Source organism: Cupriavidus sp. 05N39 (assembly GCF_056397325.1).
The window spans coordinates 56,653-106,539 of record NZ_JBFTNE010000009.1 but is presented as its reverse complement, the minus strand read 5'-3'; the positions used below and the strand labels follow the sequence as shown (position 1 = coordinate 106,539).

At 65.7% G+C, this 49,887-nt stretch carries 43 protein-coding genes, 1 tRNA gene and 1 pseudogene (1 of these 45 only partly in view); 19 read left to right on the top strand and 26 right to left on the bottom strand.

Going from position 1 to position 49,887, the window contains the following annotated elements; genetic code table 11:
- Positions 1 to 150: 150 nt before the first annotated feature.
- The 3 genes from AC1DN0_RS06830 (at position 151) to AC1DN0_RS06820 (ending at position 1,338) form a co-directional block, all read left to right on the top strand.
- The gene (locus AC1DN0_RS06830; protein WP_441634908.1) at positions 151 to 726 is read left to right on the top strand and encodes a phasin family protein; all 576 of its coding nucleotides are present in this window, start codon (positions 151 to 153) and stop codon (positions 724 to 726) included.
- 127 nt (positions 727 to 853) lie between these two features.
- A complete protein-coding gene (locus AC1DN0_RS06825) occupies positions 854 to 1,066 on the top strand; it encodes a hypothetical protein (RefSeq protein WP_441634910.1) in 213 nt (70 codons plus the stop codon).
- A gap of 196 nt (positions 1,067 to 1,262) precedes the next feature.
- Positions 1,263 to 1,338, top strand: a tRNA-Met gene (locus AC1DN0_RS06820).
- A gap of 64 nt (positions 1,339 to 1,402) precedes the next feature.
- On the opposite strand, the gene AC1DN0_RS06815 is transcribed toward AC1DN0_RS06820, so the two are convergent.
- Together AC1DN0_RS06815 and AC1DN0_RS06810 are read right to left on the bottom strand one after the other, a co-directional pair.
- Positions 1,403 to 1,588, bottom strand: a complete 186-nt coding sequence (locus tag AC1DN0_RS06815) for a hypothetical protein (protein WP_441634912.1) — start codon at positions 1,586 to 1,588, stop codon at positions 1,403 to 1,405.
- 164 nt (positions 1,589 to 1,752) lie between these two features.
- The gene (locus AC1DN0_RS06810) at positions 1,753 to 2,403 is read right to left on the bottom strand and encodes a TetR/AcrR family transcriptional regulator (protein ID WP_441634914.1); all 651 of its coding nucleotides are present in this window, start codon (positions 2,401 to 2,403) and stop codon (positions 1,753 to 1,755) included.
- A 193-nt stretch (positions 2,404 to 2,596) separates the two neighbouring features.
- Between AC1DN0_RS06810 and AC1DN0_RS06805 the strand changes: the two genes are divergently transcribed.
- The gene (locus AC1DN0_RS06805; protein ID WP_441634915.1) at positions 2,597 to 4,210 is read left to right on the top strand and encodes a flavin-containing monooxygenase; all 1,614 of its coding nucleotides are present in this window, start codon (positions 2,597 to 2,599) and stop codon (positions 4,208 to 4,210) included.
- 13 nt (positions 4,211 to 4,223) lie between these two features.
- On the top strand, positions 4,224 to 5,162 hold the full coding sequence (locus AC1DN0_RS06800; protein ID WP_441634917.1) for an alpha/beta fold hydrolase: 939 nt from the start codon (positions 4,224 to 4,226) through the stop codon (positions 5,160 to 5,162).
- Positions 5,163 to 5,209: 47 nt separating this feature from the next.
- Here AC1DN0_RS06800 and AC1DN0_RS06795 read toward each other — a convergent pair whose 3' ends face one another.
- Positions 5,210 to 6,187, bottom strand: a complete 978-nt coding sequence (locus AC1DN0_RS06795; RefSeq protein WP_441634919.1) for a tripartite tricarboxylate transporter substrate binding protein — start codon at positions 6,185 to 6,187, stop codon at positions 5,210 to 5,212.
- Positions 6,188 to 6,265: 78 nt separating this feature from the next.
- Here AC1DN0_RS06795 and AC1DN0_RS06790 point away from each other — a divergent pair, with 78 nt between their 5' ends.
- Complete coding sequence (locus AC1DN0_RS06790) at positions 6,266 to 6,655, top strand: hypothetical protein (RefSeq protein WP_441634921.1); 390 nt, start codon at positions 6,266 to 6,268, stop codon at positions 6,653 to 6,655.
- A gap of 66 nt (positions 6,656 to 6,721) precedes the next feature.
- Here AC1DN0_RS06790 and AC1DN0_RS06785 read toward each other — a convergent pair whose 3' ends face one another.
- Together AC1DN0_RS06785 and AC1DN0_RS06780 are read right to left on the bottom strand one after the other, a co-directional pair.
- Positions 6,722 to 6,982 (bottom strand): hypothetical protein, encoded by a 261-nt coding sequence (locus tag AC1DN0_RS06785; protein WP_441634923.1) that lies wholly within the window; start codon positions 6,980 to 6,982, stop codon positions 6,722 to 6,724.
- Between the two features lie 88 nt (positions 6,983 to 7,070).
- Positions 7,071 to 8,588 carry an MFS transporter gene (locus tag AC1DN0_RS06780; RefSeq protein ID WP_477145616.1) on the bottom strand — a complete coding sequence of 506 codons (1,518 nt, stop codon included), beginning with the start codon at positions 8,586 to 8,588 and terminating at the stop codon, positions 7,071 to 7,073.
- Positions 8,589 to 9,309: 721 nt separating this feature from the next.
- On the opposite strand from AC1DN0_RS06780, the gene AC1DN0_RS06775 reads away from it, so the two are divergent.
- On the top strand, positions 9,310 to 10,731 hold the full coding sequence (locus AC1DN0_RS06775) for a DUF1254 domain-containing protein (protein ID WP_441634927.1): 1,422 nt from the start codon (positions 9,310 to 9,312) through the stop codon (positions 10,729 to 10,731).
- 86 nt (positions 10,732 to 10,817) lie between these two features.
- On the opposite strand, the gene AC1DN0_RS06770 is transcribed toward AC1DN0_RS06775, so the two are convergent.
- Positions 10,818 to 12,920: a TonB-dependent receptor family protein gene (locus tag AC1DN0_RS06770; RefSeq protein WP_477145615.1), complete on the bottom strand. Its 2,103-nt coding sequence runs from the start codon at positions 12,918 to 12,920 to the stop codon at positions 10,818 to 10,820.
- Positions 12,921 to 13,221: 301 nt separating this feature from the next.
- Positions 13,222 to 15,609 (bottom strand): 5-methyltetrahydropteroyltriglutamate--homocysteine S-methyltransferase, encoded by a 2,388-nt coding sequence (metE, locus tag AC1DN0_RS06765; protein ID WP_477145614.1) that lies wholly within the window; start codon positions 15,607 to 15,609, stop codon positions 13,222 to 13,224.
- Positions 15,610 to 15,754: 145 nt separating this feature from the next.
- Between metE and AC1DN0_RS06760 the strand changes: the two genes are divergently transcribed.
- On the top strand, positions 15,755 to 16,678 hold the full coding sequence (locus AC1DN0_RS06760; RefSeq protein ID WP_441634933.1) for a LysR family transcriptional regulator: 924 nt from the start codon (positions 15,755 to 15,757) through the stop codon (positions 16,676 to 16,678).
- Between the two features lie 24 nt (positions 16,679 to 16,702).
- Here AC1DN0_RS06760 and AC1DN0_RS06755 read toward each other — a convergent pair whose 3' ends face one another.
- Together AC1DN0_RS06755 and AC1DN0_RS06750 are read right to left on the bottom strand one after the other, a co-directional pair.
- Complete coding sequence (locus tag AC1DN0_RS06755) at positions 16,703 to 17,620, bottom strand: diacylglycerol kinase catalytic domain-containing protein (RefSeq protein WP_441634935.1); 918 nt, start codon at positions 17,618 to 17,620, stop codon at positions 16,703 to 16,705.
- Positions 17,621 to 17,649: 29 nt separating this feature from the next.
- Positions 17,650 to 18,678 (bottom strand): SPFH domain-containing protein, encoded by a 1,029-nt coding sequence (locus AC1DN0_RS06750; protein ID WP_035864275.1) that lies wholly within the window; start codon positions 18,676 to 18,678, stop codon positions 17,650 to 17,652.
- 145 nt (positions 18,679 to 18,823) lie between these two features.
- Between AC1DN0_RS06750 and AC1DN0_RS06745 the strand changes: the two genes are divergently transcribed.
- On the top strand, positions 18,824 to 19,546 hold the full coding sequence (locus tag AC1DN0_RS06745; RefSeq protein WP_441634937.1) for an NUDIX hydrolase: 723 nt from the start codon (positions 18,824 to 18,826) through the stop codon (positions 19,544 to 19,546).
- An 11-nt stretch (positions 19,547 to 19,557) separates the two neighbouring features.
- Here the strand turns inward: AC1DN0_RS06745 and AC1DN0_RS06740 are convergent, their stop codons facing one another.
- The 3 genes and pseudogenes from AC1DN0_RS06740 to AC1DN0_RS06730 form a co-directional block, all read right to left on the bottom strand.
- Entirely contained in the window at positions 19,558 to 20,808 is a 1,251-nt protein-coding gene (locus AC1DN0_RS06740) for an MFS transporter (RefSeq protein ID WP_441634939.1), read from the bottom strand.
- Positions 20,809 to 20,950: 142 nt separating this feature from the next.
- Positions 20,951 to 21,873 (bottom strand): annotated as a pseudogene (locus AC1DN0_RS06735) (LysR substrate-binding domain-containing protein).
- A 123-nt stretch (positions 21,874 to 21,996) separates the two neighbouring features.
- On the bottom strand, positions 21,997 to 22,359 hold the full coding sequence (locus tag AC1DN0_RS06730) for a hypothetical protein (RefSeq protein WP_441634941.1): 363 nt from the start codon (positions 22,357 to 22,359) through the stop codon (positions 21,997 to 21,999).
- A gap of 128 nt (positions 22,360 to 22,487) precedes the next feature.
- Between AC1DN0_RS06730 and AC1DN0_RS06725 the strand changes: the two genes are divergently transcribed.
- Positions 22,488 to 22,958, top strand: a complete 471-nt coding sequence (locus tag AC1DN0_RS06725) for an Lrp/AsnC family transcriptional regulator (RefSeq protein WP_441634943.1) — start codon at positions 22,488 to 22,490, stop codon at positions 22,956 to 22,958.
- A 7-nt stretch (positions 22,959 to 22,965) separates the two neighbouring features.
- Here AC1DN0_RS06725 and bluB read toward each other — a convergent pair whose 3' ends face one another.
- From bluB to AC1DN0_RS06690, 7 genes are all read right to left on the bottom strand, one after another.
- Positions 22,966 to 23,643 carry a 5,6-dimethylbenzimidazole synthase gene (gene bluB / locus AC1DN0_RS06720; RefSeq protein ID WP_441634945.1) on the bottom strand — a complete coding sequence of 226 codons (678 nt, stop codon included), beginning with the start codon at positions 23,641 to 23,643 and terminating at the stop codon, positions 22,966 to 22,968.
- 141 nt (positions 23,644 to 23,784) lie between these two features.
- Complete coding sequence (locus AC1DN0_RS06715) at positions 23,785 to 24,204, bottom strand: type II toxin-antitoxin system VapC family toxin (RefSeq protein ID WP_441634947.1); 420 nt, start codon at positions 24,202 to 24,204, stop codon at positions 23,785 to 23,787.
- Positions 24,201 to 24,446 (bottom strand): FitA-like ribbon-helix-helix domain-containing protein, encoded by a 246-nt coding sequence (locus AC1DN0_RS06710; RefSeq protein ID WP_441634949.1) that lies wholly within the window; start codon positions 24,444 to 24,446, stop codon positions 24,201 to 24,203. Before AC1DN0_RS06710 ends, AC1DN0_RS06715 begins: the two co-directional genes overlap by 4 nt.
- A gap of 74 nt (positions 24,447 to 24,520) precedes the next feature.
- Positions 24,521 to 25,759, bottom strand: a complete 1,239-nt coding sequence (gene metC, locus AC1DN0_RS06705) for a cystathionine beta-lyase (protein ID WP_441634951.1) — start codon at positions 25,757 to 25,759, stop codon at positions 24,521 to 24,523.
- Between the two features lie 131 nt (positions 25,760 to 25,890).
- A complete protein-coding gene (locus tag AC1DN0_RS06700; RefSeq protein ID WP_477145613.1) occupies positions 25,891 to 26,904 on the bottom strand; it encodes a Bug family tripartite tricarboxylate transporter substrate binding protein in 1,014 nt (337 codons plus the stop codon).
- A gap of 262 nt (positions 26,905 to 27,166) precedes the next feature.
- Positions 27,167 to 28,786, bottom strand: coding sequence for a rhodanese-like domain-containing protein (locus AC1DN0_RS06695; RefSeq protein WP_477111681.1), 1,620 nt, complete (start codon positions 28,784 to 28,786; stop codon positions 27,167 to 27,169).
- Between the two features lie 136 nt (positions 28,787 to 28,922).
- Positions 28,923 to 29,510: a cysteine dioxygenase family protein gene (locus AC1DN0_RS06690; RefSeq protein ID WP_441629092.1), complete on the bottom strand. Its 588-nt coding sequence runs from the start codon at positions 29,508 to 29,510 to the stop codon at positions 28,923 to 28,925.
- 137 nt (positions 29,511 to 29,647) lie between these two features.
- Between AC1DN0_RS06690 and AC1DN0_RS06685 the strand changes: the two genes are divergently transcribed.
- Positions 29,648 to 30,514: a LysR substrate-binding domain-containing protein gene (locus AC1DN0_RS06685; RefSeq protein ID WP_441629090.1), complete on the top strand. Its 867-nt coding sequence runs from the start codon at positions 29,648 to 29,650 to the stop codon at positions 30,512 to 30,514.
- Between the two features lie 42 nt (positions 30,515 to 30,556).
- Here AC1DN0_RS06685 and AC1DN0_RS06680 read toward each other — a convergent pair whose 3' ends face one another.
- Positions 30,557 to 32,113, bottom strand: a complete 1,557-nt coding sequence (locus tag AC1DN0_RS06680) for a methyl-accepting chemotaxis protein (RefSeq protein WP_441629102.1) — start codon at positions 32,111 to 32,113, stop codon at positions 30,557 to 30,559.
- A gap of 234 nt (positions 32,114 to 32,347) precedes the next feature.
- Here AC1DN0_RS06680 and AC1DN0_RS06675 point away from each other — a divergent pair, with 234 nt between their 5' ends.
- Positions 32,348 to 33,889, top strand: coding sequence for a methyl-accepting chemotaxis protein (locus AC1DN0_RS06675; RefSeq protein WP_441629088.1), 1,542 nt, complete (start codon positions 32,348 to 32,350; stop codon positions 33,887 to 33,889).
- Between the two features lie 231 nt (positions 33,890 to 34,120).
- Positions 34,121 to 37,114: a transglycosylase domain-containing protein gene (locus AC1DN0_RS06670; RefSeq protein WP_477145612.1), complete on the top strand. Its 2,994-nt coding sequence runs from the start codon at positions 34,121 to 34,123 to the stop codon at positions 37,112 to 37,114.
- A 33-nt stretch (positions 37,115 to 37,147) separates the two neighbouring features.
- Here AC1DN0_RS06670 and AC1DN0_RS06665 read toward each other — a convergent pair whose 3' ends face one another.
- A complete protein-coding gene (locus tag AC1DN0_RS06665) occupies positions 37,148 to 37,327 on the bottom strand; it encodes a hypothetical protein (RefSeq protein WP_035864305.1) in 180 nt (59 codons plus the stop codon).
- 468 nt (positions 37,328 to 37,795) lie between these two features.
- Here AC1DN0_RS06665 and AC1DN0_RS06660 point away from each other — a divergent pair, with 468 nt between their 5' ends.
- Positions 37,796 to 37,999: a CopG family transcriptional regulator gene (locus tag AC1DN0_RS06660; protein WP_441629084.1), complete on the top strand. Its 204-nt coding sequence runs from the start codon at positions 37,796 to 37,798 to the stop codon at positions 37,997 to 37,999.
- A 120-nt stretch (positions 38,000 to 38,119) separates the two neighbouring features.
- On the opposite strand, the gene AC1DN0_RS06655 is transcribed toward AC1DN0_RS06660, so the two are convergent.
- Positions 38,120 to 40,735, bottom strand: a complete 2,616-nt coding sequence (locus AC1DN0_RS06655; protein ID WP_477145611.1) for a sensor domain-containing protein — start codon at positions 40,733 to 40,735, stop codon at positions 38,120 to 38,122.
- A gap of 294 nt (positions 40,736 to 41,029) precedes the next feature.
- Between AC1DN0_RS06655 and AC1DN0_RS06650 the strand changes: the two genes are divergently transcribed.
- The 3 genes from AC1DN0_RS06650 (at position 41,030) to AC1DN0_RS06640 (ending at position 43,868) form a co-directional block, all read left to right on the top strand.
- On the top strand, positions 41,030 to 41,749 hold the full coding sequence (locus AC1DN0_RS06650) for a cobalt-precorrin-7 (C(5))-methyltransferase (protein ID WP_441629080.1): 720 nt from the start codon (positions 41,030 to 41,032) through the stop codon (positions 41,747 to 41,749).
- A gap of 123 nt (positions 41,750 to 41,872) precedes the next feature.
- The gene (locus AC1DN0_RS06645) at positions 41,873 to 42,724 is read left to right on the top strand and encodes a universal stress protein (protein ID WP_441629078.1); all 852 of its coding nucleotides are present in this window, start codon (positions 41,873 to 41,875) and stop codon (positions 42,722 to 42,724) included.
- Between the two features lie 193 nt (positions 42,725 to 42,917).
- The gene (locus AC1DN0_RS06640) at positions 42,918 to 43,868 is read left to right on the top strand and encodes a cation diffusion facilitator family transporter (RefSeq protein WP_441629076.1); all 951 of its coding nucleotides are present in this window, start codon (positions 42,918 to 42,920) and stop codon (positions 43,866 to 43,868) included.
- Positions 43,869 to 43,996: 128 nt separating this feature from the next.
- Here the strand turns inward: AC1DN0_RS06640 and AC1DN0_RS06635 are convergent, their stop codons facing one another.
- The 3 genes from AC1DN0_RS06635 to AC1DN0_RS06625 all read right to left on the bottom strand — a co-directional run bounded on the left by AC1DN0_RS06635 (position 43,997) and on the right by AC1DN0_RS06625 (position 46,437).
- Entirely contained in the window at positions 43,997 to 45,310 is a 1,314-nt protein-coding gene (locus AC1DN0_RS06635; RefSeq protein ID WP_477145610.1) for a HipA domain-containing protein, read from the bottom strand.
- Entirely contained in the window at positions 45,310 to 45,603 is a 294-nt protein-coding gene (locus AC1DN0_RS06630; RefSeq protein WP_441629072.1) for a helix-turn-helix domain-containing protein, read from the bottom strand. The genes AC1DN0_RS06635 and AC1DN0_RS06630 overlap by 1 nt, the downstream gene beginning before the upstream one ends.
- A gap of 276 nt (positions 45,604 to 45,879) precedes the next feature.
- Positions 45,880 to 46,437, bottom strand: coding sequence for a hypothetical protein (locus tag AC1DN0_RS06625; protein ID WP_441629070.1), 558 nt, complete (start codon positions 46,435 to 46,437; stop codon positions 45,880 to 45,882).
- Positions 46,438 to 46,828: 391 nt separating this feature from the next.
- Between AC1DN0_RS06625 and AC1DN0_RS06620 the strand changes: the two genes are divergently transcribed.
- Entirely contained in the window at positions 46,829 to 48,541 is a 1,713-nt protein-coding gene (locus AC1DN0_RS06620; protein ID WP_441629068.1) for an ABC-F family ATP-binding cassette domain-containing protein, read from the top strand.
- Positions 48,542 to 48,551: 10 nt separating this feature from the next.
- Here AC1DN0_RS06620 and AC1DN0_RS06615 read toward each other — a convergent pair whose 3' ends face one another.
- On the bottom strand, positions 48,552 to 49,496 hold the full coding sequence (locus AC1DN0_RS06615) for a LysR substrate-binding domain-containing protein (protein ID WP_441629066.1): 945 nt from the start codon (positions 49,494 to 49,496) through the stop codon (positions 48,552 to 48,554).
- Between the two features lie 162 nt (positions 49,497 to 49,658).
- Here AC1DN0_RS06615 and gtdA point away from each other — a divergent pair, with 162 nt between their 5' ends.
- Positions 49,659 to 49,887: the beginning of a gentisate 1,2-dioxygenase gene (gtdA, locus tag AC1DN0_RS06610; protein WP_441629064.1), read on the top strand. 818 nt of this gene lie beyond the right edge of the window; 229 of the gene's 1,047 nt are visible here — the first part of the coding sequence; its start codon is at positions 49,659 to 49,661; its stop codon lies beyond the right edge, outside the window.

The window sequence follows — 49,887 nt, the reverse complement described above, 5'->3', positions numbered from 1 at the left end:
GTACGAAAGTACTGGGGGGTTTTGCTTTTGCGGCTTCGAAATTGTCATCCGTCGCGATCACGGCTGATCGGCGAAAGTCGGCTGCGTCATGTCTTTGACATCAAAACAGCCTACCTTGCACAGTGTTGAACCTAACCCATGGAGACCAGCATGAACTTCACCCCGGAACAAGTCGCGGCTGTCCATAAGGCTAATGTGGAAACGCTGTTCGGCCTGACCACCAAAGCCTTCGAAGGTATTGAGAAGCTGGTCGAACTGAACCTGCAAGTGGTCAAGACGACTTTCACCGAAAACGTGGATAACGCCAGGAAGGCGCTCGCCGCGAAGGATGCCCAGGAGATCCTGGCCATCCATGCCTCGTTGGTCCAGCCGATTGCCGAAAAAGCCATGGCGTATAGCCGCCACGTGTACGACATTGCCTCGGAGACCCAGTCAGAGTTCACCAAGGTCGCCGAAGTCCAACTGGCTGAAAACTCGAAGAAGATACAGGCCCTCGTCGAGAGCTTCGCCAAGAATGCGCCCGCAGGCGCCGAGTCGACCGTTGCCATCGTAAAGTCCGCGATCAGCGCCGCCAACAACGCCTACGAGTCAGTGCAGAAGGCAACCAAGCAGGCCGTTGAAACTGCTGAAAGCACTCTCCAGGCCGCAGCCGTCGCCACTAGCAAGGCCGCCGAGCAGGAAGGCGCCACCGCTGGCGCGGCAGCCAAGAAGTCGACCGCCGCTTGATCCGCTGATCAAGCGGCTGGAATGCGACCGGCCTGCGGCCGGTTCGCCCGCACGACGCTTGTGACACCGGGCTGTGCAGGCGCCGCGTGCTAGCATCCATCGAAATGGAAATGGAGCTAGGACGCAGATGGAAAGCGGCACCACGGAATACAAAGGCTATGTCGTCCACGTCTACTGCAAGACGATCAAGGACGGATTGCACATTGCGTCGTGCGCGATCTGGGAGGATGGGGCGGTAGTGCAGGATGCCAGGTCGATTGGCCGCAATCATGCCTCGTCCGCCGACGCGAAGGTGGCGGCCTATGAATGGGCGAAGCTGTGGATAGACGGCAATGGCTGAGCGTTTTTGGAGATATTTTCCAGGCGAGTGTGGAGCAGGTGCGATGTACATGTGGCGCACGCGAGGCCAGTTGTCCTTCACTTGCCACATGGATCAGACGCCGCTTGCTTACGCAAATGGCCGCTTGCCTTAGCACTTTCCAGTTCTTTTTGTATTAGGGGTATCCAGATGCTCTTAATCCGCGTATATTCTCTTTCGCGGGGTGGAGCAGTTGGCAGCTCGTCGGGCTCATAACCCGAAGGTCGCAGGTTCAAGTCCTGCCCCCGCAACCAACACCAAAAGCCCGTCCGGTTCATGCCGCACGGGCTTTTTGCTTGGCCTGCCGCCGCATGCACGCTAGGCGAAATCACCTGGGGGATCGTCTGGGATGGTCCACTTTTCAGGCTTCTTTTCGCTGGCCGGGGCGCTCTTCGGCAATGGCGAAGGAGGGTGGGGTGTCATCTGCAACAGGAGTTGTACTGACGATACATCGACGGTTTCCTCATCGCCGTCTTCAGACCAATACCTGAGCGTCACTGTCATGTTCCTCTCCGGTAAGTGACTCAAGGAATCCCGGATGCCGTCATGGCGCAGGCGGGGCAAGCTTTCACCTTAGAGCGATTTCGCTTTCCTGCATGTCGTCAATGGCGATGGCCATGGTGGGGATCGCCATGCCGCCGTCCGCAGAGATGGCGTCATGGGTGTCGTCAATCCCGCGCCCCCTGAATATTCAGTAGTGCCGTCCCCGTTTTCGTCATATATGGCGAGAACAAGCTCATCACCTGTGACGCCCCCCAACTGATGTGTTCCCGCTTGATGGAATCAATTCCATGACGGGACCGGAGATAGTCGATCCAGTAGGTAGACACGATCCAGGTGTTGACGACCAACTGGTCAAGTTGCTCGGGCGTGGCACGCAACAGTCCAGCGGATTCCATGCAGCCGAACACGCGCCGGACATGATGCTGCCCATCGTTGGCCAGCAATTCGCTGCGTGATCGCAATGCCGGTGCAAGGCCACGGATGGACGCCGCGTCGCGATAAAAGAAGCGCCACTCCCACATCAGGCTGAACCAGCCGCTCAGGTAGCTTGCAAAACGGCCGGGGTCATCGCCCTGCGCCAGATCCGCTACCGAGGTCTCACGTAGCGCCCGCTCGAAATCGTCGAAGAGTGCCTCGAGAATTTGCTCCTTCCGGTGGAAGTGGTAGTAGAGGTTGCCCTCCTGGATGCCAACCGACGACGCGATTTCCGCAGTGGTGACCACGACCGGGCCGCGCTCGTTGAACAGGCTCAGGCAGGCATCCAGAATGCGCTCGCGCGTCTTGGGACGCCGGGCCGGCGCACCTTCCGCCGTCATGGCCGGCCAATCCTGTCATGTTTCGTCATCTGCATGTTTGCTTCGCTGGGTCTTAGGRGTAAGCCCTAGATCTGGCAATCCCGGTTGATTAATTAGGGTGAACACCCTAGTCTAGTCTGAAGACAACACGGATGCACGTTGATAATTCGGCGCGGCAAGCGTCCGGCCCGGTTTGGTCAACAGGAGACTATCGATGCTATCAGGCAACGCGGAACATCCGCATTCCCAGGCCCATGCCGGCACGTCGGCCGAAGCGTTGAAGGCGGGGCACGCCGCAAATGAAGGCGCGGCGCAACACGTCGATGTGCTGATCGTTGGGGCGGGGCTTTCCGGTATTTGCGCTGGTTACCACCTGCAAACCAGTTGCCCCGGCAAGAGCTTCGCCATCCTGGAAGGGCGCGAGGCGATCGGCGGTACCTGGGACCTCTTTCGCTATCCCGGCGTGCGTTCGGACTCGGACATGTATACGCTCGGCTTCAGTTTCCGCCCCTGGCGCAGTGAAAAGTCGATCGCCGATGGCGACTCCATCCTGGCGTACATCCGCGGTACGGCCCGGGAATTCGGCATCGAGCGGCATATCCGCTTTGGCCACTGCGCCACGCAGGCGTCGTGGTCGACCGAGACCGCGCGATGGACAGTCGAGGCAACGGCCGGTCCGCATGGCACGCCGGTCCGTTTTACCTGCAGCTTTCTTTACCTGTGCAGTGGCTACTACGATTACGCCGATGGCTATATGCCAGGCTGGCCTGGCATGGAGCGCTTCGGCGGCAAGATCGTGCATCCGCAGCACTGGCCGTCTGACTTGGCGTATGACGGCAAGCGCGTGGTCGTAATTGGCAGCGGCGCGACCGCCGTCACGCTGCTGCCGGCGATGGCGGAGCGCGCGGCCCATGTGACCATGCTGCAGCGTTCGCCAACCTACATCGTGGCACGGCCGTCGAGCGATGCCGTTTCCGCATGGTTGCAGCGGCGTTTGCCGGCGGGGATGGCCCATCGTGTCACGCGCTGGAAAAACGTCCTGTTGGGCATGTATTTCTACAATCTGTCGCGCAAGAAGCCGGATCTGGTCAAGCAGAAAATCCTCAAGGGTGTGCGCGCGCAGCTCGGCCCGGACTACGATGTCGACAAGCATTTCACGCCGTCCTATAAGCCGTGGGACCAGCGGCTCTGCCTTGTGCCGGACTCCGATCTCTTCAAATCCATTCGTTCCGGCAAGGCGTCGGTAGTCACCGACCAGATCGAATCGTTCACCGAGACCGGACTGCAGTTGCGCTCAGGCGAGCGGCTCGATGCCGATGTCATCGTGACGGCCACCGGACTCCAACTGAAGGTGGCGGGCGGGATGAAGATCGAGGTGGACGGAACCCCGATGAACCCGGCGCAGGCCTTTATGTACAAGGGCATGATGTACAGTGACATGCCGAACCTGGCGGTCGCCATGGGCTATGTGAACGCCTCCTGGACCCTGAAGGCGGAATTGTCGTCGACCTACGTGTGCCGCCTGCTCAATCATATGGACGCGCATGGCCATGCGTGGTGCGCACCGCGCCGCACGGATCCGTCTGCCGGTGAGGAGTCTTCGTTGTCGCTGAGTTCCGGCTATGTCCGGCGCGCCAGCAACATTTTGCCCAAGCAGGGTTCCAGGCGGCCCTGGAAGGTCCACCAGAACTACCTGTTCGACCTGATGGCCCTGAAGTTCGGCAGGGTCGTGGACAGCGAGATGGCGTTCGGCCGCGCCGGCGCGGACGCCATGCGGCCCGGCCCGGCGGTGGCTGCCGGCATGGCCGCCGATTCCGTTAACAGTTGAAAGGATAGACGCAATGGCCATATTGATTGCCTGCATTGCCATCGGTGGGATTGTTTTGCTTGGGTTGGTGGCATTTACCGGACTCATCGCGCACAAGGTGGAAAAGGCGCTGCCGCCCAAGGGCAAGTTCATTGAGATCGATGGTGCCCGGCTTCATTACATCGACAAGGGCCAGGGCCCCGTCATTGTCATGGTTCACGGGTTGGGCGGGCAGACCGGGAATTTCTCGCACTCCTTGCTGGAGCGGCTGACCAGCCGGTTCCGCGTCATCCTGGTCGACCGGCCGGGTTCGGGGTACTCGACCAGGCCAGCGGCGATGTCGGCCCGCCTGAGCGCGCAAAGCGCGGTCGTGGCCAAGTTCATCCGGGCGCTCGGCGTGGAGAATCCCCTGCTGGTTGGCCATTCCCTGGGTGGCGCGGTTGCCCTGGGCGTTGCACTCGATCATCCCGGCGCGGTCGGCGGCCTCGCCCTGATCGCGCCGCTGACCCATCCGGTGGAGGGCGTGCCGCCCATGTTCCGCGCGTTGTCGATCTCGTCCGCCACGCTGCGTCGCGCCATCGCGTGGACATGGGCGGTACCCAGGTCCATCTTGCGCGGGCGGGCAATGCTCGATCTGGTTTTCAGCCCCGATCAGCCGCCCAAGGATTTTGCGATTGCCGGTGGCGGGCTGCTTGGCCTGCGGCCCGGCAGTTTCTACGCCGCGTCGTCCGATATGGTCAGCGTGGCGGAGGATCTCCCCGGCATGGCGCAGCGCTACGCATCGCTGACCCTGCCGATCAGCATCCTGTATGGGACCGCCGACGCCGTGCTTGACTGGCAGGCGCACGGCAAGGCGATGAAGGACAAACTGCCGGCGCTGGATCTGGAACTCGTGCCGGGCGGGCACATGCTGCCGGTCACGATTCCGGATAAGACCGCGGCTTGGGTCACGGCGGCTGCCGCGCGGCTCTGACGACGGCACCACCGGCGCGCGCGTTGCGCACGCGCCAGCACCGCGGCTTAAGCGTCGATGGTAAAGCCGATCTCCTTGATGAATTCCCCCCAGCGTAAATAGTCTGCCTTGACCTGGGCGGCGAAGGCCGGCGGCGTAATGGACTGCGGCGGCAATACACCGACCGCGAACAGCCGCTTGTGATAGGCCGAATCAGTCAGCACTTTCTGGATGGCCACCGAGACCGCGGCGACGACATCCGGTGGCATGGCCTTGGGACCGAACAACGCGAAGTAGCCGCTCAATTGCTCCATGCCCGGAAATCCCTGCTCGCGGAACGTGGGAACACCCGGCGCCATGTCCGAGCGTTCCGGCGTGGTGATGGCCAGAGCCTTGGTCTTGCCGGACTGGTACAGCGGTACCGCGGTGGTCAGCCCGTCGATCATCACTGGCACCACGCCGCCCACGAGGTCTTGCGTGGCGGGCGCCGAGCCTTTATACAACACCGGCTCCAGCCTGCTGCCGGCGAGCTTGTTGAGCAGCAGCGGGCCAAAGTGCGACGACGTGCCCGGGCCGTAGGAAGCCGAATGCAGTGGCGCTTTGGCGCTCTTGGAATACGCGATCATCTCGGCGAGCGTGGAGAAGGGCGCATTCTTGGTTGCCACCAGCAGCACCGGCGCGCGCGCCGCTTCGGCCAGTGCCGTCAGGTCCGTGAGGGGGTCATAGGGCACCTTGTTGATATGCGCGCCGGAGGTAGCCGAGGAGCCGAGCGTCATTAGCAGCGTGTGGCCATCCGGTTTGGCGCGAATCACGTCCAGCGTCGCGGGAATGGTTGCGCCGCCGGGCTTGTTTTCCACGACCACCGACTGGCCGAGGGACTTGCCAAGGAAGTCGGCGAACAACCGCGCCACCACATCGGTACCGCCGCCGGCGGGATAGGCTACGACCAGGCGCAGCGGACGACTCGGCCAGCTATTGGCAAACGCGGGGGCAGAGCCGACAGCCGCGGCGGCTACCGCGGCGGTAAGGAAATGACGACGATCCATGCTTGTGCCTCCTGACGGTGATGAGCAGATAAGTGCTCTTTTCAATGCGTAAGGAGGATACTCATGGAGGAGGGGCCGATGATGGAATCGGGCGATACCCTTCCCATGACGGCGTGCATGAATGTGCGGGTGGCCCGGGCCGGGCCCCTGGCGCTATTGCGTCAGGCCGGCCATGCTAGGATCCTGTCTCCGATTCAAAGTGAGCAAATGATGTCGACTGCCTTCCAGATACACACTCCAGCCCCGTCCGAAGATGGCGAGCTCATCGGCTTCTCCATCGTGGCGGACGGCGTGGCAGGCAGTGGCTTTGTGTCGCGTTCGGCACTCGATGCGCTGGCCCAGGGCCAGATCGGCAGCCACCTGGGTATTTTCGAGCGGAATCTTGGCCGTATCCAGGAGGCGGCATGGGCGAAATGGTCCGCGGACCGCTCGCTGAACCCCGTGTTGCTGGAAGAGCACGACTTCTGAAACCTTCGCCTGGCGATTTGTCTGGCGCCAGGCGCATGCCGGCCCGGGATTGGCAACTCGCGCGTGTCAGGTCTGGGAGAACGTGCGCACGAGCTTGGTCTTGAGCGGCCAGGGGCGGGCCGCGAGGATCCAGATGCAGAGCAGTGGGCCGATGAGCGGGATCAGCGCCAGGTAGGCGTACAGCCCACCAAAATGCGCGGCCTTGAAGACCTTCCTGAATGGGAAGAACCACAAAGCTTCGAAGAGTAAAAATCCGAGAACGTAATACATCATGGTCATGCGTCCTGTACGGCTGGCTGGCGTGGCATCTGCGCCGCGCTGCAGCATTGTAGAGTCCCTTTGCTGACTCATAATCCCGCCGCTTTGGGGGATTTTGGAGCGCGGTGCGTCCATGACTGTGTAGTATTCGCGTGATTTACCGCAGCGCCCGCTGCGCCACGGCAACCAGTGCCACACCCACGCAGGCGAAGGCCAGCAGCGCGAAGAGATTGCTCACCGCAATCAACTGCGCTTGTTGGTCGATCAGTGCCGACCAGCGTGTCAGCGTGGCGGCATCGAAGCCGTCGGGCAGGTCGAACGGGGTGATCCGGGCCACCAGTTGCGTGCGCGCCATTGCCTCGCCGTACTGGAGCCACAGGCTGGCTACGCCGGTGCCGCCGGCCGTTGCGATCTGGCGCATGATGTTCTTGAACTGATACGCGTGCGCAAAATCCTCGACGCTGAAGTCCGCATAGGTCAGGCCTGCCACCAGTGCCAGGATGAAGGGCGTGGTCAGGCTCTGCAGCGTCAGGGCCGGCAGCAGGACGGCCATGGATGCCCCCGGCATCATCCGCTGGCTCAGGAGCCAGGCCGCGCCGGCAAACATGAAATAGCCCAGGGCGATGTAGCGCCGCTGCCCCTTCAGCCTCGTGCCCGCATAGGTAAAGGCGCAAAGACCCGCAAAACCGATCAGCCCGGTGATGGTCAAGACCTTGCCCGCGGTCTGGAACGTGAAGCCCAGCCCGGACTGCAGCGTGCTGGGCACTACATATCCCCACAGTCCGTTGAGGAAGTAGTACAGGGTGTAGAAGCCTAGCCCGACCAGGTAGCGGCGGCCGAACAACAGCTTGGGATTGAGCCAGGGATCGGGATGGCGGTGCTGGTGGATGAAGACGCCCGCAACAAGCGCCAGTCCGGCGAGAGGGGTGATAGCCACCGATGGCGAACTGGTCAACTCATAGAAGCGCAGGTCGCCCAGCCCGTGCAGCAGGACCAGCGCGCCCGTGCCCAGCAAGATCACTGTAATCCAATCCATGCCGCCGACGTCCACTTCCCACGGTGCAAGCGATGCCGCGAGCCGTCGTGGATACGAGACGAACACCAGCAGGATCGCCGCGGCCGACATGCCTGCCTGCACCGCGAAGATCATCCGCCAGCTCGCATCCTCCACCAGCACCGCCGTGAGCCACGGGGCCAGCGCCGCCAGGCCCATGCCGCCGGCATTGAAGCCGAGAAAGAGAGGGCGGCGCTCTTCGCGGGCCGCCACCAGCTGGATGATGATGCGTGAGGCGGTGAACAAGCCGCCGGCGCCGAAACCTTGCACGGCGCGCGCCAGGCTCAGTTCCAGTGGCGTATTGCAAACGGTGCACAGTACGGCGCCCACGGTGGCGATGGCCAGGCCGAGCAGGGTATAGCCGCGATAACTGATGTCCTGCGCGATGCGCCGCAGCACCAGGTTGGCGGCCATGGCCGCGGCGGCATAGGACGTGAGGCTCCAGAGAAAATCCTCCGGCGAGGCGTGGATGCCGCCCCGGATGTGCGTACCGGCGACGCCCATCATGGATGACGCCACGAAATCCACGCCAGTAGCGCAGCCCAGCGTGAACGCAAAGAGATATRCCTGCGCCGGTGACAGATCGGGGTGCTTGGCCAACGTCGCGCTGCCAGTTGCCATGACGGTCTCGTCCATCGCGTGAATGCAATCCGCGGTCCGGTCCGCTCGCATCTGGACGCTGGGGCAAGCCGGGCCGAAGCACCGTGCGGCGAGCGAGGACGGCCAGCATTCCCAGTATCGGCCAAATGAGCGGAGCGCCCAAGCCGAACATCGGGAGCGTGTTTCAGGACYGCCGTGCGTCGTGGCGACAATCGCTCGGCGCGCGCCATGCCGCCCTGGCGCCGTCCGGCTCACGGCAAATGGTTATATCCCTGAACGATGCCCGGATATTGGGCGCGAGTTTGCGCGCCAATGGTGATACCGCGCACGGGTCTACGTTATCGAAACGGTTCGCGCTGGGATTATTATTCTGCGCATTATCGAGATAATGCACGCCTTGACGGTGGGGCGAATCGCTGCAGTCCCGTGCGGAAAGATCCAGGCTCTGCCGGAGAGGCGGTTCATACGCCTGTATTCCCGCCCGACAACATATTGTCTTGACTCAGGCTGCCGGATTGGCCGGAAAGCGGAGGGCAAGACGCGGCGCGAGTATGCCGGGACGAGGCGCGGCGTAACGGGTGTTGGTTCGCTTCCCCGCATTGTTCACCGTGGTTTAATTGACAAGTACCTTGCTGCGGAACATCATCGCTCGGGGAAAATAATCGCACCTCCGCGCAAGGATGTCGTCCGTTCGTCGGCGATAGCGCGTGGAAGGTCGCCAGTCCGACGAGGAACCGGGGTCATGATGATTTCGCTACGCCGAATAACGAGTGCGCTTGCGCTCGGTCTGCTGTTGTCCGCCTGTGCCACGGGCCCGCAATCGTCCGCCGTGCCGCAAGCCTCCTCGCTGCCGTCCGATGCGGCCAACAAGGCCTTGTCGACCGAGGTATTCGTCTACGCCTATCCACTGGTGCTGATGGATGTGACGCGCGAAGTCATGACAGCGCGCACGCCCGTCAATACTTTCTCGCACAAGCGCAGCTTCCCGGACGCTTCTTTCACCGAGGTGGTCAGCCCGAATGCGGATACGCTTTATTCGACGGCATGGCTGGACTTGTCCGCCGAGCCGGTGATCCTGTCGCTGCCCGATACACACGGCCGCTATTACCTGATGCCGCTGATGGACGCATGGACCAATGTCTTCGCGTCTCCAGGCAAGCGTACCACCGGTACCAAGCGGGCTGTGTTTGCCGTAACCGGTCCTAAATGGAAAGGCACATTGCCAGCGGGTGTAAAGGAAATTCGCGCCCCCACGGATATGGTGTGGCTGATTGGCCGTACCCAGACCAACGGCAAGCAGGATTATGCGGCGGTCCGCCACTTGCAAGACCAGTATCGGCTGATGCCGCTCTCGGCATGGCAGCGGGGTGGCAAGGCGCGGCCCAAGGCCACGCAGCCAAGCCTGACCGAAGCGGTTGCCGTGGACGTGGAGACGCCACCTGTGGAGCAGGTGGCAGCCATGGACGCGCAGGCGTTCTTCACGCGTTTCGCAGCGCTGCTGCCCGCCAATCCGCCCGCGGCGGCCGACGCCGCCATGGTGGAATCGACCAAGAAGCTCGGCATCGTCCCGGGCATGCCATTCTCCGTAACTGCGATGGAGCCCTCGACGGCGCGCGCGGTGCAGGAAGGCGCCACGACCGCCCTGGCGGGCATCGTCGCAGCCGCCAGGCGCGGCGGCGAGCCGGGGATTCAATGGACCGTGCACCGGGATCTCGGCAATTACGGTACGTCCTATGGCAAGCGTGCGGTGGTGGCATGGGTGGGGCTGGGCGCCAATTTGCCGGAGGACGCGCTCTACCCCATTACGCGCGTGGATGCCGCGGGCCAGCCGCTGAGTGGCGCGCATCGCTACCGGATGCATTTCAACAAGGGCCAGATGCCGCCGACCGATGCCTTCTGGTCATTGACCCTCTACAACAGCAAACAGGCATTCGTCGCCAATCCCCTTGGCCGCTACGCCATCGGCGACCGCGACCGGCTCAGGTATAACCGCGACGGCTCGCTCGATATCTTTATCCAGAACGCCCGCCCGCAGGGCAGCCGCGCCGCCAACTGGCTGCCGGCGCCGCCAGACGCCTTCAACCTGACGCTTCGCGTGTATTGGCCCCGGCAAGCGATGCTGGACGGTGCATGGAACGCGCCCGCGGTGGAACGGGTGGATTGATTTCCGGGCGGTTTCAGCCACAGGAATGAGAAAAACCCGCCTTGGCGGGTTTTTCTCATCAGGATGCCAGCGAACTGCCTGCCGGCTCAGAACTTGTATTTGATGCCGGCGTAGAGCGCGCGGCCGGAACCCGGGTAGAACACCATGGTGTTTGCGGTCCGGGCATCGGTCACGGTGCTGAAGTCGCTCACATAGCGCTTGTCGCCGAGGTTGCGCGCGTCGAGGAAGACTGTCACGCCGCGCTGGAATTCATAGCTGGCTTGCAGGCCAAACAGCGCATAGCCGGGTGCGCGCAGCGTGTTGGCGTAGTCGACATAGGCGCCGCCCGGCACCCAGTCGATGGTGCCGGCCACGCGCAGCCCGGCCGCGCGGCTGTAGGCGATGGTGGTGCGCAGCACGTGCTCGGGCACGCCGGCGATGCGGTTATTGCCGTACTGCGGATCGTTGTCGAAGCGGAAGTCGCTGTAGTTCCACAGTTGCGACAGCGTGAGCTTGTCGCCCGAGCCGAACACGTTTTGCAGCACGTCGCTCGAGACGCCAAGCTCCACGCCTTGCAGCGTGGTGCGGTTGGCGTTGAAGGTGGCGGCCGGGATATTCGGGTTTGTGGTGTATTGCAGCAGTTGGTCGCGTACCAGCGAGCGGTACGCGGTCACGTCCCAGGAGAATCGCTCGCGCTTGCCGCGCGTGCCCAGTTCCAGCGTCCAGCCGTGCTGGGCGCTCAGCGGCACGAAACGGGTGGTGGCCGCGAAGGTCTGGGTCAGGTCGGTGAAGTCGGGCACGTCCGCGCTGCGCGTGATGTCGGCAAAGGYCTGCACGTCGCGAACCGGCTCCCACAGCACGCCGAACTTGGGGTTCACGCCGCTATAGGCGACGCTGTCGGACTTGGCTGTAGGGTCGGCCGGCAGACCGCCGTAGTCATGGTAGTTGCGGACATTGCGGTAAGCCTTGGCGCCCGCCATCAGCGCGACAGTCGGCGTTACGTAAAGACGGTCTTCGAGATAGGCCTCGTAGTTATACGCGTCCTGCGCCGCATTGAGCGTCTGGGCGCCACGGTTGCCCGCGTTGTTGATGTACTGGCGCGCATCGTTGTTGCCACCGAAGAAGCGCGCGCCGACGATAAGCTGGTTGCGCAGGCCGCCAACGGTCTGCGTGCCGGTGTAGCGCGGGGCGAACCCGTAAGTCCAGGAGTCCTGGTCGATGACCTGGAAGATCGGGTGGTACAGGCTCTTGTGGATGACCCAGGTGGTGAAATCGAGCTGGCCGCTGTCGAGCTTGACGGTGGTCACGTTGGCAACGCGCTCGGTACGCGTATTGCGCGCCTGGTCGCCGGCCACCGCGGCGGGCGAGGCCTTCGTCGGATTGTTCAGTGCATCGGACAACGACAGCGAGCCGGGCAGCTTCTGGTCGACGATATAGGCACCGAGGTAGAAGCGCGTTTCCACCGCCGGGCTGAAGCGGTAGCCGAAGTTGGCATTGAACTGCTCGTACTGGCCGCGCTCATGAGCGCGGTAGCCATCGGCGTGGTTGACGCTCAGGTTGGCCAGGAAATCGAAAGCGCCGATCTGGCGCGAGACCTGGCCGCTGGCGCGCACGGTGCCGAAGCTGCCGCCGTCCACGCGCAACTGGTTGGGCGCGTCGGCGGTCAGCGCGGTGGGCGTGGTGAAGTTGATGGCGCCACCCAGCGTGGTGCTGCCATAAGCCAGCCCATTGCCGCCCTTGTAGATTTCCGCGGCGCTCAGGCCGAGCGGATCGATCTGGTAAAAGTCGCCGCTGCCATCCGCGAAGTTGGTGGGAATGCCGTCTTGCAGGATTTCGAGGCCGCGCGTGTGATAGCCGCGCGCAATGCCCGACCCTCGAACGGATAGCCGGAGTTCCTGGCCGTAGCGCTCCTGCACATAAACCCCTGGCGCATCCTTGAGGACGTCGCGCAGGTTGCTGGCGTAAGTGTCGCTGTAGGACGCAGCGTCGACAAAGCCTACCGAGCCGGCCGTCTGGTCCAGCGCCTGTTTCTGCTGCTGGACATTCGGCACGGTCAGCGATCCCGGCGCCTTGGCTGTCACTGTGGTTATGGGCAGTGTGACAGCGGCGTCCGCCGGGGCCGGGCTGGCGGCTTGTGCGAGGGCGGCGCTGGTGAATGCCGCGGCGGGCAGGGCGGCGGCACGCCGCTTCCAGTGTCTGGCTCGTTTCATGTTTTCCCTTGTGACGCCGGACCTGCTTGGGGCCGCGCCTTTTCGTCGTGCTTGGATAGGCGCGTACGATACGGAAGACCCCCTGCCGCGCGCTATGTGACACAGTGCCGCATTAATTGCACCAGGGCACATCCGGCGATGTGGACGGCAGGGCGAAGCCGTTCCTTTTACCCGTCGGGAAACAAAAAACAGCCAGCTTTCCGGCATGCTTCGCACACCGGAAAGCTGGCTGACGTATTTGCTAACTCGATTTAATTCGATTTAATTCGATCTAAGCCGGCTTCATTCGATGCCGGGTTGCTCAGGCCGCGTGGCTCACGCAATCGACACAGCCCGCTGCGTGGCCCGTGCCATGCTGTGCCGCGTGCCCGCCGAGGCCCGCCCGGCGGGTGGTGCGCTGCCAGGTGGGGGCGCCCGTCTTGCCGATCTGCTCGCGCAGGCTGCGCGCGGCGGCCACCATATTGGCCAGCGCGGCTTCGGTTTCCGGCCACGCGCGCGTCTTCAGCCCGCAGTCCGGATTGACCCACAGGCGTTGCGGCGGGATGACCTCGCAAGCCCGTTCGAGCAGGTGCGTGATGGCTTCCACGCTCGGCACGCGCGGCGAGTGGATGTCGTACACGCCCGGTCCGATCTCGTTGGGATAGTCGAACGCACCAAAGCCTTCGAGTAGTTCCATGGCCGAGCGCGAGGTCTCGATGGTGATCACGTCGGCATCCAGCGCGGCGATGGCGGGCAGGATGTCATTAAATTCGGCATAGCACATATGCGTGTGGATCTGCGTTTCGTCCGCCACCGATGCGGCCGAGATCTTGAACGCGTGCACCGCCCATTCCAGGTACGCTGCCCAGTCGCCCTTGCGCAGCGGCAAGCCTTCGCGCAAGGCGGGTTCGTCGATCTGGATGATGCGGATGCCGGCCTGCTCCAGGTCGGAGACTTCATCGCGGATGGCCAGCGCGAGTTGCAAAGTGGTGGTGGCGCGCGGCTGGTCGTCGCGCACGAAAGACCATTGCAGCATGGTGACGGGACCCGTCAGCATGCCCTTCATCGGACGCTCGGTCAGTGATTGCGCATAGCGCGTGGTTTCCACCGTCATCGGCTCGGGGCGGTACACATCGCCGTAGATCACGGGCGGCTTGACGCAGCGTGAACCATAGCTCTGCACCCAGCCGTTCTCGGTGAAGGTGTAGCCGCACAGTTGCTCGCCGAAATACTCGACCATGTCGTTGCGCTCGGCTTCGCCGTGCACCAGCACGTCCAGTCCCAGGGCTTCCTGCTTGCGCACCGCGGTCTCGATTTCCGCACGGATGCGTTGCAGGTAGTCCAGCGCGCCGATCTCGCCGCGGCGGTAGGCGGCGCGCGTCTGGCGGATCGCGGTCGTCTGCGGGAAGGAGCCGATCGTGGTGGTCGGCAGCGCCGGCAGCTGCAGCGCGGCGCGCTGGCGTTCGATGCGGGTCTGGAAGGGGCTCTTGCGTTCCGCCATGGCGGCGCTGACCGCCGCGACGCGTGCCTGCACCTGCTGGTTGACCACGCGGCGCGAGCTGCGGCGCGAGGTGAGTGCGGCATCGGTAGCGGCAAGCTCGGCGGCTACCGCGGCCTCGCCTTCATTCAGCGCGCGCGCCAGCACTTTCACTTCGGCCAGCTTTTCGGTGGCGAAGGCCAGCCAGGTCTTGATCTCCGCATCGAGCTTGTGCTCGGCATCGAGAGAAACCGGCACGTGCAGCAGCGAGCAGGACGGCGCGACCCACAGGCGCTCGCCGAGTTCGGCGTGCAGCGGCGCCAGGATGGCCAGCGCGCGGCGCAGGTCGGTGCGCCAGATATTGCGGCCGTCGATCACGCCGGCGGATAGCACCGCATTGGCCGGCAGCACCTTGCGCCAGGCGTCGAGCTGCCGCGGCGCGCGCACCAGGTCGATGTGGAAGCCTTGCACCGGCAGGGCGGCAGCGCGTGCCGCGTGGTCGGCGGCGCTGTCGAAATAGGTGGCAAGGAGCAGCTTTACGCCGGAGCCGGCCAGTTCGGCGTAGGCGCCGTCATACGCATCGAGCCACGCCGGCGCCAGGTCCAGGCACAGCGCCGGCTCGTCGATCTGCACCCATTCGATGCCGCGCTCGCGCAGGCGGGCCAGGATGCGGCCATAAGCGGCCACCAGGCCGGGCAGCAGGCTCAGGCGGTCGAAGCCGTCCACATGCGTCTTGGACAGCCACAGGTAGGTGACCGGCCCGATCAGCACCGGCTTGGCCGTCAGGCCCAGCGCCAGCGCTTCTTCCACTTCATCGAAGAACCAGTCCACGCCGCCATCGAAGCGGGTATCGGGTGYGAGTTCGGGGACCAGGTAGTGGTAGTTGGTGTCGAACCACTTGGTCATTTCCATGGCGGGCTGCGCCTTGTTGCCGCGGGCCAGCTCGAAATACTGCGCCAGGCTCAGTTGCCCGGGGTCGAAGCCGAAACGCGCGGGCAGGGCGCCAAGCAACGCACTCAGGCTCAACACCTGGTCGTAGTAGGCGAAGTCGCCCACCGCGACGCTGTCCAGCCCGGCTTGCGCCTGCGACTGCCAGTGACGCTGGCGCAGCCCGGCCGCCACCTGGCGCAGGCTGGCTTCGTCGGTTTCGCCGCGCCAGAAGGCCTCCTGGGCGAACTTCAGTTCGCGCTGCGCGCCGATGCGGGGAAAGCCGGGGATATGGGTGCGTGCCATGCAATGCTCCGTATGTGAGATGTGACGATGGCGCCCAGTTTGGAATCCGGAGTAAAATGAATCAAGCGATAAGATTTAATCAACGTATGAATCAATTTCATATCAATCCGACCAGGCGCTGCCCGGCCCAACGCAGGAGCCAGCCGTGATCGAAGTCAGGCACCTGCGCTCCCTGGTGGCGATCGCCGAGTCAGGCAAGCTGGCCTCGGCCGCCGAGCGCGTGCATGTGAGCCAGTCGGCGCTGTCCCACCAGATCAAGGGCATTGAGGCGCACTACGGCCTGCCGCTGTTCGACCGTACCCGCCAGGGCCTGCGCTTTACCCCGGCCGGCGAACGCCTGCTGGCGCTGGCCCGCGAGACACTTGCCGCCATCAGCACGGCCGAACGCGATCTAGCCCGGCTCAAAGGCGATACGCGCGGGGAGTTGCGCATCGTGCTGGAGTGCCATACCTGCTTCGACTGGCTGATGCCCGTGATGGACGAGTTCCGCCGGCGCTGGCCGGAAGTGGAGGTGGACCTGGTGGCGGGGTTCCACGCCGATCCGCTGGCCTTGCTGGCCGAGGGACGCACCGACATGGTCATCGGCTCGCTGCCGCCGGCCAAGCGCGGACTGGCGGTGGCGCCGCTGTTTCGCTTCGAGATTCTGGCGGTGATCGCCAACGAGCACCGGCTGCGCAACAAGCGCCGGATCGAGGCGGCCGACCTGGCCGGCGAAACCCTGATCACCTACCCGGTGCCGGAGCAGCGCATCGACCTGATCCGCGAAGTGCTGGAGCCCGCCGGCATCAAGCTGCAGCGGCGCACGGCCGAGTTGACGGTGGCGGTGCTGCAACTGGTGGCCAGCCGCCGCGGCGTGGCCGCGCTGCCCAACTGGGGCGTGAAGAACTACGTCGACCACGACTATGTGCTGGCCAAGCGGATTGGCGCCAAGGGTTTGTGGAGCGAGCTGTATGCGACCACGCCGGCCGCGCTGGCGGAGCGGCCCTATGTGCGCGATTTTGTCTCTATCGTGCGCGATACCTGTGCCGCCGAGCTGGACGGGATCGAACTGCTGCCGGAGCTTGCATAGCGCGGACAGCAGCGCGCGCCGCCGCTATTGCACCAGTTGCCCGCTGCGCTCCGCCACGCCGATGCGTGCCTCGGTGCCCGCATTGAACTGCAGGAAATCCGCTTCGATGCCATCGCTGAAGATCACGCCGGACTCGGGCATCAGCGAGCGCAGCACGATCTGCTCGCCGCGCGGGATGTCGCCATACACCAGGGTGGCATCGGTGGCGCGGCTGGGAAAGGGCTCGCGCACGGCAAATACCAGCCGGTCGGTATCCCACGGCAAGGCCTGATACGGTGCGTCCGCCTGCGCGATGGCGCGCGCGCCGGTGACGATGCTCTTGAGCCAGGCCGTAGAGCCGAGCCCGGTCGAGACAATGACCCCGCTCGACGATTGCACCTCGCACTGCGCGCCGAGCCGGACCTCATAACGCGCCGAGGTGTGGCTGCGCGGGCCGATAAAGAAGTCGTTGACCGCGTACAGCACCTGCTGGTCCGACAACTCGGCGCGCGCCATGGTGACTGGCCGTGCAGGGCGGCGATCCTGCATCGCCTCGGCCAGCACGCGCGCGAGGTCGCCAGCCTGGAACGGCAACAACACGCCGTCATAGCGCGCCGGGTCGGGATTCACGCCGAGCAACGGCTGGCCATTGAGGTACTTCATGGTGTTGGCGACCAGGCCGTCCTGGCCCAGCGCGACGACGATGTCGTCCGGGCCGAACAGGAAATTAGGCAGGAACTGGCGGTCCACCACCTGCCTGCGCAGGTAGCGCGACAGCACGGCGGCGACCTGCTCGCGCGCGGCCAGGTAGGTGTCGTGCTCGCGCCGGTAATCGGTGATGTCCGCGCCCAGGTGCTCCAGGTAGAAGCGTGCCTGCGCCAGCGAGTGGTAGCGCGCCAGCAGTTCTTCCAGCCGCGTCTTGCGCGTCACCAGCACTACCTTGCGATCGGCGGCTGTGCCCATGTGTCTTGCTCCCTTTGTCCCGTATGGTCTCAGCCGCGGCCCTTGGCCTGCGGTGCCAGCAGCGACTGCAGCAGCTCCGGCGACATGTTCAGCTGCCCGATCCGCTCCGCCTTGTCGGCAATGCCGCCAAAGGCCTGCGCGATCAACTGGCCTGGGGCCATGCCCGATGCGGCCAGCGCCTGCACGATGCGCGCGTCTGCGCCCTGCAGCGCCTGCATCACGGCGCCAAGGCGGTGTGCCTCGGCCTCGGCGGTGGTGCGGGTGTTATCGGCCTCCAGGCCCACGAATTCCTTGCGGCGCGCTTCCAGCGCGATCTGCGCTTCCATGCCACTGGCTTCGAGTTCGGCCTGCTTCTTTTGCACCGCGGCTTCGGCTTCCATCTGCGTCTCGCGGATGGTGCGCTGCTTGAGTTCCACGGCGACTTCGGTGTCGAGCTCGCTCTCCTTGATGGCGCGTTCGTTTTCCACCGCGGCGTTACGGCGCGCGTAGATGGCGTCGTCGGCGGCTTTCAGGATTTGTTCGCGGACTTCGGCTTCCAGGGCGCGCGCGGTTTCGGCGCGCGGCTTGACGGCCACCATCGAGAACGAGAGGATTTCCAGCCCTAAAGCGAGCACGTCCGGCTGGCTCTTGAGCGCGCCTTCGACCTGGCGCGCCATGCGGTCCGAGGCCTGCAGGGCGGAGCGCAGCGTTTCCGCGCTAACGGCCTGCTGCACCAGCACTTCCACCACGCCTTCGACGCGGGTGCGCAAGTTCTGCGGATCCTCGGAAATGTAGTTGCGGCCATCCGGCTTGAGCGCGAAATTGAGCATGGCGGCTGTCTTGCGCGGCTCTGCGATGCGATAGGAGAGATTGCCCTGCACCGTGACGGACTGGAAATCGGTGGTGATCAGCTCGAAGATGTAGGGCAGGATCTGGCTGCCCACCGGCACCGCCACCAGGGAGGTGGTGGGCGCGTAGTAGTAGAACGACTGGCCGCTGCCTTCGCGGACGATCTTGCCGCTCTTCATCTGCATCAGGTAGGTGGTGGGATCTGCCTTGATGAATCGGATGCCGAACATGGTGGTCCTTTCGCGTGGTGTCTTTGATTGCCCGCATTCGGTGGCGGGTATTAAGTGTGTCTGTGCCACTAATGTAAGTGGGGCTGTGACACTTGTCAACTTATAATCCGGCCTGAACAACCTGCCGCAAGGAGCGCACAGCCCTATGACGAAGCCCGCCGCGCCCGCCTTCGGGCGCCCGCTGACCACCGTGGACGTGGTCATCCTTACCATCCGTGCCGGGGCCTTGCAGGTGCTGCTCGTGCAGCGCCCGCAGTTGCAAGGCGAGCCTTTCCCCGGGCAATGGGCCCTGCCGGGCGGTTTCGTGGACATCGAACGGGATCAGGATCTGCAGGGGTGCGCGCTGCGCAAGCTGGCGGAGAAGACCGGAGTGAATAGCCCGTATCTGGAACAGGTGGGCAGCTGGGGCAGCGCCAAGCGCGATCCGCGCGGCTGGTCCACCACCCATGTGTACATGGCCTTGCTGGCCGATGCCACCCTGGCCCCGCAGAAGGGCGGCAATGCCGCCGACCTGCGCTGGGCGCCGGTGGAGGGCGACGGCGTGTCCGTGCCGCTGGCCTTCGATCACGCCGACCTCCTGGGCGCGGCGCTTGGGCGCGTGCGCGGCAAGACCGAATACACTTCGCTGCCCGCGCACCTGTTGCCGCCGGACTTTACGCTTGGCGAGCTGCAGCACGTCTATGAACTCGTGCTGGGCCGGCCACTGGAGAAAAAGGCTTTCCGGACCCGCATGCTGGCGGCGGGCCTGTTGGAAGAGCTCGGCACGCAGAAGGAAACCGGGCGGCGCCCGGCTTCGCTCTACCGGTTGCGAGCGCAGTCCGGGCTGGTCTATTTCACGCGGAGTTTCGAGCAGCGCGAGCGCGCGTGAATGTCCGCTGGCTACGTTGGCGCCGGATCCGATCGAAGGGCAGGGGTGCCCATCACGGTATCGTCGATGGGGAAGTGCAATATCGCCGCCAGCAGCCCGGCGGCTGCCGTGGCGCCCCATACCAGCGAATAGGAACCGGTCACGTCAAAGACGAAGCCGCCTAGCCATGCACCCAGGAACGAGCCGGCCTGATGGCTCAGGAAGCAGACGCCGAACAGCGTTCCCAGGTGGCGTGTGCCGAAGATCTTCGCCACCAGCCCGCTCGTCAGCGGCACGGTCCCCAGCCAGGTCAGGCCCATCACGGCGGCGAAGATAACGACCGAGGCGGAGGTCTTCGGCACCAGCAGGAAGGCGCCGATGGCCACGCACCGGACCAGGTAGAGCCAGCCCAGCACGTACTGCTGGCGAAAGCGGCCGCCCAGCCAGCCACATGCCCAGCTTCCCAGCATATTGAACAGCCCGATCAGGGCCAGCGCCGTCGCCCCCAGTCCCATGGGCATATGGCAGAGCGTCAGATAGCCCGGCAAATGCGTGGCGATAAAGGCAAGCTGGAATCCGCAGGCGAAGAAGCCAATGGTGAGAAGGCGATAGCCGGGGTGCCGGCACGCCCTGGACAAGACTTCACGCAGGGAAAACGCCTGCGGCTCCGCCAGTGGCGCGCGGCACGCATCCCGGCGGTCCAGAAGGATCCCGAATGGCGCCACCACGAGCATCAGGAACGCGAATACGAACAGCGACGCCGATACGCCCGATGTTTCCCGCACCGCCTGCGCAAGCGGAACCATGAGGACCTGGCCGAGCGATCCGCCGGCACTCGCCAGGCCCATCGCCATGCTGCGCTTCTCGGGGGATGCCATGCGGCCAACCGCCGACAGGACGACGCCGAAGCTGGTGCAACTGATCCCGATGCCGAACAGCAGGCCGATGCCGACGACTAGCATGGCGCCCGACGGTGCCATGGCCGCGAGTGCCAGGCCGGCGGCAATGCTGAGCGCGCCGGCGGCAACCACCGGCGCGGACCCGTATCGGTCGGCCGCGGCACCCGCGAACGGTTGCGCGAATCCCCACGCCAGATTGTGAAGCGCGATCGCGAACGCGATCACGGTGACAGGCATCCCGCGGTCGAACGACAGTGGCCCGATAAATAGCCCGAAGGTCTGCCGGATACCCATGACGACGCTCAGGATGAGCGCCGCCGACACAACGACGAGCGTTGCCGGGTGCGTTAAAGATGCAGCTTGCCTGCTGGGTGCCGTCAACATGGTGTTTGGCCCTCCTCGTGCCGCCAATACTGGCAGCGGAGGGGCGATGCGGCAAAGGAAAAGATCTTGACGACAGGTGAGGGAAATTCACCTGTGCTATCGCGGATCGGTGCGCGATGCGCCGGCTTTGCCTGTGGCTTTGCTATGGAATTGAAACGGCGGCCGAGGCGCTGTCCTCGAAGGCCCCGGCTTCGCTCAGCAGCCACTGCCTGAAGCCGGAGAGGTCGGGCCGGTGATCCGCGCCCGCCGCACTTACCAGCCAGTAGGCGGTCCGGGCGGAGATCACTTCGGGCCCGATTTCGACCAGCGCCCCGCTGGCGAGATCGCTGTCGACCAGCGGCCGCCTGCCCAGCGCGACGCCAAGGCCCGCGCTGGCCGCTTCGAAGGCCAGCTGGATCGTATCGAAGCGCAAACCGCCGGATGACGCGATCCCGGCAATGTGCGCGGCATCCAGCCAGGCCTGCCAGTCTTCGCTCGCGGGGTTGACGTGGATCAGCGTCGCGCGCCGAAGGTCCATGGTGCCGTTTGCATCGAGCAAGCTGTCGCGATAGGCGGGCTACATACCGGGACCAGCTGCTCGCCGAACAGCCGGGTCCAGCAAGCGCCAGCGGTGGGGGCCCGGCTCATCCGGATGGCGAAATCGAACCCGTCGGCGGGAAAACCGACCAGCCGCTGCGAGGTGTCGACGGTGACATTGATATCCGGCCACCGCGCGCGAAAGCCATGCAGGCGCGGCAACAGCCAACGCGATGCCAGGGTGGGCGCGCAGCTCACGGCGATCGTGCGGTTTTCCCGTTGGTTCGGCAGGCGCTGTGTCCCGGTTTCGAGCAGGGAGAACGCCTTGGACACGTAGGTCAGGTAGTCCGCGCCCGCCGGCGTCAGGGACAGCCCGCGGGGCTCGCGGATAAAGAGCTCGACGCCGAGCGACTGCTCCAGTCCGACGATCCCGTGGCTCACCGCGCTTGGCGTGACGCTCAACTCCGCGGCAGCGAGCTTGAAGCTCTGGTGGCGCCCGGCGGCTTCAAATAAGCGAAGGGATGAGAGCGGCGGCAAACGACGTGGCATGACGCATTCCGAACGACCGGCTGGCACGGTATCCGCCGCGATGTGGAGGCACCGCGGCGCAGGGGACGGCGCCCGGAGCGGGCGTCACCGAGCCGCGCGCTGACCATTTCCGGCATCGGCGGCTCAGATGCATTCTAGCGAAGATTCCATGGCGACCGGCTGCGCCGCCGGTACGGCGCGTTTTGCCGGCGCGGGGACATCCGGCACTTCCAGCACTTCCAGCACGTCGAGCACATCGGCGCCGTTTTCCAGTCGCTTGACGAACAGATCCAGCAGGTTCGCATCGCCGGCGGCGACCGACAGCGTGAGCTGGTGGGGCGCCGCCGCGTGGCCGAAGCGCATGTCGAGCAGGCGCAGCCCGGTGCGGCGGGCGTTGGCGAGCGTCCATTCGATGGCGCTGAAAAGGTCGCTGCGTTCGAGTTGCACTGCGAGGTTCAGGGTAGGCATGGCGTCGGCACCGGTGGGGGAGGCGGGTGTGAAGTTCATGCGGCAAATTTACCAGCGGGGCCCCAGAATGAGCTTCTTTATTGTCTTCGGTTTTGCGTAATTTGGAGATGGATTATCTATCTATGATAGATTGAGCAGTAACTTCATCTCTTGTAGTGGCAAAAACCATGGCAACCACCCCGAAGCTCGATGAAACGGACCGGCGCATCCTGCGCGCGTTGCGGCGCGATGGCCGGCTATCCAATCTCAAGCTGGCCGAGCAGGTCGGCTTGTCGCCCACGCCCTGCTGGAACCGCGTGCGTGCCCTGGAGGAAAGCGGGGTGATCGAGGGCTATGCGGCGCTGCTGAACCAGAAGGCGCTCGGCTTGCCCGATACCGTGCTGATCGAAGTCACGCTGGACCGGCACGATGACGAGATGCTGGATCGCTTCGGGGAAGCGCTGGCCGAACTGCCGGAAGTGATGGAAGCCTACCTGCTGACCGGCGAATACGATTACCTGATCAAGGTGGCGGTGGCGGGCACCGAAGGCTACGAGGAGTTCCTGCGCCACAAGCTCTACAAGCTGCCGGGTTTGCGGCACAGCCATTCCACCTTTGTGCTGCGTTGCATGAAGCGGGAGCCGTCGGTCGCGCCTTGAGAGCGCTTCAGGCGTCAGGCTGATTCCAGGTATCGGTGGACATCATGGCTGCCAGCGGGCGCCCCTGCCGCCAGCCTTCCACTTCCAGCATCGGCGCGGGATAAAAGGCCTGCACCGGCCCCAGGCAGAGAATGGCGATAGGCTGCGCGCCCGGCGGCAGCTTCAGCAGCGTGGCGAGCGCGTCCGGCGCGAACATCGAAACCCAGCCCAGCCCGAGATTCTCCACGCGCGCCGCCAGCCAGAGGTTTTCAATGGCGCAGGCGGCGGAGCATAGCGCCATCTCGCGCGGCATGGTGCGCCGGCCAAACACGGTGCCATCGTCGGGCGCCAGCGCAACCACCAATAGCTCGGCGCATTCGCGCACGCCTTCCACTTTCAGGCGCAGGAACTCGCCGTCACGCTCGCCCAGCGCCATCGCCGTGTTCTGCCGTTCGGCCTCGACCAGGGCGGCAATTTCCCCGCGCAGGGCGGGATTGGCGATACGGATGAAGCGCCACGGCTGCATCAGGCCAACCGAGGGGGCGCTATGCGCGGCATGGAGGAGGCGCAGCAAGACGGCCTCGTCGACCGAAGCCCCCGCAATGAAGTGCCGCATGTCGCGGCGCGAGGCGATGAGGCGGTAGAAGCTCTGCTGCTCGTCAGGTGAGAAAACGGCGGGAGGGCAGTCGGCTATGGTCGCGGGCATTGCGTGAGGGACGCCAAAGCCGGCATTGTAATCCTGTGCGGAGGCGGGCAAGCGAAGAGGGCGAACCTGAAGATCGCCGATGTTGTTCGCGCGGATAAACGGTCAGGGCACAGGCTTGGACATCTCCGCTGGCGCTCGCTATCAACCCATCCATGGATTCACGACAGTCAGGCCAATTCCTTCGAAGTCCTTTCCGTTGCGTGTGGCAAGTACGGCGCCATGATGAGAGCAAATAGCCGCAATCTGGGCATCTGCCATGCTGATGGGGCGTCCGGCTTGAGCCCGCTGGGACACCAGCGCGGCGTAGTGGACGGCGGCCGCTTCGTCGAATGGAAGCACCAGTCCCGCGAATTCTTCCTCGAGCATCTGGAGCGCTGCTTCTCGTAGCCCGCTTTTTCTGCGCCCCTCCGGCAAGCGCGCAATGCCAAATAGAAGCTCGCCAACGGTCACCGCCGTTACAGCATATTCATGTTGTGAGTGCCGGTCGAGCCATCCGATGACAGCCGGCTCGGCCTGTGCCCGCATGAACTCCGACACTACATTGGTATCGAGTACGATCATTCGGGCAAATCCGCCGACCGAGGCTGTTCCTCGCGTGGGGGTAGCTCGATCCCCGGATCAGCCAGGCCTGCAAAGCGCTGGTGTAACCGGCTTCCGAATGGGCCGGGGCCAGGTGCTTTGTTCAGGGCACGACGCAGGATGACGCGAACCTCCTCTTCCATTGAGCGACCGTGCTGTGCGGCCTCAATGCGCAAACGTGCCTTGAGATCCTCATCAATATTGCGAATGGTCAGTGTCGCCATATCCGGTCTCCTGTGCTTGCATTGAATGCAATGCTAGCACAGAGGTACAAGACGCAGTGCCATTCGGACACCTGCTAATGCCCGGACAGTGCAGGCAGCGCATCCGCGTGTGTCGCCAAAGGCAGGACGGTCTCCTTGTCAGCGGCAATCGCCGCGAACCCCTGCGCCAGGTCCGCCAGCAGGTCGTCGATCTCCTCCAGCCCGATATGCAAGCGGATCACCTGCCCGCGCGCCGACCAGTCGGTGACGGTGCGCGCGGCGTGCATGTCGGCGATCACAGCAAGGCTCTCGAAGCCGCCCCAGGAGGCGCCGATGCCGAACAGCGCAAGGCTGTCGATGAAGCGTTCGGCGGCATCCGGCGCGGCATCGCGCAGGGAGAACGACAGCAGGCCGTTGGTGCCGTGGCAATCACGGCGCCACAGTGCGTGTCCGGGGTCGCCGGGCAGGGCGGGGCAGAACACTTCGGCGACTTCGGGGCGGGTGCACAGCCAGTGCGCCACCGCCAGTGCGCCGCGTTCGTGCTGGGACAGGCGGGCGCCCAGCGTGCGCATGCCCCGCTGCACCAGATAGGCGTCGTCCGGGCTGACAGCGATGCCGAAGGCGTCGGCCAGCGCGGCCAACGCGGGCCAGGCGGCCTCGGTCGTGCAGACCGTGCCCATCATGACGTCGGAATGCCCGGACAGGTATTTGGTCGCGGCCATCAGGGAGATATCGGCGCCGAGCGCAAGTGGTTGGTACAGCAGGCCGGAGCCCCAGGTGTTGTCGGCCGCCACCAGCGCGCCATGACGATGCGCTATGTCGGCGACGGCCGGCAGGTCGCACATCTCATAGGCCAGCGAGCCGGGCGTTTCCACGTACACGAGACGGGTTTCGGGCCGCAGCCTGGCTTGCAGGTCGTGGCCGTCGGCGGCATAGAAGCTGGTGGCAATCCCGTGCTGCGCGAGAAAGCCTTCGGCGAGCTTGCGCACCGGCTCGTAGACGCAATCGGGCAGCAGCACATGCTGGCCGGGGCGCAGATAGGCCAGCAGCGTCATTGCCGCCGCCGCCAGCCCGCTGGGAAAGAGCCGCGTACGGTAGCCGCCTTCCAGCTCGGTGACCATGTCTTCCAGTGCGAACGCGGTGGGGTTGCCGCGCGCGCCATAAGTGAAGAGGCGCTCGCTGCCGCGCCGCGCCCGCATCTCGCGCATCTGCGCCACCGAGTCGAACAGCACCGTGCTGGCGCGCACCACGGGCGGATTGACCGGCTGGCCGCCGTCCACGGAGGCGGTTCGGCCGACGTGGGCGAGATGGGTAAGTATGCTTTGCTTTTTCATGGCCTGGCCTGGTAGGACGCCGCGCCGGGGTGGCACGGCGGTGATGACGGCTGGTGCTTGTCTTTTGTACTTTGTCGTTGCCTGTGCAGGCGGCTGCAAGAGCCATGCCGCCCGCTTCGAATCCAGGCTGATCAGTCCACGCGGGCGCCGGAGAGCTTGACGATGTGCGACCAGCGCGCGATGTCGCTCTTGAGCTGCGCGGCGAATGCGTCCGGCTTGCTGGCCACCACGTCGCTGCCGCCTTCGTTGATCAGCTTCACCACTTCGGGCATCTGCAGCACCTGCGCGATGGCGCGGTTCAGATAGGCGATACGCTCGGGCGAAGTCCCGGCCGGCGCGAACACGCCATACCAGTCTTCAAAGCGGGCATTGCGATAGCCGAGTTCCTCAAGCGTCGGGACCTTGGCGAACACACCCAGGCGGCGTGGACTGGTGACCGCCAGCGCACGCATGCGGCCACTCTGGATAAAGCTCGCCACCGAGGAGGTGGAAGTGATCAGCACATTCACCTGCCCGCCCAGCAGATCGTTGATGGCGGGGCCGGCACCCTTGTAGGGCACATGCTGCAGGGCCACCCCGCTGTCCTTGTCCAGCACYACGCCAACCAGGTGCGAGAGCGTGCCGTTGCCGGGCGTGGCAAAGGTGATCTTCTGCGGCTGGGCCTTGGCCTGGGCGGCCAGTTCGGCAAACGTCTGCCACGGCGCATTGGCTGCCACCACGATGGCCAGCGGCGCCGCGTTGATCTGCGTGACCGGCATGAAGTTCTTGACCGGGTCGAAGCCGGGGGCGCTGTACAGCGTCGGATTGACGGCCATCACCGACACCTGCGAGGTCAGCAAGGTATAGCCGTCGGGTTTGGATTCGGCCACGAAGCGCGTACCGATATTGCCGCCGGCGCCACCGCGGTTGTCTGTGACGGCGGTCTGCCCGAGCACTTCGGTGAGCCGCGTGGTGACGATGCGGGTGACGGCATCGTTGCCGCCGCCGGCCGGAAACGGCGAGACAAAGCGCAGCGGCTGCGACGGGAAACCGCCAACCGGCGCCAGCGGCTGTGYAGTGGCGGATGTAGCGGACGTGGCCATCGTGATGGCGAGGACTGCGACGGTGGCGAAAGTGCCGGCCAGTACCTGCTTGATGCGTGACATGAAGAACCCCTTTGTATGTAGAGAGATGCCAGAGCGAAGGGGGGCCGGGCGGGCTTCTGCGGCCCCGCTTGCCCCTGTGTTCCCGGAATGCCGGGACGTCCCCTTGGCGCTGCACCGTCGAGCCGTGTGGGAATCAAAGCCAGGCGACTCGCCTTGCCGTCCGCGCGCATGGCCCAGCACGCGTGCGGGCGGGTGCCGGATGCGCGAAGGGCTCGGTCGCTGTTGGCGGGTCATGTTGCGGAACGATCCCGGGCTGGCCGGATCAGGCGAATCGGAAAGTGGCCAGTTCCTGCGCGTCAAGCTGGCCGATCAGGTTGGTCTCCCACGCCAGGTAGCGGCGCGCGGCTTCCTTGTTGCCGTCGTGGCGGTCGTGCACGAAGAACAGGAAATCGATGCAGCGCGCATCCGGCAGGCTGTTCGCCTCGTCCCCCGTGGCGAGCGTATTTCCCGCGGCCTGCCAGGCATCCACGCCGCCGGCCAGCAGGCGGACATCGCGGTAGCCGAGCACCGCCAGTTCGCCGGCAGCCAGCCCGGCCAGTCCCGGCTGGCCTTCGTCGCCGATCAGCACCAGCGGCGTGTCGCTTGGCACGCCGGCCAGGTCGCGGGCAAAGACCGGGCGGATCGACCAGCGGCTGCCGGGCACGTGGCCGGCGCGATACGCCATGCTGGCGCGCACATCGAGCGCCAGCACCTGTTGCCCGGCCAGGCCCGCGGCCAGCGTGGGGGCATCGATACGGCGCAGGGCGCGAGCCGGCGCCTGCGGACCGGCGGGCGCGGCCAGGCGGCCGCCAAGCGCCGCCTCCAGCCCGCCTTCGAGCACTACGGCGTCGTGTCCCATCTGGCGCAGCCAGCTCGCTGCCACGGTCGCACGCACACCATCGGCATCGATCAGCACGAGGCGCGCGCGCCGCACGCCCACATATTGGTCGGTGGCCTGGATCAACTGGCCGCCGGGTGTGTTCTGGGCACCGGGTACCGACCCGGCGGCATACTCCTCCGGCGTGCGGACGTCGCAAAGGAAGGTGGTGCGCGAGCGGTCGTCGAGCCACGCGCGGGCCTCGGCCACATCGATGCGAGGGACCGAGAAGCGCTGCGCCATCGCCTGCGCGGCGGTGCGGCCCGCATCGAGGCCGCGGGGCGCGGCGTTGTCCGGATAGCGCCGCGTGCCGCCGTGTTCCAGCCTGAAGTCGTTCAGGTACCAGCCCTGGGTGCCGTTTTCCAGCGCGTATACAGGGTTGGGCACGCCAAAATTGATCAAGGTCTGGGCGCCGATGATGCTGCGCGTGCGGCCGGCACAGTTGATCACGATGGGCGTGGCCGGGTCCGGCACGAGGTCGCGCAGGCGGTAGGCCAGCTCGCCATTGGGGCAGCAGATGGCGCCGGGGATATTCATCTTGCGGAATTCCGCGACGGGCCGGCCGTCAAGCACCACCGGGGCTTGCTCGCCGGCCTGCATGGCGGCCAGTTCGGCGGCCGAGACGCGGGGCGTGCCGTAATGGTGCTCGGCCAGTTCGCCGAAGGTCTTGGATGGCACATTGACACCGGCGAACAGCGCATAGCCGGCGGCATGCCAGCCCGGTACGCCACCGTCCAGCACGAACAAGCGCGTGTAGCCGAGGGCCGCCAGGGCCTGCGCGGCGCTCGGCGCCAGGCCGTCGCCATCGTCGGCCAGCACGATGCGCGCCGAAGGATTCGGGGCCAGCCGGCCTATGTCTAGTTCGAGCCGGCTGTAAGGCAGCGGTACCGCGTAGAAGGGATGGCCTTCGCCGTACTGGCCATGTTCGCGGATATCGAACAGGGCGATCTCCTCCTGGTCGTGCAGCCAGCCTTTGAGGGCAGCGGGATCGAGCAGGGTGTAATGGGTAGTAAGGATGTCGGGCATGCGGTTCTTCAGGCAAAAAGGGGGCCTGGCCTCCTGGCCGCGCACGGGCGGGAGGCAAGCGGTAGTGCGTTGGAAAAGGGCTTCGGCAGAGGCGGGGCGGTGCGGGCGTGTCAGTGCCGCACCGCCCCGGTGCCGCTTAGCGGCGCGTCTTGACGCCCACGCTCATGGCCTGGCAACGGCCCGTTTCGAGGTCATAAGCGGTGCGGCTGGTCAGGGTTTCCAGGGCGCGGCCGTACATATGCAGGTGACGGATCACGGCTTCGCCGCGAATTTCGACCGAGTGGATGTCGTCGGGCAGCAGCGCGATGCCCGAGCCCGGGCCCACTTCCACGGTGTGCGAGTGCGCCAGCGTACCCACGCCCGGCACGCTGCCGTCGTCGGTGCGCAGGTAGACGTCGTTGTACTCGGTCCCCACCACGCCGGCCACGCAGGCCCAGGTGGTGTGGTCATGCGGCGGGATGCGCTTGCCCGGCCGCATCACGTTGAGGTACAGCGCGAAGCTCTGGTCGGGATCTTCCGCAATCAGGTAGCGGGCCTGGCGCTCGCCTTCCTCGGGCGGGGCGAATTCGCTCTCGGCCCACAGTTGCGGCCTGGCCGCCAGTTGCGCCACCTGATCCAGGACGCTGGCCAGCGAGTCACGGGTGACACCGCCGCTGGCTACGATTTCCTTGATGGATCGAATGGTTTCCCCGACGGCGGCCTGGCGTTGTTGTGCGATCGACATGTCTCTAGAATCCTTGCTGAGTCTTGATAGTTCTTGGTTTGCGGGGCGGGACGTATCTTTGTCTGGTTTCACTGTAATGAAGGCCCGTGCCCAAAACCACTTAATCACCCATGAAAACACTTAAGCAAGTCTAATGAATGCGTAATCTCGACCTGGACCTGCTGCGCACCCTGGTGGCCATTGCCGACCACGGTACCTTTGCCGCGGCGGCGGAACGGCTGCATCGCACCCAGTCCGCCGTCACCCAGCAGATGCAGCGGCTGGAGGAGCAGGTGGCGCTGGTGTTGTTCGAGCGCCAGGGGCGCGGCAAGCAACTCACACGGCATGGCAACAAGCTTGTGGAATATGCGCGGCAACTGCTGAACCTGAACGACGAGGCGTTGCGCGTGCTGCGCGAGGGCGACCTGACCGGATCGCTGCGTATCGGCGCGCCGCACGATGTGGCCGACACCATCCTGCCGCCGCTGCTGTCGCACATCGCGCGGGCTTCCCCCGCCTTGCGCCTGGAGATCCATGTCGGGCGCAGCCCTTTCCTGATGGAGTCGTTGCGGCGCGGGGAAATCGACCTGACTGTCTCCACCCGCGAAGACAGCAGCCTGGATGGCCTGGTGTTGCGCACTTCGCCCACCATCTGGGTGTGCGCGGCGGATTTTGCCTATGAGCAGGGCAGCACGGTGCCCTTGATCCTGGCCGACGAACCCAGCCTGTTTCGCAAGCTGGCGCTGGAAGCGCTCAAGGAGGCCGGCGTGCCCTGGCGCACGGCCTATTTTGCGCCGAGCCTGATTGGCATAAAGGCGGCCATCCGCGCGGGCCTGGGCATCACGGCCCGTAGCATCGACCTGCTTGGCGCCGATATGCGGGTGCTGGGCGACAAGGACGGGCTGCCGCGCCTGCCCGATGTGACGTATTACCTGTGGGCCCGGCCGAATGCGGCCAACCCGGTGGCGCGGCAGGTGTTCTCCATGCTCAAGACCACTTTGCAGCGCGGACTGGCGGCTGCATGAAAGTGGCCTGAGGTGGTTGTAGAGGGGCGTGCGTGCTGGCCCTCAGGCGGCCTGCGCGAGCCGGAAGGCGCCGACCGCCTCGGCAAGCTGGCGCGCCTGCGTTTCGAGCGATCCGGCCGCGGCGGCCGCCTGTTCCACCAGCGCCGCATTCTGCTGGGTGACGGCCTCCATCTGGGTGACGGCCTCGCTGACCTGCACGATGCCGGCGCTTTGCTCAAGCGATGCCGACGAGATGTCTTCCATGATCCGCGCCAGGCGCTGCACGGCGTCCACGGTCTCGCTCATGGTCTGGCCGGCCTGGGCGACGAGTGCGTTGCCCGCACCGACCTTGCTGGCGGAGTCGTCGATCAGGGACTTGATCTCGCGTGCGGCGCTGGCGCTGCGTTGCGCCAGAGCGCGGACCTCGCCCGCCACCACGGCGAAACCGCGTCCCGACTCCCCCGCCCGCGCCGCTTCCACGGCGGCGTTGAGCGCCAGGATATTGGTCTGGAATGCAATGCCGTCGATCACGCTGATAATGTCGGCGATCCGCTTCGAACTGCTGCTGATGTCGCCCATGGTCTGTATCACGCCGCGTACGTCGTCGCCGCCGCGCGTGGCCAGGCGGGCGGCTTCGGCGGCCAGCTCGCTGGCCTGGCGCGCGCTTTCCGTGTTGTTGCTGACCGTGGAGGTGAGTTCCTCCATGCTGGCGGCGGTCTGCTCGAGCGATGCGGATTGGTGCTCGGTGCGTGCCGACAGGTCGGTGTTGCCCGCGGCAATCTCGCGCGCGCCGGTGTTGACGGAGTCGGAGCTTGCGCGCACCTGGCTGACGGTGCGCGTCAGCGCCTCCTGCATGCGTGCCACGGCGGCGAGCACGCGTCCCACCTCATTGCCGCTGGCCGCCACCGCGCGGTGGCTCAGGTCGCCCTTGGCCACGCAGTCGAGATGCTCGGCGGCGGCAGCCAGGGGCGCTACGACGAACGCGCGCAGCCCCAGGTGTACCGCCACGATCAGGCCCAGCGCTGCGGTGATGCCCACCACCACCAGTTTCACCACCAACTGGTAGCGCGCGCTGCTTGCTTCGGTTTCCTGTTGCGACAGCCGGGCCGCCTCCACCTGAAAGCGCTCGACACCCGCCGAGTAGTCCGCGCCCGAAGGCGTGACTTCCTTGTCGTTGAGGGTGGCATAGGCAGCAGCGTCGCCGCTGCGCAGCGCTGCCATGGCGCGCTCTATCGTGCCGGCATGGCGCCGCGCGGCGTCGGCGACCTGGCGGCGCAGGGACGCGTCCTGCTCTTCCTGCGCGGGCGTGGCCTCGAAGCGCTGCAACGCCCTGGCGGAATTTCCGAGGGCTTTGGCGGCGGCATCAAGCGCGCCGGCATCGACCCCGGCACCACCCTCGCGCGCCGTGGCGTAGGCCCGTGCTAGCGCTGCGCGGGCCCGGGTCATGTCCTTGTACGCATCGTTGAGCAACAGCGTGGAGGCGGAAAGCTGCTGGACGCGGCCGGTTGCCTGGTTGGCGGCGCCTAGCGCGAGCACGCCGACACCGGCGCCAAACACGATCATGCATGCAAAGGTCACCAGGATGCCCAGCAAGGCGGTGCGCACGCTCAGGTTATTCATCATCGGATCGGGACAGGGGTTTGAGATCACCGGACTAACGGAGGCCGTGGCCCGGACTTGACCGGGATCATGCCGATGTTTGCGTCAGATCAATCCCGATGCTTGAAATAGGCGGCCAGGTGTCTGTTTGCGCACAACTTGCGGCCGACCCTCAAGTTGTCGCCGCACCGCACCGATAGACAGGCTTTCAGCCCAGCGCGGGCTCCACAGCCATTAGCCTCCGGGCACCTCGCCATGCTTGCCAGCCTTACCATTCGCGCCCGCCTTCTCGCTACCGTTTCCCTGCTGTTCCTGCTTGCCCTGGGCGTGGGAGTGGCCGCCTTGCTCGGCTTGCGTGCCGCCAACGACGCGCATGAGTCCACCTACACGAACCAGCTCGCTTCGGCGCTGGCGCTGGGCGAAGCGGACCTGAGCCTCACCCGCGCGCGTACGGCGCTGGACCGCGCCATGCTCTACCCGGACAGCCCGGAAGCCAAGGGTTTGCTCGACCGTACCGAAGAGCTGACGCGGCGTTCGGACGAGGCATGGAAGCGCTTCATGGCCTTGCCGCGCGACAGCGAGGAAGACCAGTTGGCCGTGGCTGTCGCGGCCAAGCGGGAGGCCGCCAACCGCGATGGCATCGCCGCCATCATCGTCGCGCTGCGGGCCGGGGACCGCGCTCTGGCCGACCAGATCATGGACGGCAAGCTCTCCCGCCTGTTTCGCGACGCCAATGACAGCAGCCTCAAGCTGAGCCAGTTCCAACTCAAGATGGCCGCCGGCAATTTCGAGGCGTCGCAGGTGGCGTATCGCCATTTCCGCAACGGGGTGGTTGCCGCCATCGTACTGGCGCTGCTGGTGGCGGCCGCTTGCGCCGTGTTCCTGCTGCGCGCCATCGTTGGCCCGCTGGATCTGGCGCTGAAGCAGTTCGACCGCATCGCGGCGGGCGATCTCAGYCATCCCGTGCAGGTTACGCGCCGCGATGAGATGGGGCGCCTGCTTGAAGGCCTGGCGCGCATGCAGGCCAGCCTGGCGCACACAGTGGGGCGCGTGCGCCAGGGCGCCGGTGCGATCACCGCAGCCACGCGGCAGATCGCAGCCGGCAACGCCGACCTCTCCGGCCGCACGGAGGCGCAAGCCGCCTCCCTGGAAGAAACGGCGTCCAGCATGGAACAGATGACCTCCACGGTGCGCCAGAACGCCGACAACGCGCGCCAGGCCAGCCAGCTTGCCGTCAGCGCGGCCGAGGTGGCCCACCAGGGTGGCGCGGTGGTAGGCGACGTGATGGCCACCATGGGCGATATCAGCGCTGCGGCCAAGACCGTCGCGGAGATCATCGGTGTCGTCGACGGCATTGCCTTCCAGACCAATATCCTGGCGCTCAATGCCGCCGTCGAGGCTGCCCGCGCGGGCGAGCAGGGGCGCGGCTTCGCCGTGGTAGCGGGCGAAGTGCGCGGCCTGGCGCAGCGCAGCGCCGGCGCGGCGCGCGAGATCAAGTCCATGATCGAGACTTCGCTGGCGCATGTCGCAACCGGCAGCAGCCTGGCCGGGCGCGCGGCCAGCACCATGGAGGACGTGGTCGCGGCGATTCGCCGCGTGACCGACATCATGGGCGAAATCGCCGCCGCCTCGGCCGAGCAGAGCAGCGGCATCGAGCAGGTCAACCGGGCGGTGACGTCGATGGACGAAGGCACCCAGCAAAACGCCGCGCTGGTCGAGCAGGCTGCTGCCGCGGCGGCCTCGCTGGAGGAGCAGGCGCGCCAACTGGACCAGGCTATCGCCGCGTTCCGCGTGTAAGCTGGCGGTCGGGCCCGCGCATATGGCGGGATGGGGGATGCGCGGTGGCGCCGCATGCCACTTTTGTGCGTTTGGCCCCATTGGACTAGGGTATACGTAGTGACAAAGGTGGCGGAACGGTGCCATCGTTACCAGCAGGCGGCCTGCGGTGGCCGAAGTGCCGGGAATCCCCGGTTTCCTCGCAAACGGACCTGAATCGTGCGTCGACGTCTCTGGCCCAGGCTACTGTTATTGGCGCTGCTCATTAGTGGCGTCTACTTCGTCTGCGCGGCCGTCAGCGAGGAGCTGGCCACTTCGCGGTTGCAGGCGCGCTACTTTGCCGGGCGGGCGAAGGACATCGCGTTCGCGGTGAAGGACGGTCCGAGTGATCGCATCCGCTTTCCGGAAGACGGGCCTTATGATCTGCGCTTCGGCTACAGCCGCTTGCCGCAGTTCACGGAACTGCTGGAGGCGCGCGGTTATCGCCGCGAACGCCAGGCGCGCTGGTCCGACCAGATGCTCGAGCTGACCGATTCCGGCTTATTCGCGCCGTACCACGAAAAGACCCATGCGCGCCTGGACCTGCTCGATTGCAATGATGAGGCGTTCAATGCCAGGAGCGCGCCGCCCCGTACCTACGGCAGCTTCGACCAGATTCCAGGCTTGCTGGTGGGCGCCTTGCTCTTTATCGAGAACCGCGACCTGCTCGATCCCGAATTTCCCACGCGCAACCCCGCGCTTGATGTGCGGCGCTTCACGCGCGCCGCAATGGACCAGGGCGTGCGCTTTTTCAACGACAAGCACGACGCCGCCGGCGGCAGCACGCTCGCCACCCAGATCGAGAAATACCGCCATTCGCGCGCGGGACGAACCAGTTCGCCCAAGGAAAAGCTTCGGCAGATGGCCAGCGCGTCGATGCGCGCCTATCTGGACGGCCCGAACACCGTGGCCGCCAGGCAGCGCATCCTGCTCGATTACCTGAACTCCGTGCCGCTTTCGGCCCGTGCCGGCCTGGGCGAGATCAACGGGCTGGGGGATGGCCTGTGGGCCTGGTACGGGCAGGATTTCGACGAGGCCAACCGCTTGCTGGCGAATGCGGCAGGCCCGGGACCCGGCGCTGGCCAGGGCGAAGGCGAACTCGGCGAGCGGCAGGCGAAGGTGTTCAAGGAGGCGCTTTCGCTGATCATCGCGCAGCGCRGGCCATCGCATTTCCTGCGCCGCAATACCGCCGGGCTGGTGGCATTGACCGACAGCTACCTGCGCTTGCTGGCGGCTGCGGGCGCCATCCCGCCGTGGCTGCGCGATGCGGCGCTGGCGCAGCCACTGAAGCTGTCTCCCCCGTCGCTGGACCGGCCCGAAATCTCGTTTGTTTCGCGCAAGGCCCTGAGCGGCGTGCGCACCGACCTGCTGCGCTATCTCGATCTCGACAGCAGCTATGAACTGGACCGCCTCGACCTGACGGCCCATAGCACCATCAATACCGGTCTGCAACGTGTCGTCACAGAGGCGCTATTGAAGGCGGGCACGCGCGATGGCGCCCATGCCTTCAACATGTATGGCCACAACCTGCTGCGCGAAGGCGACGACCCCGGCAAGCTGGCGATCAGCTTCACGCTCTACGAGAAGATCGACGGCGCGAACCTGCTGCGCGTGCAGGCCGACAACCTGGACCTGCCGTTCGACCTCAACCGCGGCGCGCGGCTTAACCTGGGCTCCACCGCCAAGCTGCGCACGCTGGTGACTTACCTCGAGATCATCTCGGAACTGCATGAGAAATATGCCGACATGGCGCCCGCCGGGTTGCGCGAGGTCAAGCCGGCCAAGCTCGATGTGTTGACCCAGTGGGTTTTGAACTACCTGCTCACCGCTTCCGACAAGAGCCGTCGCGCCATCCTGGAGGCCGCCATGCTGCGCCGCTACTCCGGCGGGGCGGGCGAAGCGTTCTTTACCGGCGGCGGGCTACAGACCTTCACCAACTTCGAGCGTTGGGAGAACACGAAGATCATGCCCGTGCGGGAGGGTTTCGAGCATTCCGTGAACCTGGTCTTCATCCGCCTGATGCGGGATATCGTGCGTTACGAGACCTACCGGCTGCATCCCGATGCCGACGAGTGGCTGAACAACCCGGCCGCGCCGCAGCGGCGGGCCTACCTGGTCCGCTTTGCCGACAAGGAGGGTAGCGACTACCTGCGCGCTTTTTATTCGAAGTATCGCGGCAAGACCCATCAGGAAGCGTTGAAGCGCTTGCTGGAAAACCGGTACTTCTCGCCGGTGGGGCTGGCGGTGGCGCTACGTAGCGTCGAACCTGACATCGATCCGGAGCAGTTCAACAAGATCATGCGTGCCACCCTGCCGCGCGTGGGGCTGACCGATGACAAGCTGGCGACGCTGTACCGCAAGTACGGCCAGACCAGCTTCTCGCTCAACGACCGCGGCTACCTCGCACGGGTGCATCCGCTGGAGCTATGGCTGCTGGATTACCTGCGCCAGCGGCCTGACGCCAGCCTGGATGAAGTCTTGCGCGACAGCGCCGACCAGCGCCAGGAGGTGTACGTCTGGCTGTTCAAGGCTCGCAATCCCGGTGGCCAGACCCGCCGCATCCGCAGCCAGCTGGAGCGCCAGGCTTTCGCCGAAATCGCGCGGCGCTGGCAACGGCTGGGCTATCCGTTCAGCGGGATCACGCCGTCATATGCCTCGGCGATCGGCGCTGCCGGCGATCGTCCCGCCGCCCTGGCCGAACTGGTCGGGATTATCCAGGGCAATGGCGTGCGCCAGCAGGCGACCGCGCTGCGCAGCCTGGAATTCGCGCAGGGCACGCCATACGCCACCGATTTCGGGCTGGCCGGGCAGGGCAAGCGGCTGTTGAGCGAGGACATCTCGGAGGTAGTGCGCGCGGCGCTGGTCGGCGTGGTGAATTCGGGCACGGCTGGCTCGCTGAAAGCCGCGCTGGGCAGCAGCGGCATCCTGGCCGGCGGCAAGACCGGCACCGGCGACCATCGCTACGAAGTCTACGGGCCGGGCGGCCGGCTGATTTCCTCGCGCGTGGTCAGCCGCTCGGCCACCTTCGTATTCTTCCTTGGCGACCGTTATTTCGGCAACGTTACGGCTTATGTGCAGGAACCCTACGCCGCGCGCTACGCCTTCACCAGCGCGCTGTCCGTGCAACTGCTGAAATCGCTCGCGCCTACGATCCTGCCGCTGGTGCGCGACGGCGGCGCGCGCTCTCCGCTGGCGTGCCGGCATTGAACGGCCGGCACGGCAGTCCCGCTGGATCCGCGGCTAGTCCCAGCAGTGGAGCCGCGCGCAGTACGCGTCCTCGGAAGTCCGGGCATTGCGTTCGTATTCGGCGATCACCTGCAAGGTGGCGGACTGGAGCAAGGAGCCCGCGGTGAGCGAAGCGGCAAACTCGCGCAGGCCCTGCAGGCAAATCACGATGGGAGGTAAAGCTTGGTCCTGCATGATGCGTTGCTGGCTCGTTGATGGGCGGGATGTGCCTCCCGACAATTCGATTGTAGATAGCGGCGAGCCGGGCAATTGCAAAGCAATGTGTCTGCGCGAACCTTTGTGGTGTTGGGCCGTAAATCAGTTGCGTCCGAGCCACGGAGTGTACCGCGCGAGCCGCGTGGTCATCACCATGGCTGCCCTGATCCATGGCGCGATGATGACCGCGGCAGCCATGCGGCCGGTGGGGCGTTGCGCGGCCACCACGGCAACCGGCCCCGGTACAGGAATAAAGCAAGCCGTGGATGAGGTCGAGCGGGGATATCACATGGCCAGCCCCCCGGCACCCTCGGTAAAAACATCGATAATGCCCAGTCCTTTGCACAGCACGAAAGACGGTCGGTTGCCCTTGGGCCGTTGTTCTATTATCATTAAATGTTAATCAAATTAACATTGCTGGCGCACTGGCTGGCACTCTGCAATCCCATGGAATCCAAAACCGCCCGTCTCACCCTGCTGATCGACCCGGTGAAGAAGAACGCCTTCGAGAACCTGTGCGCGGCACAGGACAAGACGCCCTCCCAGGTAGTGCGCCAGTTGATTCGCGACTATCTGGAAATGCATGGCGTAGCTTATGCCACCAAGCCACGGCTTGGTGGCGAGGCGCAGGTGGGGGGCGAGGAAGCCTGAGCGCAGGCCGCCAAAGCGGCGGGCGCGGCTGGAAACGCGAGACCGGCTTCGCCGTCCTGAGCCGGCCGCGCGAACCGCCCGGGCTATCGCCCTGGGCGGGTCCAGACGTGAACGTTGCCCTCAGCGCCTGGAATGCCGGTCGCCGGGCACCGCGGACTGGTGTTCGGCCGGCCGTGGCGTGGTGATCCAGCGTGCTACCGCGGCGGCGTCCAGCGGGCGCGAGAACAGGTAGCCTTGTCCCATATGGCATCCCTGCGAGAGCAGGAACTGGCGCTGCGCTTCGTTTTCCACGCCTTCGGCGACCACCGCGAGTTTCAGGCTGTCGCCAATACGGATGACGGCGCTGGCCAGTTCGCGGGCGGCGGCATCGCTTTCCAGGTCGATCACGAAACTCTTGTCAAGCTTGAGCTGGTGCACGGGCAACTGCCTGAGATAGCCAAGGCTGGAATATCCCGTGCCGAAGTCGTCCATGGACAAGCGTACGCCCTGTGCGTGGATGGCCGCGACGGTGGCGGCAATGCCGGCGTCATCCTCCATCAGCAGCCCCTCGGTCATCTCCAGCACCAGCGCCTGGGCGGGCAGGCCGTGGCGGGCCAGGGTCTCGGCCACTTGTGCCGGCAGCCCCGGGTCCCGGAAGCTGGCGGGCGAGATATTGACCGAGATCGTGGGCACGGACAGCCCCTGCAGGCGCCAGGCGGCGAGTTGCGCGCACGATTGCTCCAGCACCCAGCGATCGAGTGCGCCGATCAGGCCGCTGTCTTCGGCCAGCGGTACGAAGCGGTCGGGCGACACCATGCCGAAATGCGGGTGATGCCAGCGGACCAGGACTTCCAGGCCGTAGAGCCGCCCATCCCGCAGGAACACCTGGGGCTGGAAATTGAGATGCAGTTCCTCCGCGAGCAAGGCATCGCGCAGTGCCGATTCCAGCGCAAGGCGCTCCTGGGCGGCCCAGTTCATCTCGATGCTGAAGAAGCGGAACAGGTTGCGCCCCGCGGCCTTGGCGTCGTACATGGCCATCTCGGCGCAGTGCAGCAGGTAGTCCAGGGCATCGCCGTCGGCGGGAAACATGCTGATTCCGATGCTGGCCGACGGAGCGATGCTGGCGTGATCGATGCGCAGCGGCTGGTGCAGCGCGGCCAGGATGCGCTTGCCCGCGGCAATGGTCCGGGGGCGGTCGCTGTCGGGCAGTACCAGAGCGAACTCGTCGCCCGAAAGCCGTGCCACCAGCGCGGATTCTCCGGCATGCGCGATCAGGCGCTGGGCAACCTCGCGCAACAGCTTGTCGCCGCCGGCGTGGCCAAGCGAGTCGTTGATATGCTTGAAACGGTCCAGGTCGACGAACAGCACGCAGAGCGTGGTGCCGGCCTGGCGTGCGGCGAGCAGCAGGGTGCTAGCCTGCATCTGCAGCAGGCTGCGGTTGGGCAGGCCGGTCAGCGAATCGTAGTGGTCGAGCTGCATGATCCGCTCGGCCGCTGCCTCGCGTTCAAACGCGAGCTTGCATAGCGAAGTGCACACCTCGAAGAGCTGTAGGTGGAACGCATCTGGCTGGCGGACAGTGCGATAGTAGAACGCCAGCGTGGCGAGTACGCGCCCGTCGCTGGCCTTGATCGGATACGACCAGCACGCCGCCAGGCCAAGCGGCAGGGCGAGATCGCGGTAATCCGCCCACAGCGGATCGTTGGCGATATCGCTGACCACCACCGGCTCGCCCAGCCAGGCGGCCGAGCCGCAGGAGCCGGCAGCGGGCCCTATGCTCATGCCGTCCAGTGCCGCCGCGTAGTGCGCCGGCAGGCTCGGCGCGGCCAGCGGGCGCAAACGGCCGTCGGCGTCCACCCGCAGTACCGAAGCAATCACTGAAGGCGCAACGCGTTGCACTTCCTCACAGATCAGTTCCATCACGGCCGGGAGCGGCTGCTCCATCACCATGGCCTGCAACACCTTTCGCTGCAGCAGTTCGTAGGCTTTCTGCTGAGTGATATCCGTGAGGATGACGATGCCGTGATGCCGGTCGCCCCCGGTCGGAYGACGGTCGCTGGCGACCAGATGCCGGACCGTGGCGGAGACCCACAGCGGGCTGCCATCGCGCGCGTACACCAGCGCTTCATGGCGTTCGCCGCCGGGGGAGGAGCGGTGGGCATGCAGCCGCTCCATCACGCCCGGATCCGTGAATTCGCGGGCTAGCAGCTCGCGCGGCGTCTTTCCAACCATCTCGCCGCGCGTGTAGCCGAGCATGCGCGTGAGCCCGGCGTTCGCGTACACAATATGCCAGTCGTCATCGACCACGAGGACCGCGCTGTCGATCTCGTCGGCGATGACCGAAAGCAGTGGATGGTCGTCGCGGCTGGGTTCGATGCTGCCCGCCACCTTCAACAGTAGCGTGCGCAGCGTGACGTCTCCGAGCCGGGTACTGGCCTCCGCGATAAAGCCAAAGCGCCGCTCGCCGTCCGGCCGCAGGATCTGGACGGCGGGCAAAGGCAGGGCATGCTCGCCGTCCTGACCGGGTTCCGCGCCGTGAGCGCGCGCGCCGATGCCGGGCAGCTTTTGCACGAGCGCGTCCACGTCCATCCCGAAGACTTGCTTGCGGGATGCCCCATAGAGTGTCTCCGCCGCTGCGTTCAGGAAGATCACCCGGTTGTCCGTGTTCAGTACGAAGACGGCGTCGGAAGCTTGCTCAAGCGAATTGCGGAACAACTGATGCGGGTCGGCTATGCTGAGCGCTTTGTCTCTGTCTGGCATGGGTGAGGTAAACGTCGCTAACGCCCGAGAATGCCTGCCTGGCCCGCCTGGGCTCATGGGACATTGACTCGGCTCTGATGCAGGTATCGGCATCCGGTAGCGGATCCTGAAGTTTTTTTTGCATACCGCTATCGGGGACTTGATTCAGCGACCGCTGAAAACCGCGGGTTGCCCGCGCAGGACCGCAATGGCAGCGCCTGCCGCAAGGCCGGCGCGACGCGGCCGGCTTGGCATAATGGCGCGCTGTCCTGGCGGCGCGATGCACGTGCCGTTCCCATCGAACCGGAATTTCCCATGATCATCTGCGCCGGCGTAGGTCCCGGGCACCTTGACTTCCTCACCCTTGGCGTAGCGGACCTCATCCTCGGCGCCGACATCGTGGCCGGATTCGATACGGTCATCGAGGTCATACGGCCGCTGGTGCCGCCGAATGCCCGGATTGTCACCATGGGCTACCAGGACCAGGTCGAGCGGCTCGACTGGGTTGCGGCCGAGCATCATGCCGGCCGCCGCTGCGTGGTGCTGTTCATGGGCGACATGCACTTCAGCGGCTTCCAGTACCTGGAGCGGGTGGAGCGGGCTTGCGGCCATCCGGTGGAAACCGTACCTGGCATTTCCGCCGCCCAGGTGCTGGCCGCGCGCGGCAAGGTTTGTTTCGACGAAACCACCTTCCTGACGTTCCACCGGCGCGGCGACCTGGATCCGTTCAAGCGCCATCTCCTGCATGTGCTGGCGGACCAGCGCAATGCCATCGTCATTCCACGTCCCTGGGATTTCATGCCCAGGGACATCGCCGCCTGGCTGGTGGCCCAGGGCGTTGCGCCGGCGCACCCGGTCGAGGTGTGGGAGAACCTGACGCTGGCAGATGCCGCGTGGCGGGGCACGCTGGCGCAATGCACGCAGGCGTTCAGCGACATGAGCATCATGCTGATCCGCAGCCTGGCGCCGATGCCCAGCCAGATTGAGCCACGGCGCACCCCGGCGCAGGGGGACTCGGGGCAGGAGAAAACTTGATCTGCCGCAACACCCGCGCATCGCCCGCTTGCGCTGCACGGCACACGGAGTAGAGTCCATCCCGGATGGTCGGACAACGTCTCCGCGCGTTCGCGGACGTCCCCGGAACGGAGGGAAAACACCATGGATTTCAAGACCGTGCTGGTCGAACTCGGCGCCGACGCTGGCTGTGCGGATCGCGTCGGCCTTGCCGCCGGGCTGGCGCAGCGCTCCGCGGGCCATGTGATCGGCGTGACAGCCACCGGCATGCGGCTCGAGCCTTTCCGGGGCGCGGGCGACGAGGCCGGGCGCTACGCCGAACTGGCCAGGCGCCAGTTGCTGGCGCAGGGCGCCGAAGCCAGCGCCGCTTTCCATCGTGCCATGCACGAGGCGGCGCCGGGCGTGGGCTTCACGCACCGGCTCATCGAGGACGAGCCCGGCTGGGCCCTGGCCCAACAGGGGCGGATGGCCGACCTGGTTGTCCTGGCCCGCCCGCCCGGCCCGGAATCCGTCCCCGTGCTGGTGGCGCAGACTGCCGAGTATGTGATGCTCAACGCCGGCCGGCCGGTGTTGCTGGTGCCGCCTGGCGCGCGCCGCCTGACTTGCGAGCATGTGGCCATCGCCTGGGACGGCGGACGGGAGGCTGCCCGCGCGGTGGCGGATGCAATGCCCCTGCTGCGCCAGGCGCGGCGTGTCACGGTGGTTTCGGCGTCGAGCACGCATGATCGGACAGGCACCCACGGTATGCCCGATGTCCCCGGCGCGCACGCAGGCCTGCGCGATCATCTGGCGCGGCACGGCATCACCGCTGTCATGCATGCCGTGCAAGGCAGCGACCGGGTGGGCCGGCTGCTGCTGGAAGCCGTGCGCCACCTGGGGGCCGATCTGCTGGTGGCGGGTGGCTATGGCCACGCACGCTTGCGCGAGCTGGTAACGGGCGGCACCACGCGCACGCTGATGCGCCATGCCGAAATTCCGTTGCTGATGTCGCACTGACGGGCCAGCGGTGTTGAGGGCTGCCCGCGGCATCAATAGGTAAATTGATATAGCATTTGGCCGCATATGGATTGCTGCGGCCAGGTGCCACCCTGGCTGGCTGCCACGCGAAGCGAGATCGCCCGAGCCCCACGCCCCCAATGCCCCCAACGCCCCCAACGCCCCCAACGCCCAACGCCATAGAGAGAAATCGATGGAAGTCGATACGATAGACGAAGCATCCGGCGAGGACGCTCCGGCCAAGGCGCAGGCTGCGCGACGCAGCACGTGGGTGAGCGTGGCGGTCAACATCCTGCTGACCTGCATGCAACTGTTGGCCGGCCTGTTCGCCGGCTCGCAGGCGTTGATTGCCGATGCCATCCACTCGTTGTCCGACCTGGTCTCGGATTTCGTGGTGCTGTTTGCCAGCCACCATAGCAGCAAGGGCGCGGACGCCGATCACCACTATGGCCACCAGCGTTTCGAGACGGCCGCGTCGCTGGCGATCGGCGTGCTGCTGCTCGCGGTCGGCGTCGGCATGCTGTGGTCGGCCGTGCAAAAGCTCGAGCAACCGGAGTTGGTGCTGCCGGTCAAGCCCATCGCCCTGTGGGTGGCATTGGGCGCGCTGGCGGCAAAGGAGCTGTTGTTCCGCTACATGCTCGCCGTAGCCGAGCGCGTGCGCTCCAGCATGCTGGTTGCCAATGCGTGGCATGCGCGCTCGGATGCGGCTTCGTCGCTGGTGGTCGCGGTCGGCATTGGCGGCAATCTGCTCGGCTACCACATGCTCGATCCCGTAGCGGCGCTGGTGGTTGGCCTGATGGTCACAAGGATGGGCTGGACGTTTTCCCGCGACGCGCTGCACGACCTGATGGATCGCGCCGTGGACGAGCAGACCGTCGAGGCGATCCGGCAGGCCATGGCTGCCACGCCAGGCGTGCAGGGCCTGCATGACCTGAAGACACGCAAGATGGGCGACTTCATCCTTGCGGATGTGCACCTTGAGATCGATGGCGCAATGACCGTGGAAGCCGGACACCGCGTTGCCGTGGAGGCGCGCCGGCGCGCGCTGGAAGTGCGCGGCGTGTTGAATGTGATGACCCATGTCGACCCGGTCCCGGTGGTGCCGCTGCCAGCCGCGGGGCCGGTCCGGCAGGGCGCGGCATGACTGGCCGCCGCGCCTCCGGTTCCAGGAAATGAAGACAAAGACCTGACCGCGAGGTGAAATAAAGATGGGGGACAAAAGACGGGCTGTTGCCTGTGCGGCGGAGTCTGGCAAAGCCGGAGCACCTAGGCCTACAGCAAGGCTGCGTCGACCGCCAGTATCTTCGGCGCCATATCGATGAGGCGGTCGGCCTGGCGCCGGACCAGGGCGACGATCGAGCGCACCATGTCACGCTCTTCACCGACATACACCGGATCCTCCGCTYGCCCGGCGGCCTGCGCGGCAGCGGCGCGCGCCAGGCTTGTCATGGTCCGCACGGCGGTCGGCCTGCGGATGCCGATGCGTGACATGAAATCCGCGAAGGCATAGGGCGTGGCCTCCGCCATGTCGAACGCATCGCCGATCGCCATCGCAAGGTCATGCAGGAACTGATCGTACTGGACCACGGAGACCAGGTCGTAGAAGGGCGTGGGCGTCAGCCCGGCTCGCGTGCAGAAGAACGAGAAGTTCTTCCCGTGCGCGTCGCTGTTGCCGATCAGGAACTGGAAAATCGCCCATTGCAGCATGATGCGCTGGGCGACGGCCTGGTCGACCGTTTTCTCTCGCAATGAAAACAACCGTGCGAAGCTGACGCCGTCGCGGATCGCCGCAACGTCCCTGGCGGCGCCGAAATTCCGTTCGTATTTGTAGCTCACCGGAAGATCCAGCGCCTGGCATGCATCGACGATATGCAGGCGCCTGACGATGCCGTTTTCCTTCACGCGGTCAAAGCGCGTGACCAGCAGGACCGGGCTGGGGATGCGGAGTATCGACACAGGCGCCACGGGCAAGCCCAGGCGGCCGGCCAGCGTCATGCAGAAGTGTTCGTTTGCCACCATGCAGCTGGCCGAGTCATGGACCGGCTCGGGCTTGACGATGTGGGTGGACGCGACGCCGGCCCCGTCGGCCAGGTAGATGCGCTCCCCGTCCATGAAGACGGCCAGTTTGTCCTGGTAGCCGGCGATGGACAGGCGAACCCGGACATCCCAGACGGTGAAAGGCACTTGCTCCCGGTCGCGGATGCGCTGGTTCAGTTCAGCGGCGGAGATCTCGCGCAGCTGTGGCGCTTGCGCTGGCGGCGGGGCGTCGGCATGAAAGCTGAGTGCCCCCGCAGTTTCCCCGCCAAGCTGGCGGATCAGGCCGTAGACGTTGTTCTTCGAGACTTGCCCGTAGACCGAGGCGATGTCCAGTGCCCGCCCTTCGGGAAGCAGGTTCTCAATAAAGCGCCTGAGACTTGCCGAACTGGCTGGCCTATCGAAGGGGATGGCTGGCGAGAGTGGGTAGCGATGCGCGGCCGAACGCCAGGCCTCGTCATAGGCAAACGAGAAACTGTCTTCCAGCGCGTCATACTGGACGGCTCCCACCAGCTCGGCACCATCGAAAACGCGGAGCGAGTGCGTTGCCATCAGGCACCCTCGAAAGCGCTGGCGGAAATCTCGATATCCGCGGTGGCCGCCTTCGGTCCCAGGATCATGCCAAGGCCCAGTCCGGAAAGGACGAGCAGGAGCTTGTCGGTCTGGACCGGGCGGCCATTTTCCAGCCGCGACAGAAGATTCGCCGATACGCCGCAAAAGCTCGCCGCGTCGTCGATCCTGAGCTTCTGCTTGAGCCGGCGATGACGGACGAGCGCGCCGAGTTCGCCAAGACTGGAGATTTGCGGCTGGGGAGGGGGCAGGGAGGTTGGCAGCTGGCGCGGCATAGGGTTTGAGACTTCCTGGCTTCTGGGGGATTGTTTCGTCTTACGGAAACAAGCGTCATGCGAAGTGAAACCGGGCTCATTGTTTCCGTATATGGAAACAATAGGATTGATGACAGCCAAAGTCAATATAGTTTCCGTTTAGCGAAACTATAGGTGATGATGGTGACAAGGCACGATAGTTTCCGCAAACGGAAACTATCGTGCCTGATGAGGCATGCGAGGCGGCTGAAACATGGTGGCCCTCCTGTCTCGCTTCGTATCGGTTGGCATCATTTCTCAATGCAGGTCGGGTGCCGCGCCCCGGCGAGCAGCGAGATCCATGCCCCTGAGAGGGATCGCCTGCGTCCCGGCGGCACTCGCATGCCGCGCCGCGAGTTCGTATTCATGCAGGTCCGCGTCCGTCCACTTCTCGCCGTTCCAGGCCTGGAAACGCAGTTCGGCAAGCGGGATGGCCGACAACGTACCCAGCCAGTCCGTGGGGTTTGCCCCTGCGCGGATACCGTTGGCGACCATGACCATCGCCTCGGGCACGCCGATCCCCGCTACCCGCGTCACTGTAGGCCAGGGCAGCAGCCGGCCATCCGAGCCGGGCAGGCCAAACCGGTACAGACCGTGCGACGAACCGGCATCGTTCCTGGCACGGTGACAAAAAACGTCGCGGCGTTTCCATTCGATATTGGCTGCCGAGGGTTCCCACTGCTGTTGCCGCGAGAACCAAAGCACCTTGGCCGCGGCGGAGGCGAAGGGCTGCGCAGTCGGGATCAGTGCGCTGGACTGGGCAATCGTCGGCAAATGGGTCGCGGTGGTGTAGTGCCAGACGAAGTGGGTGTTCATGGTTGACTCCTGCTTGTTCACCTCCACAGTGGGCGTAAATACTTGTCATGACAAGCAAGTGCAATGGCGCATTGCTGTGCACGAAAGGGTGGGCGAGGGAAGCGCCTGCGGCATGCAAAGCCGGCAAAGGCAGGAAGGCGGCGGCTTGCCGGGCCAGCCTGCCAGGTGCCCTGTGTTATCCAGGCCGAAAAGTGCTGTAAAAGTAGAGGGCTTTACCTTGTCCGGTACTAGCTGGCGCAGGACGAGGGAACTCGGCCAGGGCCTGACCGGTCACATCCCCCATCATCACCGGAGTCAACGCCAAATGATCCTGTAAGCCCACTTCAAGACTGGTCGCGCCTGTCGAGCCCCTCGGGTTCCGGACGCGTTATCCGTATTGCCTGGAGCTTGCATGACTGACTTCACATCGATGCCGTTCGCGGTATTCTGCGCGCCGCCGTCCGGCGGTTTCCCTACTGGTTCCAATTCGAACTCCAATTCGAACTCATCCCCGGCGTTCTCGCTGTCGCTGCGCCATGTCACCGTGGCGCTGCCCGACGGGCGGGTTCTGCTGGACGACCTCAGCGACACCTTCCATGCCGGGCACATCGGCCTGGTGGGTCGCAACGGCACCGGCAAGAGCGTGCTGGCAAAAGTCATGGCGGGCCTTGTCGCGCCGGATGCCGGGCGCGTGGTCCGCAGCGGCACGGTGGCCTATGTGCCGCAAGACGGCAGACCGGCCGACGGCGCAACGCTGGCGGACGTGGCCGGCCTGACGCCGGCCTTCGACGCGCTCGCGCGGCTTGAGCGCGGCGAGGCAGGTGGGCCGGACTTCGATCTGCTGGAGGGACGCTGGGATCTGCGCGACAAGCTGCGGCTGGCCTGCGAGGCAGCCGGCCTGGGCCACCTGGAGCCGGAGCGGCCTGCCAGCAGCCTCAGCGGCGGCGAACTCACCCGCGTGGCGCTGGTTGGTGCTTTTCTTTCCGGTGCCGATGGCCTGGTGCTGGACGAGCCCAGCAACCACCTCGATCTTGTCGCCCGGCATTGGCTGCGCGAGCAGTTGCGGCAATGGCGCGGYGGCCTGGTAGTGGTCAGCCACGACCGCGAATTGCTGGAAGAGATGACGCACATCGCGGCGCTGACGCCAGAGGGCTTGCGGCACTACGGCGGCAACTACACGCTGTACGCGGCGCAACGGGATGCCGAAGCCGCCGCCGCGCAGGCCTCGCTTGACCATGCGCGCGCCAGCAGGAGCTCGGCCCTGCGCGACCTGCGGCGCCAGCACGATGCCCACCAGCGCCGCGCCGCCCGCAACGACCGCGTGGGCAAGACGGCTAACCTGCCCGGTATCTACCTAAGCCGGCTCAAGGATGGCGCGCAGGCATATTCCGGCCGCGAACAGCGGCGCCAGCAGGAAGCCCGCGCGGCGCTGGACGAAGCCGTCATGCAAGCCGCGCAGCGCACCGAACCGGGCCCGCCTGTGGCACTGATGCTGCCGGGCGCGGTGGTTGCCGCCGGCAAGCGCGTGGTGCACCTGGACAAAGCCGTCGCGCCGTTCCCGGCTGGCGCGCACCCGCTCAGCCTGACGCTGTCGGGGCCGGTGCGGGTAGCTGTCACCGGCCCGAATGGCAGCGGCAAGACGACGCTGCTGAACATGCTGGCCGGTATGTGCGGGCCCGTTTCCGGCAGTTGCACGACAGGTGTCCCCAGCGCTTGGCTCGACCAGCACGCGGCTTCGCTGCTGCCGCCTGGCCAGTCGGTGCTGGAGCGGCTGCGGGAGCTGGACAGTCCCTTGCCGGAGGGCGTGCTGCGCAGTCACCTGTCCTTGCTCGGCCTTGGCGCCGGGCTGGTGCGGCAACCCTCGGGTGCGTTGAGTGGCGGGGAACGCCTGAAGGCGGCGCTAGCGTGCGCGTTGTGGGCGGGGAGTCCGGCCCGGTTGCTACTGCTCGACGAGCCGACCAACCACCTCGACATCGATTCGGTGCGCGCGCTGGAACAGGCCTTGAGCGCCTATCCGGGCGCCATCCTGGTGGTGTCGCACGACCAGCGCTTTCTCGATGCGCTACGGCTGACACATCGGTTGGCCTGGCACGGCGGGGAGTGGCGGCTGGTGCCTTGCGGCTGAGGCGCCGGYGTCAGTTGCCCGCGTCGCCAGGGTGTTCGTCGACCGAGCGGACCGCCGCGCGCCGCAAGGCGTCGAGCGCGGCGCTCACGGCGGTGCGGCCGAAGCCATCGTCGCGCCAGTACATCGACACCGAGCCGAAGCCGGCAAGGCGCAAGGGCAGGATGCGCAGGGCGCCGAGCTGTTCCAGGCGGCGCGCGGTCCGGTGCGAGGCCACGCCGACCATATTGCTGTGGTTGAGCAAGGTCAGGTTGAGGATGACCGAGTTCGACTCCACGCAGTCGCCGGGCATGCTCTCGCCAGCCGCGTTCAGCGCCGATTCCAGCGTGTTGCGGATGGGCGTGCCGCGCGGCCAGACGATCCACCGGTAGGCACGCAGATCGCCCCAGGCGGGCTCGGCCAGTTCGAACAGCGGGTGGCGCGGGCGCGTCACGAAATGGATCGGCTCCATGTAAAGCGCCTCGGTGCGCATCTGCCCGTCTTGCAGTTCCGGGGCGGAGCGTCCCACCACGATGTCGGCCTCGCCCCGCGCCAGTTGCGCCATCAGCAGGTTCATCGTGCTTTCCACCAGCCGGACCTGGGCTTTCGGCAGGCGCTGCAGCAGGGAGGTGACGGCAAGCGGCACGGTATCGGCGGCAGAGGCGCCCGAGGTGCCGATCACGACCAGGCCGGCGCCGCCTTCGCGCATGGCCTGCATGTCGTCGCGGGCGCTATCCAGGTGCGCCTCGATGCGCCTGGCGTGCGCAATCATCGATTCGCCGTAGGGCGTCGGACGCAGCCCGCGTGCGTGGCGCTCGAACAGCGGCAGGCCGATATCGTCTTCGAGTTCCTTGAGCCATTTCGACAGGGCCGGCTGCGTGGTGCTGAGCGCCACGGCGGTCTGGCTCATATTGCCGGTCTGGGCCAGGCTGAGCAGCATTTGCAAGTTGCGCAACCGGAGGCGCTGGGTCCAATCCATCAGGGTATTCCCTTTGAGCTATATCCATATCGATATGGATAAGAGGAATTGGTTATTTTACAAGGTATATCTCCAGGCGTATAAATCTTCCATCGAAGCCCACAGCCCGCAGCCCGCCGTGGCTGCTCCCCGCCCCGCAGGGCGAAGGACCCGGAGACAAGCATGTCAGACGCAAGCAAGAACGCGGATCGCTCGGCGTACTACGGCCGCATCGGCCGCAACCATCTCGCCCCCCTGTGGGAATCGCTGCACGCGCTGGTGCCGCGCGAGCCGCGCCCGCAGGCGCAGCCGGCGATCTGGAAGTACGCCGAGATCCGTCCGCTGGTGATGCAGGCTGGCGAGGTCATCAGCGCGGAAGAGGCCGTGCGCCGCGTGCTGGTGCTGGAGAATC

What these genes read in the sequence shown, in the direction of transcription:
- AC1DN0_RS06830 (WP_441634908.1), top strand. Translation starts at nt 151, where the DNA reads ATGAACTTCACCCCGGAACAAGTCGCGGCTGTCCATAAGGCTAATGTG.
- AC1DN0_RS06825 (WP_441634910.1), top strand. Translation starts at nt 854, where the DNA reads ATGGAAAGCGGCACCACGGAATACAAAGGCTATGTCGTCCACGTCTAC.
- AC1DN0_RS06815 (WP_441634912.1), bottom strand. Translation starts at nt 1,588, where the DNA reads ATGACAGTGACGCTCAGGTATTGGTCTGAAGACGGCGATGAGGAAACC.
- AC1DN0_RS06810 (WP_441634914.1), bottom strand. Translation starts at nt 2,403, where the DNA reads ATGACGGCGGAAGGTGCGCCGGCCCGGCGTCCCAAGACGCGCGAGCGC.
- AC1DN0_RS06805 (WP_441634915.1), top strand. Translation starts at nt 2,597, where the DNA reads ATGCTATCAGGCAACGCGGAACATCCGCATTCCCAGGCCCATGCCGGC.
- AC1DN0_RS06800 (WP_441634917.1), top strand. Translation starts at nt 4,224, where the DNA reads ATGGCCATATTGATTGCCTGCATTGCCATCGGTGGGATTGTTTTGCTT.
- AC1DN0_RS06795 (WP_441634919.1), bottom strand. Translation starts at nt 6,187, where the DNA reads ATGGATCGTCGTCATTTCCTTACCGCCGCGGTAGCCGCCGCGGCTGTC.
- AC1DN0_RS06790 (WP_441634921.1), top strand. Translation starts at nt 6,266, where the DNA reads ATGATGGAATCGGGCGATACCCTTCCCATGACGGCGTGCATGAATGTG.
- AC1DN0_RS06785 (WP_441634923.1), bottom strand. Translation starts at nt 6,982, where the DNA reads ATGCTGCAGCGCGGCGCAGATGCCACGCCAGCCAGCCGTACAGGACGC.
- AC1DN0_RS06775 (WP_441634927.1), top strand. Translation starts at nt 9,310, where the DNA reads ATGATGATTTCGCTACGCCGAATAACGAGTGCGCTTGCGCTCGGTCTG.
- AC1DN0_RS06755 (WP_441634935.1), bottom strand. Translation starts at nt 17,620, where the DNA reads ATGGGCACAGCCGCCGATCGCAAGGTAGTGCTGGTGACGCGCAAGACG.
- AC1DN0_RS06750 (WP_035864275.1), bottom strand. Translation starts at nt 18,678, where the DNA reads ATGTTCGGCATCCGATTCATCAAGGCAGATCCCACCACCTACCTGATG.
- AC1DN0_RS06745 (WP_441634937.1), top strand. Translation starts at nt 18,824, where the DNA reads ATGACGAAGCCCGCCGCGCCCGCCTTCGGGCGCCCGCTGACCACCGTG.
- AC1DN0_RS06740 (WP_441634939.1), bottom strand. Translation starts at nt 20,808, where the DNA reads ATGTTGACGGCACCCAGCAGGCAAGCTGCATCTTTAACGCACCCGGCA.
- AC1DN0_RS06730 (WP_441634941.1), bottom strand. Translation starts at nt 22,359, where the DNA reads ATGAACTTCACACCCGCCTCCCCCACCGGTGCCGACGCCATGCCTACC.
- AC1DN0_RS06725 (WP_441634943.1), top strand. Translation starts at nt 22,488, where the DNA reads ATGGCAACCACCCCGAAGCTCGATGAAACGGACCGGCGCATCCTGCGC.
- bluB (WP_441634945.1), bottom strand. Translation starts at nt 23,643, where the DNA reads ATGCCCGCGACCATAGCCGACTGCCCTCCCGCCGTTTTCTCACCTGAC.
- AC1DN0_RS06715 (WP_441634947.1), bottom strand. Translation starts at nt 24,204, where the DNA reads ATGATCGTACTCGATACCAATGTAGTGTCGGAGTTCATGCGGGCACAG.
- AC1DN0_RS06710 (WP_441634949.1), bottom strand. Translation starts at nt 24,446, where the DNA reads ATGGCGACACTGACCATTCGCAATATTGATGAGGATCTCAAGGCACGT.
- metC (WP_441634951.1), bottom strand. Translation starts at nt 25,759, where the DNA reads ATGAAAAAGCAAAGCATACTTACCCATCTCGCCCACGTCGGCCGAACC.
- AC1DN0_RS06695 (WP_477111681.1), bottom strand. Translation starts at nt 28,786, where the DNA reads ATGCCCGACATCCTTACTACCCATTACACCCTGCTCGATCCCGCTGCC.
- AC1DN0_RS06690 (WP_441629092.1), bottom strand. Translation starts at nt 29,510, where the DNA reads ATGTCGATCGCACAACAACGCCAGGCCGCCGTCGGGGAAACCATTCGA.
- AC1DN0_RS06685 (WP_441629090.1), top strand. Translation starts at nt 29,648, where the DNA reads ATGCGTAATCTCGACCTGGACCTGCTGCGCACCCTGGTGGCCATTGCC.
- AC1DN0_RS06680 (WP_441629102.1), bottom strand. Translation starts at nt 32,113, where the DNA reads ATGAATAACCTGAGCGTGCGCACCGCCTTGCTGGGCATCCTGGTGACC.
- AC1DN0_RS06665 (WP_035864305.1), bottom strand. Translation starts at nt 37,327, where the DNA reads ATGCAGGACCAAGCTTTACCTCCCATCGTGATTTGCCTGCAGGGCCTG.
- AC1DN0_RS06660 (WP_441629084.1), top strand. Translation starts at nt 37,796, where the DNA reads ATGGAATCCAAAACCGCCCGTCTCACCCTGCTGATCGACCCGGTGAAG.
- AC1DN0_RS06650 (WP_441629080.1), top strand. Translation starts at nt 41,030, where the DNA reads ATGATCATCTGCGCCGGCGTAGGTCCCGGGCACCTTGACTTCCTCACC.
- AC1DN0_RS06645 (WP_441629078.1), top strand. Translation starts at nt 41,873, where the DNA reads ATGGATTTCAAGACCGTGCTGGTCGAACTCGGCGCCGACGCTGGCTGT.
- AC1DN0_RS06640 (WP_441629076.1), top strand. Translation starts at nt 42,918, where the DNA reads ATGGAAGTCGATACGATAGACGAAGCATCCGGCGAGGACGCTCCGGCC.
- AC1DN0_RS06630 (WP_441629072.1), bottom strand. Translation starts at nt 45,603, where the DNA reads ATGCCGCGCCAGCTGCCAACCTCCCTGCCCCCTCCCCAGCCGCAAATC.
- AC1DN0_RS06625 (WP_441629070.1), bottom strand. Translation starts at nt 46,437, where the DNA reads ATGAACACCCACTTCGTCTGGCACTACACCACCGCGACCCATTTGCCG.
- AC1DN0_RS06615 (WP_441629066.1), bottom strand. Translation starts at nt 49,496, where the DNA reads ATGGATTGGACCCAGCGCCTCCGGTTGCGCAACTTGCAAATGCTGCTC.